Genomic DNA, 44148 nt, shown 5'->3' with positions numbered 1-44148 from the left:
TGGTGCAATAACGTCTTGCACAGTAACAATTGCAGTTTTTGAAGAAACATTTCCATTAACATCAGTAACGGTTAAAGAAACTGTGTTTTCGCCAACATTAGAACAATCAAAAGAAGTAATGTCTAACACAGAAGATTGTATAGTACAATTGTCAAAAGAACCATTATCAATCATTTCTGGAGTAATTGTTGACGTTCCATTGGCATCTAAATCAACTGTAATATTTTGAGTTAAAACTGATGGTGCAATAACGTCTTGCACAGTAACAATTGCAGTTTTTGAAGAAACATTTCCATTAACATCAGTAACGGTTAAAGTAACTGTGTTTTCGCCAACATTAGAACAATCAAAAGAAGTAATGTCTAACACAGAAGATTGTATAGTACAATTGTCAAAAGAACCATTATCAATCATTTCTGAAGTAATTGTTGAAGTTCCATTGGCATCTAAATCAACTGTAATATTTTGAGTTAAAACTGTTGGTGCTAAAACGTCTTTTACGGTAACTATTGCAGTTGCTGAAGATGAGCTTCCCAAGGTACTTGTTGCTGTTAAAACAACATTATTATTACCTAAATTGTTACAATTAAAAGTGTCTGTATCTAATGTTAAATTGTCTAAACCTACTATTGAGTTAGAACCATTGTCTATTTGATTTGGATTAATTTTTACCTGACCATTTTCATCCAAGAAAACCTCAATATTCTTGGTGATTACTTCAGGAACTGGATCTATAATAGTAACTAAAACAGGCACTGTAGTCTCATTTCCACTCAAATCAGTGGCTGTTAATTGTACTGTTATAGGGCTATTGTTAGCATCTGAGGCATTAAATAGACTTTTGTTTATTCGATAATTAACAACACCACAATTATCTGAACCATTTTGCAATACATCATTTGGTAAAATACTAACAGTACCATTTGTGGTTAAAGTAACTGAAATATTTTTTCCTCGTAATTCTGGTGCAATATTATCTAAAACTGTAACTGTTGCAGTACCAGTTTCAAAATTACCATTATTATCTGTTGCAGTTAAAGTTACTGAGTTAGTTCCTAAATTTGTGCAATCAAACATCATTTTATTTAATGATAACCCCACAGGATTACAACCATTTTTAGGGATAAAATTAAAATTATCTCCTGTGTTGTTTAACCTTACATCATTACCGCTTATAGCTAGCTTATATGCTAGACCATTAACACTAAAGGCAGTTTTTATTTTAATTTCTTTAGTGAAATCTATTGGATCAATTCCAGATTTACCAGTTTGTTCAATAGTAAAAATTGCTCTATTATTATTTCTAGTAAAGCGTTGTTCAAATAAAACATCAGATAAATTATTTATATTTCTAAGATATAAATATCGATTTCTAGAAATATCGACAATATATACAACATCATTAACTCTAATAACATCGTCTATTCCAGTAACTTTTTCTATTCTAATATCTGTACCGTTTGTTACGTTAGCAAAGCCAGAAGCAAATCCTATATTTTGATTAGTGCCAGATTTATTCAGTGTAAATGCAGATTGTTCAGAATACCTATAATTTGCAACACAGTCTTCAGATCCGTTATCAATCTCTTGAATACTTACATTAGCATTACCATTTTCGTCTAAGAAAATTGTAGCATCTTGTGTTCTAACTATAGGTGCTGTTGTATCTGGGTTAATAACAACTGTTGAACCATTAGCAACAACTCTTGCTCCTGTTAAATTGTTTCCTACAGGACAACTATCAAATTGTACAATTACCAATCTGTTTACTTCACCTACTACTGCTAAACCACTGTAATCGGCTGTAACTGGTGTTCCTTCAATTTGGCCTATAAAAGCGCCATTAGGATGAGATGAATTAAAAATGTAAGCTCTTGCACCATCATCGGCAGCTGTATATGTTACCCTTAATTCTGATAGTGTTGTATTTGAAGGAATATTAATATTCGTTTCAAAATACGTAAAATCTAAAAATCTTCTACAACCAAAGCTTGGTAATATCGAAGCTTCTGAGAATTGAATAGATCCATCAGGGGCAGTATTTGCCAAACTCCAACCGCTTGCACTTGATTCCGGAATAATTGCTTGACTATAAGCAACAGGGTTTCCTAAACTGCTACCCGGTAGGTTAAACGGTATAGCTCCTCTGCCTCGGTTTATTTTCCAAGGTGAAATTGTAATCTGAGACATTAAAGAAGTTGTAAAAAAAATCAGCAAACCTAATAACATCAATTTTTGATTTCTCAAAAAAGGTAGTTTTTTTTTCATTTTAGTAGTTTTGTGTATACTTAAATACGGTTAGTAATATGTAAAACTACTTGAAATATGTTTTTTTAGAAAACCTGTTTTTTAAAACAGGTATAAATACCTAGTTTTTATTTTTAGGTATAAGTAATTGTAGAGAAGTTAGTTGGTTTTGAAAACTAAACAATAAAAAAGAGCACTTTAAAAAATTAAGGTACTTCTTAGTTCGTTTAAATAATAAACCTTTTATAAACTAGCTTTTGGGGAGTAGTTATCTTTTTGTATTTGTAGAAAATACTTTTAAAGTATCTCTTTTTACAATTTTTGCATTATCTAATGTTACTTTAATTACATGTTCTGGATTAGAAACCTGAAACACATAGCTCAATTGTCTAAAAGATGCAATGTGATAATTCGGAAATTCTTTTTCTACCACAGATTTATTAGACTTATAATGTTCTAATTTTGTTTTTACGGGTTGGCAACTTGTAACTATAACTCCTAAAAACAGTAAAGTAATTAATACTTTTTTATGTTAAATAATTTTTATAAAATTTTTTAAAAAAAACTATTATGGTCCTCACTCAGAAACAAATTTTGTAGGGGAGCTGTTTTTGTTTTTCTGAACTATTAAATAATAGTATAAAAAATACACTTTAATAAAGTAGAGTGCTTTAAATTGCATTACAATAAAAAATGTTTGTAAGGGAAAACATTTATGATCTTATTGTAAATTTTATGGATAGGGAGTATCTAAAAATTTAGATGTTGTAATTATCTGTATAATTATTTCATATTTAAAAAAGAAAAATTATAATTTATCCCTAAATTGACAAAGGTGTTGCTTAAAGAACCTCCTTTGGCTTTAACGTAGCCCACAGAACTTCTTAGCCTTATTTTTTTATTGATTTTATATTCAGCGCCAACACTTGGTTTTATAATAAAACCTTCGCCAGTACTAATATTTCCACCACCTGCAGCACCTGCTAAAAACTGACCAAAAAAACGTGTGTTTATGGCTATAATGTCTTTAGATTTTACCCCTAAACCAATTAGCCCTTCTCCATAAGCACCTGCATTACCAAAATTAGCAAAGGCTGTTTGTCCTGCAACATAAAGGTATTTATTTAGGTCTAAATTTATTTGTAAAGCTATTTGATGCATGTCTTCTGTAGGGTTTTCCATGCGCTTTGCATCAAAATACCAATCATGTTTTACAATAAAATCAACTCCTTTAAAAATTCCGCTTTTAAAGGTTTTTTTATCAGAGTTTGTGCCATTTCTATTTGCATAATATTTTAAACCAATTCCGTAAGAAGAAGAGCTAAATACTTGACTTGGAGTTAAAATATACCCTTTATTAATTGCAATAAAGGTATTGTCAAATATCTTTTGTTCAATAGATATGTCTGGCGAAATCATAAAACCACCATCAGAATCTACACCACCACCACCTGCTGCACCAAGACTAAATTTTCCTAATATATTTGTTCTATTCCTATTGAAGCTATAATGATAACCACCACCAAGAAAAACATCCATAAATCCTGCTCTAATGCCATCATATGCTCCGTCTACCTTTACAAAAGCAAACCAGTTTTCTGTAAAATAGTTGGCAAATTCAAAACCTGCAAGACGTATGGTTTTTCCTTCAATAATTTGTTCTCTATTTGGTAAAGCTCTAGTTACATCTAAATTATTTAAATGAATCATTAACGAGTTTGTCTTGCTTTTCTGATTCCAATTTGAGGTTTTTAAATGCTTGAAAGAAAAACGTTTTTCAGATTCTTTATAATGTGCATACTCATAGTTTAATGGAATTTCTAAACCAAAATTTAATTGGTTTCCTTTAATTAAACCATCATCAAAAAAGTTTACATAACTATACCCTGTATTTACAGAAAAATATTTGAAATCGTAACCTAGATTAAAATGTGGTAAAATAAACGCGCCACCACCATCTTGTGCGCCTGCACCACCACCACCACCAAAGTGGAAGCCAGTATCTATATATAATTTTTTAGTAAGAAATTTTTTGTAACCAGCATTAACACCTAAAGTGAAAAAACCACCTCTTTTACCGGTAACAGAGCCATAAATACCTATACCTGCATAAATGTCTTTATTTAAAAAGATATTATAATGAATACCAGAAAAACCCATATTTGGTTCATTAGGAATTTCTGCCTCTGGCATATTTATCGATAGAAAGTCAATTTTTGTAAAACCTTTTTGTGCTATTTTCGGCGGAATATCTTTTTGTTGCGCAATTAAATTTAGACTTAAGGAAACTATTAAAATGAATAAAAAGTACTTTTTCAAGGCGTGATTTTTTAAAAGATTTTAGCAAATATAATTCAACTTTTTTCAATAGTAATAATTATTGTTTTAGAGGCTGGCGTGTTGCTAGTATGCGCAACATTTCTTAACGGAACCAAAACATTGGCCTCTGGGAAATAAGTGGCAGTGCATTGTTCTGGAATATCATAGGCAACAATTAAAAAACCTTTTGCTATTCTTTTTTCTTCTTTAAAGTGGCTTACTAAATTTACGAGTTCTAAGTTTTTAAACTGTTGTTTTTCCATGTCTTTTTTATTCATAAACACAACTCTTCTTTCGTTTAAAATACCTCTATATCTGTCATTTAAACCATAAATTGTAGTATTGTACTGGTCATGAGTTCTAATGGTCATCATTATAAATTGATTGTCTTTCAATTTTAGATCTGATGGTTTGTTTAAAGTAAAATTAGCTTTTCCTGTTTTGGTAGGAGTGTAGTTGTTGTTTCTTGCATTATTGGGTAAATAAAAACCACCTTTAACGCTTACTTTTTTATTAAAGTTATTAAAACCGGGTACTACATTTGCAATTTTATCTCTAATTAAGTTATAATCAGCAGTTAAATTGGCCCAGTTTACATTTGAGTTTTTCAAAGTAGCACTTGCTAATCCTGCAACAATTGCTGGTTCACTTAAAAGATTTTTAGAATGAGGTTCTAAGTGTCCTTTAGATTGGTGTACAATTCCCATAGAATTTTCTACGGTAATAAATTGTTCTCCAGAGGTTTGCATGTCTTTTTCTGAGCGACCTAAACAAGGCAGTATCAATGCTTTTTTACCTGTAATTAAATGACTTCTATTTAATTTTGTAGATACATGTACTGTTAAATCGCAGTTTTGCAAAGCTTTTGCTGTAAATTCTGTATCTGGTGTTGCAGAAACAAAATTACCACCCATTCCAAAAAATACTTTTGCTTTTTTATCATGCATGGCTTCTATAGCATTTACAACGTCTAAACCATGTTTTCTTGGAGATTTAAAATTGAATTCCTCGTCTAATTTGTCTAAAAAAGTATCGGGCATTTTTTCCCAAATACCCATAGTTCTATCGCCTTGCACATTAGAGTGCCCACGAACAGGACAAGTACCAGCACCTTTTTTACCAATACTACCTTTTAAAAGTAATATGTTTACCAACTCTCTAATATTATCTACAGCGTTTTTATGTTGGGTTAAACCCATTGCCCAGCAAATAATTATATTGTTATTACTAATAATTAAATCGGTAGCTTTTTTAATTTCTGTTAAAGAAATACCCGTTTGTGGCAGCAATTCTTCAATAGAAAAACTATCTAAATTTAAGAGCATTTCTTCTAAACCATCTGTTTTATTTTTAATAAAATCGTTACTAAAAACACTACCAGGATTTGCTATTTCTTTTTCTTTCATCAATTTTAAGATGATTTTTAAAAGTGCTACATCTCCGTTAATTTTTACTTGAAGAAATAAATCGGTTAAGTTTTGCCCAGAACCAACCCATTTTAAAGGATTTTGTGGATCTTTAAAATTCATTAAACCAACTTCTGGTAATGGGTTTATTGTAATTATTTTACCACCTTTTTTCTTGGTTTCGCTTAAAGCAGTTAGCATTCTTGGGTGATTTGTGCCTGGATTTTGTCCCATAACAATTACCAAATCTGCATGATTAAAATCGTCTAAGGTAACAGAACCTTTACCAATACCTAAAGTTTCAGTTAAGGCTACACCACTAGATTCGTGACACATATTAGAGCAATCTGGTAAATTATTTGTACCAAATTGCCTAACAAAAAGTTGGTACAAAAATGCGGCTTCGTTACTGGTTCTGCCAGAAGTATAAAAAATAGCTTCATCTGGAGATGATAATCCGTTTAATTCTTTTGCAATTAACTGAAAAGCATTTTCCCAAGAAATTTCTTCGTAATTATCTTTTCCTTCAGGCAAATACATAGGGTTTGTAATTCGCCCATTTTTACCAATTTCATAATCAGATAATTTGGCTAATTCTTGCACGGAATGTGTTGCAAAAAAAAGTGGAGATACCTTATTTTTAGTAGCTTCTTCTGCAATGGCTTTTGCACCGTTTTCGCAATATTCTGCTAAAAAAGCGCGTTTTGCATCAGGATCTGGCCATGCACAGCCAGGGCAATCAAAACCATAATGTTGGTTTACATTTTTTAATAATTGAATACCTTTTACAACTCCAACTTCATCTTTAATATGTTTTAATGCAGATTGTATGGCTTTTGCGCCCACAGCACTTTTAGGAACATTGGTTAGTTTAATACCTGTTAAATCCTCTGGATTTTGTGCATTTGTATCTTTATTCATCAATTTATTTTAAGTACGATGGGTTTGTGTAAACCGTCATTTTATTTGCTCTACTAAAACCAATTAAGCAAATTCCAAATTCCTTTGCAAAATCTACGGCTAAAGAAGAACAGGCAGAAACAGCAATAATAATAGGAATTTTTGCAATAAAAGCTTTGGTAACAATCTCATAAGAAACTCTGCCACTCACCAAAAGGTATGTTGCATCTTTTAATTGTTTTTTTAAAAGCAAGGCACCAATAGATTTGTCTACAGCATTGTGTCTGCCAATATCTTCATTTATGCTTAAAAGTGTATGTTGTGCATTAAAAATTGCAGCAGCATGACTGCCACCTGTTTTTTGAAACGTTTTTTGATGTATTTCCATCAATTCAAACATTTTAAAAATATTTTTAGCCATTACTATTCTTTCAGAACTCAATTTTACTCCGCTTACTTCTAAATCTGTTAAAGCGGTTTTGCCACAAATTCCGCAAGAAGATACAGAGAGCAAAGTACGCTTGTTTAAGTAGCCTTTTCCTAAATCTTCTTTGGCAATGGTAATATTTACTATTGTGGGGATGTTGTTTTCTTTCTTGGTAATATCGAAATTAAAATACCTGTTACTTTTAAAAATATCTTCTGCAAATAATAAACCTCTAACCAAGTCAATATCATTACCAGGAGTTCGCATAACTACTGTATAGGGTTTGTTATTTATATTTATTTGAATTGGAGCTTCAACCACCAAAGAATCTTCTATTTTTTGTTGAAGTGTACTGTCTAGTTTTAAACCTTGATAAGAAAGGATTTGCATAATTGAAGCGACTTTCTACAAATTTAATGAAAAAAGAAATAGTATATATAGAACAAAGAATTTGTTTGGTGCCACCTAATAAGGTTTTTTAGGATTATTAATAAAAACATTAAGCGCTATTGCTTGTTATAAGCTTTTTTATAAAAAAGTATTTCAGCTTTTAATGTATTTCATATTTGTAAAAATGTCTAATTTAATTTGGTGCAAATTAGTACAATTAATTTCTTTTTTTTGTTGGTTGTAAAAAACATAAAAATGTTTCCACCATCTTTAATTTTAGTTTCTTTTCTAATTTGCGCTACTGTTTTAGGAAAGTTTCTTGTGGTAATATTTGCCTTATTTTCTGGTAATAATTTTTTAATTTGCTTTTTATCGTAAGGTAAAGCGTGTATAATTTTAAATTTTCTGCCAGGAAATTCTTCTATCTGCTCAGAAGTATACAAATGCGCATGTTCTTGCAGTTTAAAAACATTAAATTGATTGGTAATGTGATGAAAACCGCCAGATTTTAAGATGGCTGCATTTGGCTCATATAAATAGGAGAGTGGCATTTCATATTTAGAGTAGCTTTCTGTTTTGTAGTTAAAGAAAAACTGCTCTTTTGTTTCTTTTTTTATGTTGATGGTTTTTATTTGAATCGTACTTTTAAAATCCTTTTCTAGAAGAAACAATAATTCTTTTACTTCATTTTTAATAGCAACAACGTGAATTTCTTTTACATTTTTAAGTTCTCCAATAGTTTGTGTAATATCTAAAATTGGCGATGTTTTTACTAAAATATGATTGGTTTTGGTAAACAAAAAATCAATTTTTGGTGTAATATAAGGTTGGCAATCTTTTAATAAAAATACTTTTCCTTTTACATCATCTCTTCTGGAAGGATCTATATAAATACAATCGAAAAAATCTTTGGTTTCTTTTAGGTAATTTGCACCATTACCTGCAAAAGTTTTTATGTTTTTTACTTGCAATTGCTTGTAGTTGTGCGTAACAATTTCTGATAATTCTTTATTGATTTCACAGTGCACTACTGTTTTAAATTGTTTAGCAAAATAATAGCAATCTACTCCAAAACCACCTGTAGTATCAATTATTTTATCACCAGAAAACAGACTTGCTTTGTAAGCTGCCGCAATTTCGGAAGAGGTTTGTTCTATACTTATTTTTGGCGGATAATAGATATTCTCACTAGCAAACCAAGTAGGCAATTTCTTTTCAGATTTTTGTTTGGCAACAACTTGGTTTGCCAATTCTTGTATTGGTATTTCTTTAAAAGGAGTGCCTTTTAAAATCAGTTTGGTAACCTCTGTTTTTAAATGGTTGGTAATAAATTCTTGTACATCTATATTTAGTATTTCTAAATTCAATAAAAATTAAAGATTTTTTGTTAGTGATTTTACAATTTTATTTTCTGATAAAAATTCTTTTAAAATTACTTTAAGTGCAGTGTATAAAGGCACAGCAGTTATCATACCTGTAATGCCAAAAAGTAAACCACCAATAATAATTACTAAAAATATTTCTAAAGGATGAGATTTTGTTGTTTTAGAAAATATAATGGGCTGGCTCGCAAAATTATCAACCAATTGTGCAATAAAGTAACCAATCATCACATAAATTGTGGTAGGTAAAATTTCTGTTTGAAAATCTTGACCAATATTACTTGTCATAGATAACGTAAACATAATTGCAGCGCCAATTAATGGACCTACATAAGGTATTAAGTTGAGTAATGCGCATAAAAATGCAATTACAATGGCGTTATTTATGCCAAAAATGAATAATATAATTGTGTAAAAAATAAACAGTATTGTAATTTGTAAAATAAGGCCTATAAAATATCTTGATAATAAATCGTTAATAACTTCTAAAGATTTAGAAAACCGTGTTTCTGTGCCATTAGGTATTATAGTTAATACTCCTTTTTTTAATAATTGGCTATCTTTCATAAAGAAAAAAGAGATAAATAAAACAGAAAATAAACCAATACTTAATGTACCAACAGCGCCTAAAACTGAATTTAATAAATTAGGTATTTCCTTAAATTGTGAGCTAAAATCAATATTTTTTAATTCACCTAAAACATCTATACCTTTGCTAGAAAAATAGGCGGTAATTTGATTGAATATATTCTGAATATTAGCTTGTAAACCTTCCTCTTGCAAAAGAGATAAACTCTCTCCTTGTTCTATAACTAAAGGGATAAAAAGACCAATTACACCTGCTAAAAAACCTAACATTAATACCATACAAACCACAACAGCTATTGTGTTTGGAAATTTTAATTTGTTTCTTAAAAACAAAATAAAAGGTCTTGCAATTAACGATAGTATTGCAGCAATAATAAGGTAAATTATTACAGATTGAACGGCATATAAAAAATAGCCTAAAAGGAATATACCTACTAGAATAGCTATTGCTCTTAAAATACCGTTTGCTATAGTTTTTGCTGTCATTAATTGTAGGCTTTAACTGCTCCCATGCTTAGATTTCTACCATTTCCAAAGCTATGGTTTTTGGGTAATAATGTACCACTTTCTGTGGTAATCCAATCTTGCCAAGTTGCAGAAACACTGTTCATTTTCATACTAGGCACTGTCATTTCATAGGAAATAGGTAAAAACGTTTCATCTAAAATCCATAAATAAGAATCGCCAGGTGTTGTGCCTCCAGAAGTGTATTTTACTAAAAGCGCATTTTTACCATCTTTTTCTGCTATGCTTCTAATGGCACCATCATCATATAATTTATGAGGTGCAACTAACCAAAAAGAGTCGTTGTTAAATATATTCCAAGCTCTTTTAACAATTTTAGGGTTTTGTTTTTCTTGTTTTTTACCATTAAAATAAACGGTACTTTTTTCTTTATTTCTAGGAAATAAATTAACGCGAATGGTATCCCAAGAAACATCTACTACATGCTTTTCTTTATCCCATTTAAAAGAGCGTCTGCCACCAAAACTCCACTCAATAAAGCGTGTATTTTTGTAAGCTTCATGGTTTATTCTTTTTAAAATTTTATCAGCTAAGTTATTTGCTTTTTTATTGTAAGCTTTTACTGCGCCCATATTTATTTCTAAACCAAATAAAGAGAATTTATGTTTTGTGGGCAACTTTATGCCAGATTCCGTTGTTTTTAAATTGTCCCAAGTTGCAGAAATTCCACCAATGGGAATAATTTTAGTCCACATTTTATAAGAAGCAGGTAAATAATTTTCATCTAAAATCCATAAATAAGAATCTCCAGGCGTATCTCCACCAGAAGTATAGGTAATTAAGAGCGTTTCTTTACCATTATAATTCACAAGTCGTCTTTCTGTGCCTTTGTCAAATATTTTATATGGAGCCACTAGCCAGAAAGAATCATTATTAAAATAAGCAGTTGCTGTTTTAATTAAATTGGCATTTTTTACGCTTTTGCCATTTACAAAAACTTCTGTTTTATGAGGTTCTTTTGTGTGTAAAACTACTCTGTTTTCATCCCATTTTACTTCTACAACATTTTGTTTTTTATACCATTTGTAATCATGCGCATTTCTAAAACTCCATTCTAAAATTTCTGTATTTTCGTAAGCCTCTCCATTTAACGCATTTAACATTTTAATAGCCAAAGCATCTGCACTTTTTCCTTGTTTTCCTTCGGGAAGTGATTCGTTTTTAGCAAAATAAAATAGAATTGCACCTACAAATAATAGTAAAATAAGGTAAGCTAGAATTTTGAAAAATTTTTTCATTTCTGGGTTTTAAAACAGTTGAGTTGCTAAAATAATTCTTTTTAAAAGAATATTTTTATTTTGAATTTGATAATGCTAGAAATTCTGGAAATATTTTTATAAATTTTTTAGGAACCATTTTTGAAACGGATATGTGCTTACCTGTAAAAGGATGCTTGAAATCTAAAGAAAATGCATGCAAGTACAAGCCTTTTCCGTTTAAAATTAAATTAGAATCACCATAAATTTTATCACCTAATATTTGATGCCCAATACTTGCCATGTGTTTTCTAAGTTGATGTTTTCTGCCCGTTTTTGGTAATAGTTTCACTAAATTTAAGTTGGTAAAGCGTTTAGAAGTTAAGCTGCTTAAAACGCTAAACTCTGTAGATGCTTTTTTACCATAAAGACTAAGATTAATTGCACCTCCAATACAAAGTTTGCCAGTTGTTATTGCAAAATACGTTTTTGTAATTTCTTTCTTTTTAAAAATTTCTCCTAGTTGTTGTATTGCCTTACTTGTTTTACCAATTAATAAAGCACCAGAAGTAGCATAATCTAAACGATGCACAGGATGTGGTGTAACAGCGTCTAATTGATTGCTTTTTTTTAAATTTTGTTGCAATGCATTGGCAATAGTTAAAAACTTATTTCCACTAACTAATATTCCTGCAGGTTTGTATACAATTGCTAAAAAATCATCTTCAAATAAGACTTCTAATTTTAATTTTGGCCTTTTAAAACTTGCAGGCTTTTCTGTTTCAATTAATACTATTTTTTCACCACCTTTTATGTATTTAGAAGTTGTTGCAATGGTATCATCAATAAAAATAAGCCCTTTTTTAATGGCTTTTTTAAGGGCCGATTTTGTAGTAATTGTTTTAAAAATGGCAACACCGTATTCTTGAAAACGAATAGGATTTTCTTGTTTTATTGCAGTATGGGTTTCTAAAATTTGCATTATTTTGCAAACAACTGCCCAATATCTCTAAAGGCTTTAAATTCTAGTGCATTACCTTCTGGGTCTTTAAAAAACATAGTGGCTTGTTCGCCTACTTTGCCTTCAAATCTAATGTAAGGTGCAATTTCAAATTTGGTATTTAGAGCTTTTAACTGATTTGCAAAAGTTTCAAAATCTTCCCAAGTTAGTACTACTCCAAAATGAGGTACAGGTACATTTTGACCATCTACAGCATTAGAAATTCTTTGTGGTTCGTACTCTTTTTTCTCATGCAAAACCAATTGATGACCGAAAAAGTTAAAATCTACCCAGTCTTCTGTAGAGCGCCCTTCTTCACACTTTAAAATATCTCTGTAAAATTGTCTTGAAATTTCTAAATTTTTAACAGGAATAGACAAATGAAATGGTTGTACTTGCATAGTTTTAAATTTATATGATTTTGATTAAATCTTTTTATTATTTATCAATTGCTATTTTACTAAAATCAATTAAATCTTTAAAGAAAATAGTAAAATCTTTTTCTAATTCCGTTTCTAAAATGTTTAAATCTTCTATAGCTAAATTCATTTGAGAAATGCCTTTAGTTCTGGCATTTATACCATTTAAAACTTTGGCAATACCTTCTTTATTTTTATAGTTGAATAAAAGGTTATATTCCACCATATATGCTATAAATTTCTGAGATTTCTCGGGTAATTCAGCAGCTTTTTGGGTAAATAACGCATAAATTGATTGCGTGTAAATATCTAAAGGAATTGCAGAATATGCAGACCAATTTTTAGCCAAAAAATAATCGTAAAAGACATCTATAATTACACCATCATAATGCCCATAACGTTCATGTAGTCTTCTTTTACTTTTACGCACAATTTTATGTGCATCAGTAAAGGTATCTATGGCTCTATGTAAAAAAATACCTTTTTGAACTTCCTCTAAAAAACCCTTGTAATTATTTCCTTTTATATGGTCTGCAATAAAATTGCCAACCATAATATTGGTATTATTGTTTGATAGATATAGGTGAGCTAAGAAATTCATGATATAAAAGTAATTAAAAATACTACACTATGCTAAAATCTTAACTATTTGTGATTTGTAAATTTAATTTTTTTCTTCTTGAACAAAAAAAATCCACATTTAATAAAAATGTGGATTCTAAATTTAAATGCTATATGTTTATTTTTTTTTGGGTATAAATTCTAATGCAGCCCCATTTATACAATGGCGTTTTCCTGTAGTTTCTGGTCCGTCATTAAATGAATGGCCTAAATGCCCACCACAAGTGTTGCATTTTAATTCTGTTCTTGCATAACCAATTTTATAATCTACATCTAATTCTACATTACCTTTAATAGCCCTATCAAAAGAAGGCCAACCTGTACCAGAATCAAATTTATGGTCAGATTTATACAATTCTGTTTTACAAGCGGCACAAACGTATATTCCTGCTTTATAATTTTTGTTTAAAGGACTTGTAAAAGGTCTTTCTGTGCCAGCTTCCCTTAAAATATAATATTGTATTGGTGTTAGTTCGTTTTTCCATGTTGCATCGGTTTTTGCAACTTTATAGGTTTTGCTTTCTTTTGATGTGTTTTGTGCTTTACTATTGCAACTAAAAAGTATGATAAAGCAAAATAAAGTGAGTATATTTTTCATTTTTTAAAGATTTAAAGTGGCTTACAAAAATAAAGTGTTTCTAAATAAGTAGTCGCAATTTTATTATAAAACTTAAATAAAATGTTTATTTTTATTTAATTAAGTTTAAAAATATAGACTTTTTAAAAAATAAAACTATTTTTTATTTAATATTGAAGTCCATTAAAATCAGAGCAATCATGAAAAAATTCACATTACTTTTATTAACAATATTTTTATTTGCAGAATGTAGTACAGTGCCAATTACAGGCAGAAAACGTATGAATTTTGTAAGTGATGCCCAAGTTTTACCAGCAAGTTTTGCACAATATCAAGGTTTTTTAGCAGAAAATAAACTATCTACAAATAGAGAAATGACCAATCAAATTAAAGAAGTTGGTAAAAATATTTCTGCGGCTGTAGATCGTTTTATGCGTGCAAATAACATGACAGCAGAAGCAAATTCTTATAAATGGGAGTTTAATTTGGTAGATGATGAAACTGTAAATGCGTGGTGTATGCCAGGAGGTAAAGTTGTTTTTTACACAGGTATAATGCCAATTTGTGCTAATGAAGATGGTGTTGCTGCTGTAATGGGACATGAGGTTGCACATGCTTTTGCAAAGCATGGCCAAGAAAGAATGTCTATTGCACAAGGTTCACAAATAGGTGGTTTACTAGTTAATTTAGGTACTTCAGGAAAAAGTGCAGAATCCCAACAAATTTGGAATACCGCTTTTGGCGTAGCTTCTGGTTTGGGGGGTTTAAAGTTTAGTAGAGTACATGAGCAGGAAGCAGACAGATTAGGTTTGGTTTTTATGATAATGGCTGGTTATGAAGGTACGGAAGCTGCAGAGGTTTGGGTAAGAATGAGCCAAAGATCAGGTAGAAGTTCTCAACCTGCAATTTTAAGTACACACCCAACAAATGAATCTAGAATTAACGATTTAAAGACATATTTGCCAACAGCAAGAAAGTACGCTGCAAAGTATAATGCACAAGTAAGAGTAAATTAAAGCTTGCATCAAAAGTTTTACTATATTGTAACCGTTCAAATGAATTTGAACGGTTTTTTTAATTTATACCAAATAGCACATGTTAAAAAAAGGAGATAAAAAGTTAATTAATGCTTGGGCATTTTATGATTGGGCTAATTCTGTATATTCTTTAGTAATTAGTACTGCTGTTTTTCCTATTTATTATGCAGGTTTAACAGCTTCAGAAAATTTTGCAAATGCAGACGGTAAAATTGCTTTTTTAGGAATGCTTTGGAAACCAACTTCTTTATACAATTATGCTTTGGCTTTTTCATTTTTAGTAGTTGCATTTTTATCGCCAATGTTTTCTGGTATTGCAGATTACGCAGGAAGCAAAAAAAAGTTTTTAAAGCGCTTTTGTTTGCTAGGCTCTATTTCTGTAATGTGCTTGTTTTTCTTTACAGGTAAAGAAACCCTTTGGGTAGCTATTGTTTTTAGTATTTTGGCAAGTATTGGTTTTTGGGGTAGTATTGTATTTTACAACGCCTATTTACCAGAAGTTGCACATCCAGAGCAACAAGATAATGCCAGTGCCAAAGGTTTTATGTTGGGGTATAGTGGTTCTATTTTACTATTAATTCTTTGTTTGGTTTTAATAGAAACAGAGGTTTTTGGTTTTTATGACAAACAGTTTGGGTCTCAACTTTCTTTTGTTTTAGTTGGCTTGTGGTGGTTGGGCTTTGCACAAATTACCTATGCCAAGTTACCTGCAGATTTAAAAAGTGATTTACCCAAAGACAATTACTTTAAAAAAGGTATTTTAGAATTTAAAAAAGTGGCTAAAGAGTTGTTTGGTTATCATTCTTTAAAAATATTTTTAATTTCGTTCTTTTTATTAAGTATTGGTGTACAAACTATTATTTTAATGGCTGGTATTTTTGGTACTATTTTAGGTTTACCAACATTAAATTTAATTGGTACAATTTTATTGGTTCAGTTTGTGGGAATTTTAGGTGCATTTTTGTTTTCTAGATTATCTAATAAAATAGGTAATATTAAAACTCTTAAAATAACCATTGCTATTTGGGGTTTGGTTTGCGTAATTGGTTTTAATTTAACTAAAGAAACGCCAAATATAGATTTGTATTTTTATGTTTTAGGCGGATTAATAGGTTTGGTTATGGGCGCAATACAATCTTTGGCAAGATCTACCTATTCTAAATTATTACCCAAAACAGAAGATACAGCTTCTTATTTTAGCTTTTTTGATGTAACCGAAAAAATAGCTTTAGTAATTGGTATGGTAACTTTTGGTTTGTTAAATTCTATTTTTACCATTCAGTCTAGTGTATTGTCTTTAGCTGTTTTCTTTTTAGCGGCTTTTGTAGTGCTTAGTTTTATAAAGAAAACAAAGAATGTTAGTTAATAAAACACTTTTCTTATTAGAATAAAAACAAATATCATTGCAGAATACCCAATAAAAAAAGGAATTATAAATGCTTTTAAGCCCAAAACTAATAGCACACTTATAATTAGTAATTGAAATCCTAAACCAAAGGTAGAAACCAAACTCATTAACCAATTAGGAAAAGGTTTACCAGCAGCAGCATTTCTGTCTAATGCATAAATAATTTCATCAAAAATACCATAAAGTGCTTTGTAAATAAAGTACAAGATATTTACATTTTTTTGTTTTTCCCCAGGTAAAGCAATAGGAGTAGAGTCTTCAAAAATTCTACTAGTAGTATCTCCTGCAAATCTATTTCTTAGAATTACGTAATAGTAATTGTACAAAGTACCTTGTAATTGTATGCCAAAAAAGGCCAACAACGCCCTGTAAACGCTAATATCTGTTAATTGCCAAAGCGTAATAAAAATAATAAGGTTTAGAATAATATCAGAAACGGAATCTAAAAATCGTCCTGTATAAGAAGGTGTTTCTTTAATTCTTGCCAATTCGCCATCTGCAGCGTCTAAAATCGATTTAAAAATTAAGAAAAAAGCAGCTAACCAATACTGTTCTTGGGTAATGCAATAAATACCAATTAAGCCAGAAATTACAAAGGCAATAGTAACATCTACTGGCGTAAATCTAGTATTTTTTAAGGTGTTTGCTATTACTCTTGCAATTGGTCTGCCATAATCTGATAAATCTATAAATTGATGTTCTTTTGGTAATTTAGACATAAAAATACTTTTGAATTATGAGCATTTTTATCGTTTTGTAGAAAGAAGAAAAATAGCACAGAAAAAACGTAAAAATAGAAAAAGCAAAGAATTAAAAAAAGTAAATTTAGCAAATAAAAAAAGTGCCGATTGCTCAGCACTTTAATACTTTTTTAAAAATAGGTAAACTCTAACTTAGATGATATGAAATTAATTATTTATGTAAAGTAACAAAAACATTATTTTCATTTTTATCCAATTAAAAACTATTAATGATCAATACTATTTTCATGACCAATAAATGTTAATCTATAAGGAGTTTGAGTAACTTTAATTTTTTTAATTCCTGTTGCTTGTAGGTTTACTTGAACAAGTTCTCCTGTTTTTGGAGAAGTTATGTAAGCAAATCTTTCAGACAAAATAATCTGAGGTTTTTGTGTCGGTTCAAAATCTGAATCGATTGCTTGTACTTCTTTTACAACTGATAAACTAAATAAGTCTATTACTTTAAGCGTTCCAGAATTTAATAAAACACCCAATTTATTGTTGTTAAAACTAGTTACACAGTGCATAATATCTGTGCTTTCGTAAATTGGAGTTACTTTCTCTTCTTCAACATCAATTAAAAACGCACCTTTTAACCTTGTATATCCAATAAACTTACCATTTACAGCAGTTTCTCTAATGGTACCAAACCAAGCAGTATCAAAACCAAGTGGCAAAGAAATCAGTTTTTGGTTTCCATTACTTTCTACAACTAAAATACCTTCTTTAGATCCAAAAACTGCAAATGTGCCATCTGTGGCGTTACCATGAATACCAGTTGTAGCAATTGTTGAAGCATGCATAGTATTTCCATTTGCATCAATAATTTTAACTCTTTCAGGAAGTGCACCAGGTATAGTATTGTCTTTTTCTGTAATGGCGTAATTTCCATTATTAAACGTAGCCATAGCACCATGGTGTTTTAGAATACCAGCGTCTATTGTTTTTAATTCTGCTCCAGGTGTATGAATATCAGATTCTTTTCCAATAGACAAGGTACCATCACCGTCATTAAAAGTCATTAACTCTCCTTTTTTACTTTTAAAATGAGTGGGTGCTAAGGAATTTCCAACGAGTGCTCCAAATTTAGGAGTTCCCCTAACATCTACATGGTCTCCATGAAACTCGTAGCCACTATCAAATGTTTCTGTAAAGTTATTGTCTCTGTGTATTAATGCGGCAAATCTGCCTGATTCTGTTGTGTATAGTGCAGATTTGGCAAATTTTGCATTAAAAGTTTCAACTTCGTCTAAAAAAGGATTTACTAGAGATAATTCTGTAGTAAGTTCGTCTGAAATTAAAATTCTTAAATATTTATGCTCGGTAATTCCTTCTTCAATTTCAAGTTCATCTTGAGTGTCGTTGCAAGAAAGTAGCAAAGAAATGGATGCAAATAAAATTAGATATTTTGATAATTGTTTTTTCATCTTTTTTTATCTTTAAGAGATCTATTTATTTTTTATTAAAAAATGCCTGAGACATATAAATTATAGTCTTCGCTATTTTATTATGCTAAAAAAAGCATATACTTACAGTTAACAGGCATTCTTTTATTATTGTACAGTTACATTATTAAATGTTACCTCTACATCTGTGCTTCCACCTGCACTAGCAGAAGTTCCGTCATTTGGTTTACTTGGCTCGTGCTTAAGAATAACGGTAATACTACCAGAACCTGCAGTACCTGTAGTTAAAGATGTTTCAAGTCCAACAGGATTGCCATCTTCATCTTCATCAGTTTTTTCAATTGATAAACCAGTTATAGAAGAAGCAAAGAAAAACTCATGCTCATCATCTTCTTCTTCAATTTCTTCTGTAATATCTTCCGCAGGAGATTCTGTTTCATTTAATAATTTAATTGACCCAGTGTACATTGTATTAGCTGTTAAAGGTCCAGAAATTGTTGTAATACCTTCTTGACCTCCTTCGCCATCTAAATCTTGAAACTTTAAGGTTACTACATCACTTCCATTTGTAAGTGTATAGGTAACTGTGGTAATTAATTCTTCTTCGTGATCGTGGTCATCATCATGATCATCGCTGTCTGCACAGCTTGAAAATGCTAAAGTTGCTACAAAAAATAGTGCGATTAATCTTAAAGTTTTCATTTTGTTTGTGTTTATATTACTTGTTTTCATTTGTATTGGTTTAGTAATTATATTTTATTTTTAAATTAAAATTCCTTCCCAATTCATCTGCAAAGTAACGTAGTCTGTTTAAGTTTTCTCTATAAGCAACATTAAAAATATTGTCTATATTAAATTCTACTTTTAAATTATTTCTTTTTGATGTTTTAAAAGTAGCAGACGTTTGTAAATTGAACAATGAATAGGTAGGAGGTGTACTGCTAATATCTACAAAGACTTGGCTTTGTGTTATCGCGTTAAATGTGTTAAAATTATAATCTGGAAATCTATTTTGCTGAAAAACCGTTTTTTGGTTTAATTGAATAGTTAACTGATTTAATTTTGGATTTGTATAGGTAATACTATTTGTAAAATTTGTAAAAGGCATATGTATTAAAGGAATGTCTTCTGTTAAATTGTCTCCTTGCAACAAACTTAAACTTCCGTTGTAAGCGAAATTTTTATGTATTTGTTTGTTAACATCTATATCTATTCCAAAAATTTGTGCATTAATTTGGTTGTATTCCCAAACCGGAAATGCACCACGAATAGTTGTTGTAATTCCTACAGGAATTAATTGAATAAATCCATTGATATGTTTGAAATACGGACTAACTGAAAAACCAAAATCTGAACCTACTTTCTCTAAAGAAACCGCAAATTTATTAGCAACTTCTTTATTAATTGTTAGTAAACCCGTTTCTATTCTAGCCGCAGAATGGTGTAAACCATCACTAAATAATTCTGATGGATTTGGCATTCTTGAAGCTAAACCATAGTTGGCTAAAAAGTTAATATTATTATCAAAACGCTTTATTAAGCCCAAACTTGCAGACCAATTATGAAATGTAAACTTGGGATTTGTAGAAATTCTAGTACCATTTTCAACACCAGTTTCAAACTCAGGAAACAATTCGTCATAATTAAATGTCTCGTTCCAATCGGTTATATTGTAACGTTTTCTGGCATCAATTTTAGAAAAATCATATCTAATTCCTGCGCTTAATTCTGTGTTTTCATTTAGGGTATAATTGCTAATTGTAAATAAACCAGCCTCATATCTATCAAAATCCGGAATTAAAGGATTGGTTCCTGTTCCTGCAACAGCATCATTTTGCTGATAGCGCACTAATGCCCCAAAATCTAATTTTAAATTATTTAAATGCGCTACTTCTAAATTAGTTTGCAACGTATTTGTAAATAATCTTAAATCTATTACAGGTGTTTCACTTCGGTTTCCTCTTCTTAAATCGAATTCTTTTCTTCGGTTTAATTGCAAATCGTATTGCACAGTTAATTTACCCAAATTTTTAATTCTTTTATAGCCTTCTATTTTTGCTAAATGATGGGTAATTTGCTGCTTTGGAAAAGTAATATCGTAAGAGAAAGGGTCTGTAACTCTAGGTTGTTGACTATTAATAGCGTTTACCAAATCGTTTACATTACCAATATGGGATGATTGTAAAATTGCAAATTCATTATTTACAAAACTATAAAAAGCATTAAATCCTTTTTCGTAGGTGTTGTAACCAATTCTTAGAGATGTGTTTATGCTTTTTAAACCGCTATTTGTAAGGTAATAATCTGGTGCTCTAAAGTCTCCAAATTGTTTGTAATTGGCTTGTAATTTTGTGTAAAAACCAGATTTGTAGGTTTTTACAATTTCAGAATTTACATTGCCACCCAAACCATTAGAATTAAAAGAGGTTATTGTACTACCAAATAAGGAATCTTTTACCACATATTTTTTAGGTTTAATAATTATTAAACCACCAATAGCGTCAGATCCATATTTTAATGTATTTGCGCCCTTAACAACTGCAATTTGTTCACTTGCATTAATGTCTATATTAGGCGCATGTTCATCTCCCCATTCTTGGTCAAACATTCTTACATTATTATTAATAATTAACAATCTACTACTGTGCAAGCCGTGTATCATTGGTTTTACAATACTATTTCCGGTATTTAAGGATGATATTCCACTCAAAGTATTAAGCGCATCTCCTAAAGATTTGTCCGTAAAGTTTTCTATGGATTTCTTTTTAAGACTTTGCTCTATACTAGTAATTTCGGTTTTAGATGTTGATTTTACAACAACTTCATTTAACTCATTTAAATGATGTTCTAAAAAGAACTCTTTAGTAGTACTTTGTGTAAGATTTATGGTAACTAGCTTAGTATCACAAGCAATATGCTTAATTTCTATAGTTAATTTACCAACACACAGATTTTTAAATTCAAATAGACCATTTGCATCAGTAGCTGCGTATCTGTTTAAATTTTTAATATGAACAGATGCACCAAAAAGTGATGAATTGTCGTGAAAATCTGTAATTTTACCTTTAAAAGTAAGTTTGCATTCTTGTGCTTTTAAAGTTGCGAAACTAAAAAACACGAGTAAGAGCGCTAAAAATCTTTTTATCATTTTTTGCTTTCGTGAATTGAATAAATATCTAATTATTTATACAACAGCAGGTGGTCCTCTAAGAGAAAAGGTAAGTGGGTAGTGATTTTTTAAAAAAGTATATTCTTGTAACGGATTTGTAAATTCAGCCGTTTTAATACGTATTGAATAGCTTATTGCAGTTAAAAGTGTATTACTTTGTTTTAATAGGTGTAAGCTACAATCTAAATCTTTTTCGTGTAAGTGAGTTTCTATTTTAGACGAACAAACACCATGTTCATGACCTTCAAAAGCATGTAAAGCCAAAAGGAGTAAAGGCGTTAAAAATAACGCCAATAATAATATGCTTATATGTTTTTTTAGTTTTTTGATAATCAGTGTTTAATATCTAAATTATGCTATTGTAAAAAACTTAAATAATTTGTCGCAAAATACAATTCTCTCTTTATTAAAAACTTAGAGATATGTTAAAAATAGAGCCAATTTAAAGCTTAAAATTAGTAAAAATGTGTTTTATTTTACCTTATATAAAGTTCCATCAGTTTTAAATTTACTAAAACCTACTTTAGCAGAAAAATCGTAAGAACTATCTGTAACCTTTGTAACTTGAACATAAATAGCATCTTTATCCAATTGCTTTTTAGGCGATTTCATTTTTAAAGAATAAAAGAAGTTACTTTTCCATTTAATATATAAAGTATCAATTCTTTTTACTCGTTTTTCTGTAATGGTGCTGTCTGTAGAAATACTAATAATTTTTTCGTATTCTTCTATTTGTAAACTATCTTTTCTGGTGATGATTGTTTTACTGTAACCATCTCCAGCAGGAATTTCAAAAACACCCTGTTTAAAACGGTTGGCGTCTGGTTTTTCAGATTCACAAGAAATAAAGAAAAAAGCACCTATGCATACACAAATAATTGATTTTGTAAATTTTGATAAACAACTCATAATTCTATTTTTTAAATATTGTTATTTGAATTAAAACCCCTTTTTTCTTTTCTAAACCTCGTTTATGTTTACTGTTTTTTTTGAAATTACTAAAAACTAAATCCCTGTATAATTTGCAGGTGTAATTGCTTTTAATTCTTCTTTTATTTCATTAGAAACTTCTAAAGTATCTATAAAATTAGCAATTAAGTTCTGATTTATTTTCTCGTTAGTTCTAGTCAACCCTTTTAAAGCCTCATAAGGATTAGGATATGCCTCTCTTCTTAAAATAGTTTGAATAGCTTCTGCTACAACAGCCCAATTGTTTTCTAAATCATCTTCAAACTTTTGTTTGTTTAATAACAGTTTATTTAAACCTTTTAAGGTTGAAGTAAAAGCGATTATAGTGTGTCCAAAAGGTACACCAACATTACGTAAAACAGTGCTGTCTGTCAAATCTCTTTGTAATCTAGAAACCGGTAATTTAGCAGATAAATGCTCAAAAATAGCATTGGCTATGCCTAGATTTCCCTCAGAATTTTCAAAATCTATAGGATTTACTTTGTGTGGCATGGCAGAAGAGCCTACTTCACCTTTTTTAATTTTTTGTTTAAAATAATCCATAGAAACGTAGGTCCAGAAATCTCTATCTAAATCTATAATAATGGTATTTATTCTTTTTAAACAGTCAAATAATGCTGCTAAATGATCGTAATGTTCTATTTGTGTAGTTGGAAAACTATGGTATAAACCTAGTTTTTCTTGCACAAAACTAGTTCCAAATGCTTTCCAATCTATGTTTTTGTATGCAACTTTATGCGCATTAAAATTACCAGTTGCTCCTCCAAATTTTGCAGCACTTGGTATGTCATTTAATAAATTAAATTGCTCTTTTAAACGCGTAACATAAACATCTATTTCTTTACCTAATCTTGTTGGTGATGCTGGTTGCCCGTGTGTTCTTGCCAACATAGAAACCTCTTTCCATTCAATAACTAAAGCTTGTAGTTTTTCTAAAACCTCAAAATAATGAGGTACAAAAACATCATTCATTGCTTCTTTTATAGAAAGCGGAATTGCAGTATTATTGATATCTTGAGAAGTTAAGCCAAAATGAATAAATTCTTTATCTTTTTCTAAACCTAAAGCATCAAATTTTTCTTTGATAAAATACTCAACTGCTTTTACATCGTGATTGGTGATTTTTTCAATATCTTTAATCTTTTGAGCATCTTCTGCTGTAAAATCAATATAAATTTTACGTAGATCGTCAAATAAGTTAGTATTAAAATCTGATAACTGTGGTAAAGGTATCTCGCATAGCGCTATAAAATATTCTATTTCTACGCGAACTCTGTATTTTATTAAAGCCTCTTCAGAAAAGTAGTTGGCTAATTTTTCTATTTTCCCTCTGTATCTCCCATCAATAGGAGATATGGCATTCAATTGTGATAAGTTCATTTCTTCTTAGATTGTAAGTTGCAAAAATAAGCATTAAAACACATTTATTATTCAAATTTCTTATGTTTTTCAATCAATAAAAGAATTTGTTTTCCACGGGCTTTGGTGCCTTTGCTTTCATGAATTATTTTGCTTTCTATTAGGTGTTTTAATTCTGGATGAATCCAACTATTTTTCAACCCAAATAAATACAAAGTATTCATGGTATAGGCCCTAACTGCAATTTTTTGTGGTGTAATTAACCAATCAAAACCAGTAGTAACTATGGCTTCTATTTGCTGAGTGGTGAGTGTTTTTTTTGTTTTGTTTTCTTTTTTGTGAAAATAAGCGTTGGCCAAATGTTCGCAAATTTTAGCACAAGGTCTTATGGCGCTATCAAATTTTAAATGAGTAATGTTTTGGGTGAATTGCTCTAAATACGGAAGAATCCAATCGATACTTTCATGTGTGCAAATCCATTCTAAAATCCAAGCAGCTTTTATAGAAATTTTATCATCAGCCCAAAAAGTTATGCTAACCAATTCTGCAAATAAATTTTTGTTTTCTAGCACAATATTAGCAACGTTATTTCTGTTTTCTTTAGCAGCAGTTTGCATGTTGTTTAACTGCGTTAATAAATAAAGTTGATTAGGTGTTGACATGAGTGTTGCAAATGCTTTATTGTATATTTGTTTAAAATTACAATGTAATGATACATATTAAAAGACTAACTTTTTTCTTGGGTTTTTTGTGTTGTTTTTTTATCAAACAAGATATAAAAGCCCAAAAAATAAATCAATACAATAAAAATAACCAAAGAATTGGTGTTTGGAAAAAATATCATCCGAATAAAAGAATTCGTTATACAGGCAGATTTGAAAATGGAAAAGAAGTTGGTGTTTTTAAATTTTATGATATTTCTAACTCAGATTATCCTACAATAATTAAAACATTTTATAAAAATTCAGATTCGCTTTTAGTGCAGTTTTTTAGATTAAATGGAACATTAAAAACAGAAGGTACTTTAACTGGCAGAAAAAGAAGGGGTAAGTGGAAATATTTTTATCCTGATGGCGCTTTAATGTCTGAGGAACATTACAACACAAACGGAAAGTTACATGGTAAACAAACAGTATATTATCCTGATGGGAAAATTACTGAATTGGCAGCATACGAAAATGGTTTACTGCACGGTATAACAAAGAAATATGCGAGTAATGGTAGCTTAATTGAAGAGGTAACTTTTAAATCGGGTAAAGAAAACGGCTTAGCAAAATACTTTGAATTAAATGGCAACTTAAAAGAAACGGGTAATTACAAAGAAGGCGTGCGTGTTGGAGAATGGGAATATTATATGGATGGAGAAGTTGCTACAAAAAAAGAACAGAAGAAAAAGTTTAAGGTTAAAAAAAAGAATTGATTTTTTTTTAAAAGTTTAAAAGTTTAAAAGTTCAAAAGTTTAAAAGTGGTAAAGTTTAAAGGTTGAAAGGTTGAAAGTCGCAAAATATTTTTCAATTTTCTTGAATATTTCTTGAAAACGTTTAATTTTCTCACTTCTCACTTCTCACTTCTCACTTCTCACTTCTCACTTCTCACTTCTCACTTCTCAAACCATAGCCTTTAAATTTTAAAGAAACCATTTCTAATTGTTATCTTTGCCACCTTAAAAATAAAGAATGAAAAGAGTAGTAGTTGGTCTTTCTGGAGGTGTAGATTCTAGCGTTACAGCACATTTATTAAAAGAGCAAGGTTATGAAGTAATTGGGCTTTTTATGAAAAATTGGCACGATGATTCTGTAACAATTTCTAATGAATGCCCGTGGTTAGAAGATTCTAATGATGCCATGATTGTGGCAGAAAAATTAAACATTCCTTTTCAGGTAGTAGATTTAAGCGAACAATATAAAGAACGTATTGTAGATTATATGTTTGCCGAGTATGAAAAGGGAAGAACCCCAAATCCTGATGTTTTGTGTAACCGAGAAATAAAGTTTGATGTTTTTATGGACATAGCTTTAAAATTAGGTGCAGATTATGTTGCAACTGGTCATTATTGTAGAAAAGGCGAAGAAATCATTAACGGAAAACCGGTTTATAAACTATTGGCAGGTAAAGACAATAATAAAGATCAGTCTTATTTTCTTTGTCAATTGTCTCAAGAACAACTCACAAAAGCGTTGTTTCCTATTGGCGAATTAACCAAGCCAGAAGTAAGAGCAATAGCCAAAGAAGCAGATTTAATTACCGCAGAAAAGAAAGATTCGCAAGGACTTTGTTTTATTGGAAAAGTACGTTTACCAGAATTTTTACAACAGAAATTACAGCCAAAAGAAGGTAATATTATTACCATTCCATCAGATTTTGATCAGTATCAAACAGAAATTCCTGTTTTTTCTTCAAAAGAAGAAGAATTACAACATTTTGCTACCAAGTTTTCTTATAATGAAGATGATGGTAAGAGCGTTGGTAAACACCAAGGTGCTCATTATTTTACCAAAGGGCAACGTAAAGGTTTAAATGTTGGTGGAACAAAAGAAGCTTTATATGTTATAGAAACAGATGTAAACACCAACACAATTTATGCAGGTGAAGGTAAAAATCACCCAGGTTTGTATAGAAATACACTATTTGTTTCAAATGAGGAACTGCATTGGATTCGTGAAGATTTAGAACTACAAATAGGAGAAACCTTAAAAGTTGAGGCAAGAATACGTTACAGACAACCGCTAGAAAATGCGACTTTGCATAAAGTAGCAACTGGTTTATTTGTTGAGTTTGAAAACAAACAATCTGCTATACAAGAAGGGCAATTTGTGGCTTGGTATAAAAATGAAGAACTCTTAGGCTCTGGTGTTATTTCTTAGTAAAAGCTATTTTGAGCAATTGCAAAGCAATTTATTAAAAATAGCCAGTTGAATGAACATTGCTAAAAAAATCTTATTTCACCAAAATTTTGAGGATAAAATAAATTTCTATTCTTTGCTAAACTCTTCTTAAAAGATAGTTTTTAGCCTTATATTTCTTTCTTACAGTAACAAAGAATTTCGTTTAAAATCATAACGTTAAATTTTATTGATATTTTATCAAGAATCAGTACTTTTAAAAAAGTATAAAATAAAAAAATGCATAAAATAGGTTTACTTTTTTTTCTTTTGGTTAGTACCACTTTTTTCGCACAGCAAGAAGATGCTTGGGTGTATTTAAAAGACAAACCCAGCGCAAGTAATTATATAGAGAACCCTTTAACGATGCTGTCTCAAAGAGCAATAGATAGAAGAATTAATTTGCAAATCGAATTAGATTCCGTAGATGTTCCTTTAGAAAAAAGCTATTACAATCAGATTAAAAAAGCCAATAATATTATTGTTTTGGGAAAATCAAAATGGTTAAATGCAATTCATATTCAAGGAACTATAGCTGCAATAACTGAATTAAAAACAGATTTTTCTTTTATTAAACATATAGAATTTGCCAACAAATCTTTAAACACAAGTAGCAAAACTATCTCTAAAACAGCCATGGACAATCATAGTAACAAATTTAAAAATGTTACTAAACCTTTTAATTATGGAGCAGCAGATACTCAAATCAAAATGTTAAAAGGAGATTTTTTACATCAACAAGGTTTAACAGGTAAAAACCAAATTATAGCGGTTATGGATTCTGGTTTTCCTAATGTAAATACTTTGCCAGCGTTTAAAAGATTAAGAGATAACAATCAAATTTTGGGAGGTTATAATTTTGCAGACAGAAATACCAATTTTTACACCAGAAATAATCATGGTACTAATGTTTTATCTACAATTGGGGGCTATATTCAAGACGAATTTGTGGGTACTGCACCAGATGCAAAATTTTATTTATTTATAACTGAAATTGTAGAGTCTGAAACGGTTTTAGAAGAAACACTTTGGGTAGAAGCTGCAGAAAAAGCAGACAGTTTGGGTGTAGATGTAATTAATACTTCACTAGGTTATTCAACATTTGATAATCCAAATCACAGTTATTCCTACCAAGATATGGATGGAAAAACTACATTTATTTCTAGAGGAGCAGAAATTGCATCTCAAAAAGGTGTTTTAGTAGTAAATTCTGCAGGAAATTCTGGCAATAGCGCTTGGAAATATATTACTGCCCCTGCAGATGCAAAATCTGTAATTACAGTGGGTAGTGTAGCAGCAAATAGAAACATTTCTTTCTTTAGTTCTTTTGGCCCTAGCTTTGACGGACGCATAAAACCAGAAATTTTAGCAATGGGCGGTGCATCAGCCGTAATTCATCATATTTCTGGGGAAGTTGTAAATTTTAGTGGAACATCATTTTCATCACCAATTATGGCGGGTTTAATTGCTTGTTTAAATGATAATGCAGGTTTTTTATTAAAATCTTCATCTAAAACACTTCCTAAAAACTGGAATGCCTACTTAAAAGAAGCAGTATATACATCTGCAGACAGATATGTGAACCCAACAGCACAACATGGCTATGGAATCCCTAATTTTGATCAGGCTTTACAAAATTACAAAGCATCTACAGCATCCTTGTTATATAATAACTTTATAAATCTTAAGGTATTTCCAAATCCTACTGCAACTATTTTTAATGTTGATGGTCTTGCAGATGGTTTAAAATCTTACCAATTAGAATTATTTGATGTTTTAGGAAAACAAATAAAACCACAAATTAATTACACTATCAATCAAATTGATATTTCCTTATTAAATAGTGGTATTTATTTTTTGAAAATTACTAAAGATAATCAGCAGAAAACTATTAAAATTATTAAGCAGTAATGCAAAACAGCATCACAAAATTATTCAATATAAAATACCCAGTAATACAAGGTGGTATGATTTGGGTTTCTGGTTGGAAACTAGCAGCAGCCGTTTCTAATGCAGGTGGATTGGGTTTAATTGGCGCAGGTTCTATGTATCCAGAGGTTTTAAGAGAACACATTCAAAAATGCAAAAAAGCCACAAAAAAACCTTTTGGTGTAAATGTACCCATGTTGTATCCAGAAATTGAAAAAATAATGGATATTATTATAGAGGAAGGTGTGAAAATTGTTTTTACTTCCGCAGGAAACCCAAGAACGTGGACTAATTTTTTAAAGGAACAAGGAATTACTGTGGTGCATGTAGTAAGTTCAGTAAAATTTGCGCTAAAAGCAGAATCAGCAGGTGTAGATGCTGTTGTTTGCGAGGGTTTTGAAGCTGGCGGACATAATGGAAGAGAAGAAACCACCACTTTTACTTTAATACCTATGGTAAAAGAGCAAGTTAAAATTCCTATAATCGCCGCTGGCGGAATTGGTACAGGGAGAGGAATGTTGGCAGCTATGGTTTTGGGAGCAGATGCAGTGCAAATAGGCAGTAGGTTTGCAGCTACTTTAGAATCATCTGCACATATTAATTTTAAGAATACAATTGTAGATGTTAAAGATGGTGATACACAGCTTACATTAAAAGAATTAGCACCTGTAAGATTGGTTAAAAATAAGTTTTATAATGAAGTGCAAGAGCTGTATCAACAAAACCCAACAACAAAAGATTTAAGAAAACTATTAGGAAGAGCCAGGGCAAAAAAAGGAATGTTTGAAGGAGATTTAGAAAATGGAGAGTTAGAAATTGGTCAGATTGCAGGATTAATTCATCAAATAAAACCAGTAAAAGAAGTTTTTGAGGAAATTATTGAGGAATTTAATAGGGTTAAGAGCTTAATTATCAATATTTAACATAATTTAACTAAAAGAATATGGTAATAGTATATCATATTCGTTTTTTTGGTTCTATATTTGCAATTCAATAAGCGCTGTTCGTAATTAAACAGGCAGCACATTAATATTTATTACAATGAATAAAGGTACCGTAAAATTTTTCAATGAATCTAAAGGATTCGGATTCATCACTGAAGAAGGAACAAACAAAGAACATTTTGTACATGTGTCAGGATTAGTTGACGAAATTCGTGAAAACGATGAAGTTGAATTTGACTTACAAGATGGAAGAAAAGGATTAAACGCAGTAAACGTAAGAGTTATATAATTATATATTATTACTAGTTAATTTTTTAAAGAAAACCTATCAAAGATTGATAGGTTTTTTTTTGCTCTATTATTTCGTTACTTTTTTCTAAAAATACTTTATTTTAAAAATTAACTTATTTTGCACTTGTAAACCAAAAATAATGATTGACTCTAGAAAACGAAAAAATATTGAAATTGGACAGTTTGTTAAAATTGTAGAAAAGCAAAATCAGAAATCAGGAATAACTGCAGAGGGAGTAGTGGCAGAGATTTTAACAAAATCTCCTAACCATCCTTATGGTATTAAAGTTAAGTTGTCTTCTGGTCTTGTAGGTCGTGTAAAAGAAATTTTATAAAATTAATTTACAGGTATTTTAATTTCATACAATTTTCTACTTTTATTGTTCAGTTTATTTTCTCTTAACCAAGGGTTATAAATTTTAAACTCTTTATAGTTTAAATTGTATTGTTTTGCAAAACGGGTAATATTTGTAATTGCCGTGTCAACTTTAATTGTTGTAGTAGGTTTTAAATTGTATAAATCCTCATCTTCAAATACAAAACCATATTTTTTAGGATTGTTAATTACTTCTTTTAAAGCTAAAATTCTAAAAATATAGCGTTCTGTTTCATCTGGTAACTTTACATCATAATAAGTAGTTACTTCTTGTTCTTTTAACCTCTTAGAAACACCATAATTACCAGCATTATAGGCAGCAGCAGCTAGCGTCCAAGAACCTAAACTTTTTTTAGATTTTTTTAAATATTCCGCGGCAACTTTGGTCGATTTTTCAATATTGTAACGTTCATCTACGTTTTTGTTTATTTCTAAGCCATATTCTCTGCCTGTAGCTTTTAAAAAATGCCACATTCCTGCTGCTCCTGCAGTAGAGGTTTCATCTATAAAACCACTTTCTGCCAGTGCTAAAAATTTAAAGTCGTCTGGTAAACCATATTTTTCTAAAAGTGGCTCTAATAAAGGAAAGTATTTGTTTGCTCTTTTAATAAGTAATATGCCATTAGATTGCCAGTACGTATTTACTAACAATTCTCTTTCCATTCTTTCTTTTACATCATTAATTTCTACAGGAACTCTTTCTCCAGCTAAATTTAAATTCTCAGGTAATTTTAGTGCTTTTATTTTGTAGCTCTCGTGTGTTTGAGTCTCTTCAGGTTCTAAACCTTTGTCTTTTTTTGCAGTATTTTGATTTATTCCATTAAAAAAAAGTAATGCTAAAGTACAAATACTGGTAAGTATTAAAAATCTATGTGTTCCTTTCATAATATACAGTTTCAACGATAAATGTAAGAAAACACGATTGTTTTAACAAGTTAAAACGGTATCAATAATTTTAGTTATTTGTTTGGCTTTCATTAAAATCATAACATGTGTACCTCCCTTAATTTCTATAGAGTTTTTAATGTTTTTAATAGGAAAAACGGTGTCTTTATTGCCGTGTATATGTACAATGCTTTTTATAGGGTTTAGTTGTTTCCATTTTAAAACATTGTATATAGACCATTTTAAGTAGGTTTTGTCTCTTACAGAAAGGTATTTCTTATATAAATCTGCTTTTTTCTTCAATGGTTTTCCTAAAAAATATTGTGCATATTGCTCAAAGTTTTCTACAACTTTGGTTGGAAATAATTTATATATTTTGGTAAACTTCGCAAACTTAAATTTTTGAGGCAATTCATTTTGGTTTTTTACACTAGAAATAATAATTACTTTTCTTGGTTTTACAAACAGAGCCATTTCTTGAACCAAAATTCCGCCAAAAGAGACACCTACTAAAACAGGATTTTCTTCTTTTATAAAAGCGCTTAATCTATATGCATAATTGGCTATACCTTCATCTAAATCTAAAGGAGCAATCCATTTTAGGTAATGTAAACTGTACTTTTCCTTATCTAAGGTTAAATTTTCAAAAATTTCTGGGCTAGCAGCCAGTCCAGGCATAAAATAGATAGGAATTTTTTTCATTATTTATTTTAATACAATTCAAATAGGCAAATCAAAGAAAATTTAAACTAGTGCACTTGTAAATTCAAATCTAACCAAACCATCAACATCAATTTCTGTTAAAGTAATTGTGTGTAAAGTATTTATTAGTTCTGGATTCCAAGGGGTTTTTACTTTTACATAGTTTTCTGTAAATCCTTGTATATAACCTTCCTTATTTTCGTTTTCAAATAAAACGGTTAAAGAATTACCCAGTTGCGATTCATAAAAAGCACGTCTTTTTTTTGCAGATAAACCACGCAACATTTTACTGCGTTTGGCTCTAGTTTTTTTAGGAACAACACCAGCAAAGTCTACAGCTTCTGTATTTGGTCTTTCAGAATAGGTAAAAACATGAAGATAGGAAATATCTAAATCGTTTAAATAATTATAAGTTTCTAAGAAGATTTCATCGGTTTCACCAGGAAAACCAACAATAACATCTACACCTATACAAGCATTAGGCATGGTTTCTTTAATTCTTGCAACTCTATTGGTGTAGGTATTTGTTAAATAACGTCGTTTCATTTTCTTTAATAAAACATCACTACCAGATTGCAAAGGAATATGAAAATGCGGTACAAAAGAATTAGAATTTGCCACAAAACTAATAGTTTCGTCTTGTAATAAATTTGGCTCTATAGAAGAGATGCGTAAACGTTGAATTCCGTTTACAGTATCTAACTCTTTAACCAATTCTAAAAAAGTATGTTCGTGTTTTTTGTTACCAAATTCACCTTTACCATAATCGCCAATATTTACGCCTGTAAGTACAATTTCTTTAATGCCTTTGGCAGATATTTCTTTGGCATTTGCAATTACATTCTCCAAAGTATCACTTCTAGAAATACCACGTGCTAAAGGTATTGTGCAATAAGTGCATTTATAATCACAACCATCTTGTACTTTTAAAAAAGCACGAGTTCTGTCTCCAATAGAATAAGATCCTACATAAAAATCGGCATCAGCTATTTCGCAAGAATGTACCTCACCAACATTATTTTTGGTTAAATCGTTAATGTAAGCAGTAACATTAAATTTTTCTGTTGCTCCTAAAACTAAATCTACACCATTTACAGCGGCTAATTCTTCTGGTTTTAATTGTGCATAACAGCCTACAGCAATTAAAAAAGCATCATCGTTTTTCTTTAAAGCATTTTTTACAATACTTTTAAAACGCTTGTCTGCATTATCTGTAACAGAGCAAGTGTTAATCACATAAATGTCTGCTTTTTCTTCAAATTCCACACGTTTGAAACCTTCATTTACAAAATTTCTTGCAATGGTAGAGGTTTCAGAGAAATTTAATTTGCATCCTAAAGTATAAAAAGCAACTTTTTTTTCTAGGTTCATTTAAGTACTTTTAGAGTTCTCAAAAGTACAATATTATTCATGATTTTTGAAACAGAAAGATTACTTATTAGAAAACTTAAATTAGAAGATTTATCTTCTTTTTATAAATTACAAAACAACCCCAATGTTTTAAAATATGCAGATGGTGAAGTAAAAAGTTTTGCGGAAAATAAAATAGAATTGTTGAATTTAATAGCAAGATATCAAAAAGCGGACAATGATTTTTGGATTTATGCTATTGTAAATAAGACAGATAAACAATTTATTGGCACGTTAGCTTTGGTAAAAGAAGGTTTAGACGACGAAATTGGGTATAGATTTATAGAAGATTATTGGGGACAAGGTTTTGGTTTAGAAGCTTGTAAAGGTTTACTTTTCTATTGTAAAAATAGAGGTTTTAAAAAGTTAATTGCTTATGTAGTTGATGAAAATATTGCTTCAAAAAAAATACTAGAAAAATTAAATTTTAAGATAGAGAGTTCTGCCATAAATAAAGATTTACAACTATTAGAGACTAAATATCAAATTATATTATAATTGCAGATAGTTTAGAGTCAAAATATTGTGCAATTATTTTACACCCAAAAGTTTCAAAAATAGATTTCCTCTTTTTCTTTTATATCTTTGCTACTGTTATGCAAAATATTGAAAAAACAGCGGTTTGTATTGTTGGTGCAGGTCCTGCAGGAAGTGCCACTTCTATAATGTTGTCTAACTTAAAAATTCATCATTACATTATAGATAAAGCTGTTTTTCCTAGAGATAAAACTTGTGGAGATGGTTTGATACTTTATGCATATCGTTCTCTAAAAATTTTAGGAGAAGGCTTGTTTTATGATTTTTTAAACAATCCGAAGTTTATACACAGTAAAAAAATACAGTTTCATCCAGATAATTTACATCATGTAGAATTTAAGGAAACTCAAAAAAGAGATATGGTTATCTCTTATGCAAAACGCATAGATTTTGATGATTTTTTAGTGAATCATTTGAATAAAAAGTACGCAAAAACCATTTTTGGAAATGGCGTAAAAACACTAAAAGAACACAAAGACAATATTTTAATTACTTTAAAAGACGGAAAACAAATTGAGACCAAGTTAGTGGTTGGTGCAGATGGTGTGAAGTCTAAAGTATATAGCAATTTAGTTGGTGAAAAAATTTCTAAAAAACTAGCTTCTACTTTTGTTTGTGGGTATTTTGAAAACGTGCTTTTAGCCAAAGAAAATGTAGCAGAAATAAGATTGATTTATAAAAAAATGCCTTTGTTTTTTTATATTTTTCCTTTAGCTGACGGTCAAGTTAATGTAAGTTTAGGAGGAAGAGCAGACCTTATTAAAAAGCATAATATTAATTTAATTGATGAAATTAACGCCATTATTAAACGACATAAAAAAGTAAAACATAAATTTATAGATGGCAGAAGAGTAGGGAATTGGCGTGGTTGGTCTATACCTTTTCACTTTGGGAAACATAAAATTTTTGGAAATAAATTTGTTTTAGTTGGTGATGCTGCAGGTTTGGCGAACCCTTTTTATAAAGAAGGAATAGGAACAGGAATGATGTCTGGTATTATAGCAGCTAAAAATATTGAGCGATGTTTGCAGGAAAGTGATTTTTCTGTAGAAAATTTACAAAAATACGAGCAAGATTTAAAAGAAAAATTCGGTAGGCTCTTAAAATTCAGTTATTTTTCTTTAAAAATGGCCAGGTTTAAGCAGATGTTTGCTTTTTTTACAAAAATTTTAAAAAACAAAATAGAAGAAAAATCTTACGCTGCAATTCAAAAAAGAAGTTATTAATTACTCCAATTAATTTTTGCTTGTATAGGAAAATGATCTGAATAATCTACTGTAAAAGTCTTAAACTGATTTATAATGGCATCTTCATCTGTTAAAATAAAATCGATTCTTACAGGAAACCAATAATTAAAAGTTTTACCAAAACCTTTACCTGCTGCTATAAAAGCATCTTTTTTATTTTCAGAAATTTGTTTGTACATCCAAGAGTAAGCAGTGTTATTAAAATCGCCACAAATTATTATTTTGCCCTTCCAAGTTTTTTTATGGGCTAAAAAAACCTGGGTTTGTTTGGCTTGTTCTTTAAAAGAATTACCAACCCTTGCTATTAATTTTTCAGAATTTTTTTCCCCGAAATTTTCTTCGTTAGGTTTTATTCTTAAAGACTCAAAGTGCGCATTGTAAACCCTTATGGTATCTTTATTTTTAATAATATCTGCAAAAATAATGTTATTTCCCTCGCTTTTTAAATCTAAAGAACCACTATTTATAATTCTATATTTAGAATAAATAGCCATACCATATTTACTTTTTTTAGATCTTAAGTTCACAAATTTATAAGGAAAAACAAACTTGTTTTTTTTGGTTTGATAGTATTCTTGAATGGCTATTACATCAGGATTTTTATCTGAAATAAAGTGAAACCCATTTGCAAGTTTTGTTTCTTTTTTATTCTTATGAAATAAATCAAATGATTTTACATTGTAGCTCATTATCTTTAAATCTGAATTTAATGAAGAGTTATTATCAGACATTTTATAAAAAGGAGTTGCTACAAACCAACCTATTAATAAAACTACTAAAGAAAGTAGAAAATGCTTTTTTAATTTTAAAATCCAATAAATAACAAAACCAATATTTACAATTAATAATACTGGTGCAAAAAGACTTAAAATTCCAGAAAAAGGGATTATTTCTGGAGAAATATAAGGCAATAAAAAAGACAATAGTAATAAAGTTGCAATTAATGAATTGACTAAATATAGAAACTTATTTAAAAAAGATAATTTCTTCATTTAACTTTTACCTTGTTTAAATAAAAACTCTTTTTCGGCTTTCGTTAATGTATCGTAGCCAGATTTACTAATTTTATCTAAAATTTCATCTATTTTCTTCTGATTATTATTTGTAGGTGTTGTTGTTGTGTTTTTAGATTTTGTTTTCGCTTTGTATACCGTTTGTAATGGTTTTTCTTTTCTTTTGAATATCGAAAAAATACTACCAAAAATATCAATTTTCTTATTACTTGCTTGATTTACAAATAAAAAGCCAAATAAACTACCACCTAAATGAGAAAAACTACCACCAGCATTAGGTCCTATTAAACCCACAAGATCAAATGCTAACCAAACTGCTGCCAAATGCCATAATTTTATATAACCTAGTAAACGTACATTAATTTGATAATTGGGCATGTACGTTGCCAAGCCAATAAAAATTGCGGAAACACCTGCAGAAGCCCCTACTAAACGTGAAGAACTTCCTTCGAAAAGCGGAAAGTAGTTTTGACTAAATAGATAGAAAAATCCGCCAAAAAGTGTACCTAATAAATAAAATTGTAAGGCTTGTTTTTGGGTAAAATATTGAATGAATAGATTGCCAATAAAGTACAAACCTATCATATTAAAAAGTAGGTGTATAAAACCAGAGTGTAAAAAACCATAGGATATCAAAGACCAAGGTTTGGTAAACAATTCAGATAAATTATCATCTAATGCAAACCATTCTACAATAAAAGTTGGTTGCCCTCTAAAAAGACCTTGAGCAATTGTTAGAAGTAAGGTTACCGCAAAAATACCTACGTTTATGTAAATTAATTTTTCTATAATACTACCCGTATTAAACTTATATTTTATGTTATCTATAAAACCCATTTAATTTGTTTTAAATTGATTTTTTTTCCAGTAAAAAGCGATTAGAAATCCTATTAAAGCGCCACCAACGTGTGCAAAGTGTGCTACATTGCCAATTGAATATTTTGTCATTCCAAAAAATAAATCACCCAAAATCATTACAGGAATAAAGTATTTTGCAGCAATAGGCACTGGAAAAAATAGTAAAGCGAGTTTAGCATCTTTAAAAAACAACCCAAAAGCGGCTAAAACTCCGTAAACTGCACCAGAAGCACCAACTGCAGGAGTTGCGTATAGCGAATTAACCGTTTGTAAATATTCATTTTTATAAACTAGAGTAGGATTCATTAGTTCCAAAATTTCTGATTTTGTAGAACCTAATTCAATTAGTTTTTCAAAAGCATTATTAAATTGATAATAATTAACTAGTGTATATATTATTCCTGCACCTAAACCTGCAGAGAAATAAAAAAATAAAAACTTTTTTTTGCCCCACATTTGCTCTAAAGGTGTACCAAAAGCCCATAAACCATACATGTTGAATAAAATATGCGGAAAACTACCATGCATAAACATGTGAGTAATATATTGCCAAATTCCGAAATTATCATTTTTAGGAAAATGCAAGGCCAATATATTTGTAAAATCTAATTTTAGCAATTGTGGTGCAATAAATAGAATTACATTTATAATAATTAAGTGTTTGATACCTTCTGTAAGTTTCCCCATAATTAACTATTAAATAAATTATCTATTTGGTTTAACGTTAATGTTTTAAAAGTAGCTTTACCAAAAGGTGAAACACTAGGCTCTTTGCAAGAAAAGAGGTCGTTTACCAAGCCTTCTTGCTCTTTTTCTGATAGTAATGTACCTGTTTTTATAGACAATGTTTTTGCAAAAGATTTTGCCATAACATCAAAATGACTAAAACTTGCGTCTGGTACTTCTAAATTTATATCATTTAGCAACTCTTCTAAAATAATTGTTATTTTACTTTCTGTAACAGAAACAGGTATTCCTTTTATGGTAACACTGGCTTTGGTAAATTCATCAAAAGAAAAACCAGCATTTTCTAACTCTGTTTTAATGGTATAAATCATTTCTATTTCTGCGGAAGAAAAAGAAATTTTTACAGGAAATAGTAATTGTTGACTATTGGCTTCTTTAATAGTGATGCTTTCTAAAAACTCTTCGTACAAAACCCTTTGATGCGCTAAAGATTGATTGATTAAAACCACACCAGATTTAATTAAACTCAACACATATTTGCGCTGAATTTGAAACGTTTTTTGCGTTTTTTCTTCTTGCTTATGTTCAAAAAGTTGTTCTTGTTCGTTTTCAATAACGGCAGCAGAAGAAGTGTATAAAGATTCCCAACTTTCTGTATTCTTTTCTCTTTTAAAAGGAAGAACTGCTTTAGTTTGTTTAGGTGGATTTTCTTCTTTAAACGGATTAAAATTAGGATCTACAGAAATTTTAGGAACGCTTGCAACTTTAGTGTTTGATTTGTAAGTGTATGGTGTATCTAAGTTAGCATCTCTATTAAAATCTAAAACAGGTGCAACATTATACTGGCCTAAACTGTGTTTTACAGTAGCACGTAACATGGCATATAAAGCTTTTTCATTATCAAACTTTATTTCTGTTTTTGTGGGGTGAATATTTATATCTATTGTATTTGTTGGTACTTTTAAATACAAAAAATAGGAGGGATGTGTTCCGTTTTCTAGCAAGCCATCAAAAGCATTAACCACAGCATGATTCAGATAAGAGCTTTTAATAAAACGATCATTTACAAAGAAAAACTGTTCGCCTCTTTTTCTTTTAGAAAATTCAGGTTTCGCAACAAAACCTTCTATTGTTAAAATATCAGTAACTTCATTTATAGGTACTAATTTTTCATTCATTTTACCACCAAAAACAGCAACAATACGTTGTCTTAAATTACCACTTCTTAAATTATAAACTTCGTTGTTATTGTGATGTAGTAAAAACGAAATATTAGGATGAGCCAAAACTACTCTTTGAAACTCGTCTACAATATGCCTTGTTTCAACAGTGTCTGATTTTAAGAAATTTCTTCTTGCAGGAATATTATAAAATAAATTTTTAACCGCTAAACTGGTTCCTTTCCCTGTAGAAACAAAATCTTGAGATATAATTTTACTGCCTTCAATCTTTATAGCGCAACCTAATTCTTGGTTTTCTTCTTTTGTTTTTAATTCTACATGAGCAATAGCAGCAATAGATGCTAAAGCTTCGCCTCTAAAACCTTTGGTACTTAAATTAAATAAGTCTTCTGCCTTTCGTATTTTAGAAGTTGCATGGCGCTCAAAACACATTCTTGCATCTGTAGCACTCATTCCTTTGCCATCGTCTATAACTTGAATAAGCGTTTTACCAGCGTCTTTAAGTAGTAACTTTATATTGGTTGCACCTGCATCTATAGCATTCTCTAGCAACTCTTTTACTACAGAAGCTGGCCTTTGTACTACTTCTCCTGCTGCAATTTGGTTGGCAACATGATCTGGTAAAAGTTGAATAATGTCAGACATTAATTATTTTGTGAATATAGATAAATCGAAATCTATGATGTATAAGAAAATAAATACTAAAATAGAGATGATAATTATAAGTGTTTTGTTTACAGTTTTATCTGGATTTTTTAAATCGTCTATAGCATCACTAAATTTGCCTTTAAAACCTTTGTTTTTACCCGCAGTTGTTCTAAATTGATCCAGTTTATGCTCAATTTTAAAAGGATTACCTTCACCTTTGTAATAACGAGGCTGATAATTAAATTTTTTATTTGTACGTTTTAAAAATCCCATAATATTTTATCTAATTGGTTTATTAATTTAGTTGTAAATTAATGTTTATACCAATTTAAAAAGCTTATCAAATTTAAAAAAAAATAAAGAAATTGTATTTAAATCTGATGTTAAAAGTATTCTTAAAATAAAGCGTATTTTTATTAAAATCCAATACTATCAGAAGATCTATCAGAATTTTTAATGGCAGCCATTTTAACAGCAGCAACAGCACATTCTATACCTTTATTACCTAATTTACCACCAGATCTGTCTAAAGATTGTTGTTTGGTATTGTCTGTTAATACACAGTAAATTACAGGTACATCGTATTTAACATTTAAATCTATAATACCTTGTGTTACGCCATCACAAACAAAATCGAAATGTTTAGTTTCTCCTTGAATTACGTTTCCAATGGCAATAATAGCATCTACTTTTTGAGATTGTATCATTTTTTTACAACCATATACAAGTTCAAAACTACCAGGCACATTCCAAGAAACTATGTTTTCTGCAATTGCCCCACAATCTTGTAAAGTAGCAATAGCTCCTTTTTTAAGGTTTTCAGTAATTTCTTGATTCCATTCAGAAACCACAATCCCAAATCGAAAAGATTTCGCATTTGGGATTGTAGCTTTATCGTAGTAAGATAAATTTGTTGTTGCCATATTTTGAGTCTTCTGTCCTCAGTTTTCAGTCTTTAGTTCTCAGTCATCAGTTAGCAACTTGACAACCTTCTGTAAACTGAATTACTGCCTACTTATTATTGCTTAGCGTATTTAGCTGCATTTATAAATTTTTCTATAGCTATACCTTGTTCAGATTTTGGGTAGTTTGCTTTTATTTGCGAAAATAAATTTTCTGCTTTACCAAACTCTTTTAATAACATAGCTGTTTGCCCAGCTTTGTACAAAAATAAAGGTGCTGTAAAAGTATTATCTTTTTTATTTGCTGCTTTTTCGTAATATTCTAAAGCTTGCTCTGGTTGGTCTATATCTGCAAAAGCATCGCCAATTGCTCCTAATGCAACAGGACCTAATAAAGCATCATCTGAATCAAATTTTTCTAAATGACTAATTGCTTTTTCGTAATTCTTCATCTGTAAATAAGAAACACCAGCATAATAGTTTGCTAAATTACCGGCATCTGTACCCCTGTAAGAATCTGCAATATCTAAAAAACCAAATTTACCATCTGCACCTTCTAAACCTAAAGTAAGTAAAGAATCTATACCAGAACCAGCTGTAGAAGCTTCGTTAAAGTATTTTCTTGGAAAAGCCAATTCGTTAGATGCCTCTAATTCCTTAGGCGCTACAATATATTTATTGTAACCTAAATAGGCTAAAAATAGCACTACAACTGCTACCAAAGAGTAAAAAAGTGGTTTGCTATTTTTTTCTATCCATTGTTCAGATTTAGAAGCAGTTTCATCTAATGTATTAAAAACTTCAGCGGTTGTGCTTTCCATTTCTTCAACTTGCTGTTGCTGCTTTTTACCTTCTGCTTTATATTTTTTCTTGTACGTTGCCATATTTCCTTAAAAATTAGTGGCGACAAAAATAGTTTTTTTAATTGGATTTTAAAAGTCTATAATTCGCAAAATTTTCAATAATTTGCAAATCATTTTAAAGACCTTTTTTTATTAATGTATTTACAGAAACTTTCTTTAGTTAATTTTAAAAATATAACATCGCAATCTTTTGATTTTCAAGAGAAAATAAATTGTTTTGTAGGCAACAATGGCGTGGGTAAAACCAATGTTTTAGATGCTATTTATTACCTGAGTTTTGCAAAAAGTTACTTTAATTCTGTTGCTGGGCAGAATATAAAACATGGAGAATCTTTTTTTATGGTGGAAGGAGATTATTTTTTAAATGATAGGAATGAGAAAATGGTTTGTAGCCTAAAAAAAGGGCAAAAGAAAGTTTTAAAACGAAATGGTAAAAATTACGAGAAGTTTTCTGAACATATAGGTCAACTTCCTTTGGTAATTATATCGCCAGCAGATAGAGATTTGGTTACTGAAGGTAGTGATACCAGAAGAAAATTTATAGATGGTGTAATAGCGCAACAAAACAAAAAGTATTTACAAGATTTATTGGCATATAATAAAGTTTTAAGTCAAAGAAATGCATTATTAAAATATTTTGCGGCCAATAGAACATTTGATGCTTTAAATTTAAATGTTTATAATGAGCAATTAGCAACGTATGGAAGCAGTATTTATGAAGTAAGAAAAGATTTTTTAGAAAGCTTTATCCCAATTTTTAATGAAAAATATACCATTATTTCTGGTGATAATGAACGTGTAGACTTGGTGTATAAAAGTCAGTTACACGATTTTTCTATAGAAGATTTATTACAAAAGTCTTTAGATAAAGATAGAATGGTGCAATATACTACTGCTGGTATACATAAAGACGATTTAAGTTTTAATATTGGAGAATATCCTATTAAAAAGTTTGGTTCTCAAGGGCAACAGAAATCGTATTTAATTGCGCTTAAGTTTGCTCAGTTTGAATTTATTAAACAACAATCTAAAGTAACGCCTATTTTATTACTAGATGATATTTTTGATAAGCTAGATGAAAGTAGAGTTTTGCAAATTATTGATTTAGTGAATAATGACGAGTTTGGACAGATATTTGTTACAGATACACACAAAGATAGAACAGAGTCTATTTTAAAACAAAGCGATAAATCTTATGAAATTTTTGAACTGTAGTTTTTTAAGGTTTTAAAAGTTTAAAGTTTAAAGTTTTAAAGTTTTAAAGTTTTAAAGTTTTAAAGTTGTGAATTTTGTTCATAAGTTTATCCGTTTTTGCGTGCAAAGTAGTGTTGCTTTTTTCAACTTTAACCAATAACCAATAACCAATAACCAATAACCAATAACCAATAACCAATAACCAATAACCAATAACCAATAACCAAAAATGGCTAAGAGAGAAAACGATTCTTTTTCGGTAAAAGATTTAATGCAGCTTTTTATTCAAGAAAATAATTTGAGTAAAGGCATGCAAAAAATTAAAATAGAAGAAACTTGGCAAAAAATGATGGGACCAGGAGTTGCAACCCATACCACTTCTGTTAAATTGCAAAATAAAACGTTAATTGTACAATTAACTTCATCTGTTTTGCGTGAAGAGTTAAGCTATGGTAAAGAGAAAATAATTAAAATGATGAACGAAGAAATAGGAGAGGAAATAATTGCAAAATTAATGTTGGTTTAGTTTTTTATAAACGGGTTATTTAAAATATTTTTTAGAAGCTTCCCAATAAACATCCATTTCTGTTAAAGACATATCTGCAATATTTTTTCCTGCTTTTTTAGCCTCTTTTTCTAAGAATTGAAAACGATTTATAAATTTTTTATTCGTTTTTTCTAAAGCATTTTCCGGATTAACATCTATAAAACGCGCATAATTTATCATAGAAAACAAAACATCACCAAACTCTTTTTCTGTGTTTTCTTTGTTGCCTGCTTTAATTTCTTCGTTTAATTCAGCTAATTCTTCTTGTACTTTTTCCCAAACTTGCTCTGGTTTTTCCCAATCAAAACCAACACCCGCCACTTTTTCTTGAATTCTACTGGCTTTTACAACTGCTGGTAAACTTTTAGGCACACCTTCTAAAACAGAATTTTTACCTTCTTTTAACTTTAGTTGTTCCCAGTTTCGTTTTACATCTGCCTCGTTTTCTACAGTAACATCGCCATAAATATGAGGGTGTCTGTCTATTAATTTATCTGAAATAGCATTGGTAACATCTGCAATATCAAAAGCTTTTTTTTCACTACCAATTTTTGCATAGAATACAATATGCAATAACACATCTCCCAATTCTTTTTTAATTTCTGGTAAGTCGTTGTCTAAAATAGCATCTGCAAGCTCATAAGTTTCTTCAATTGTAAGATGGCGTAAACTTTCTAAAGTTTGTTTTTTATCCCAAGGACATTTTTCCCTAAGATCATCCATTATATCTAACAATCTATTAAATGCGGCTAATTGTTCTTTTCTGCTATTCAAAATGTGGTGGTATTAAAATGTCATTTCTATTTTAGTAGAAATGACATTATTTATTTGTGGTTTGATAAGCTTTTTGAGGTCTATTTTTCTTCAGTAGACTCTTCTGCAGTAGCTTCAATTTTAGAAAAATCCATACCAGATTTTACCAGAATATTAAACCATTGTATTACCTTTTTAATATTAGAAGTGT

43 protein-coding genes and 1 pseudogene (1 of these 44 running past the window's edge) are annotated in these 44148 nt (G+C 29.9%); 12 read left to right on the top strand and 32 right to left on the bottom strand.

The genetic code is table 11. The annotated features are described in order from the left end of the window. From Q0684_RS07070 to msrB, 12 genes and pseudogenes are all read right to left on the bottom strand, one after another. Nucleotides 1–2268: pseudogene (locus tag Q0684_RS07070) on the bottom strand (hypothetical protein); the annotation flags it as partial. 247 nt (nucleotides 2269–2515) lie between these two features. Then, a complete protein-coding gene (locus Q0684_RS07065) occupies nucleotides 2516–2680 on the bottom strand; it encodes a hypothetical protein (RefSeq protein WP_299014357.1) in 165 nt (54 codons plus the stop codon). 350 nt (nucleotides 2681–3030) lie between these two features. Beyond that, nucleotides 3031–4566 carry a hypothetical protein gene (locus Q0684_RS07060; protein WP_299014355.1) on the bottom strand — a complete coding sequence of 512 codons (1536 nt, stop codon included), beginning with the start codon at nucleotides 4564–4566 and terminating at the stop codon, nucleotides 3031–3033. A gap of 35 nt (nucleotides 4567–4601) precedes the next feature. Beyond that, the gene (locus Q0684_RS07055) at nucleotides 4602–6893 is read right to left on the bottom strand and encodes an FdhF/YdeP family oxidoreductase (protein ID WP_299014353.1); all 2292 of its coding nucleotides are present in this window, start codon (nucleotides 6891–6893) and stop codon (nucleotides 4602–4604) included. A 4-nt stretch (nucleotides 6894–6897) separates the two neighbouring features. Then, nucleotides 6898–7689 (bottom strand): formate dehydrogenase accessory sulfurtransferase FdhD, encoded by a 792-nt coding sequence (fdhD, locus tag Q0684_RS07050; protein WP_299014350.1) that lies wholly within the window; start codon nucleotides 7687–7689, stop codon nucleotides 6898–6900. A gap of 188 nt (nucleotides 7690–7877) precedes the next feature. Further along, entirely contained in the window at nucleotides 7878–9056 is a 1179-nt protein-coding gene (locus Q0684_RS07045; RefSeq protein ID WP_299014347.1) for a class I SAM-dependent methyltransferase, read from the bottom strand. Nucleotides 9057–9062: 6 nt separating this feature from the next. Further along, entirely contained in the window at nucleotides 9063–10145 is a 1083-nt protein-coding gene (locus Q0684_RS07040; protein ID WP_299014344.1) for an AI-2E family transporter, read from the bottom strand. Beyond that, nucleotides 10145–11422 (bottom strand): hypothetical protein, encoded by a 1278-nt coding sequence (locus tag Q0684_RS07035; RefSeq protein ID WP_299014341.1) that lies wholly within the window; start codon nucleotides 11420–11422, stop codon nucleotides 10145–10147. Before Q0684_RS07035 ends, Q0684_RS07040 begins: the two co-directional genes overlap by 1 nt. A gap of 55 nt (nucleotides 11423–11477) precedes the next feature. Next, entirely contained in the window at nucleotides 11478–12362 is an 885-nt protein-coding gene (locus Q0684_RS07030; protein ID WP_299014338.1) for an RluA family pseudouridine synthase, read from the bottom strand. Beyond that, nucleotides 12362–12781, bottom strand: coding sequence for a VOC family protein (locus Q0684_RS07025; protein ID WP_299014335.1), 420 nt, complete (start codon nucleotides 12779–12781; stop codon nucleotides 12362–12364). Before Q0684_RS07025 ends, Q0684_RS07030 begins: the two co-directional genes overlap by 1 nt. A gap of 37 nt (nucleotides 12782–12818) precedes the next feature. After that, nucleotides 12819–13400 (bottom strand): acyl carrier protein phosphodiesterase, encoded by a 582-nt coding sequence (locus Q0684_RS07020; protein WP_299014332.1) that lies wholly within the window; start codon nucleotides 13398–13400, stop codon nucleotides 12819–12821. A 138-nt stretch (nucleotides 13401–13538) separates the two neighbouring features. After that, nucleotides 13539–14018, bottom strand: coding sequence for a peptide-methionine (R)-S-oxide reductase MsrB (gene msrB, locus Q0684_RS07015; protein ID WP_299014330.1), 480 nt, complete (start codon nucleotides 14016–14018; stop codon nucleotides 13539–13541). 179 nt (nucleotides 14019–14197) lie between these two features. On the opposite strand from msrB, the gene Q0684_RS07010 reads away from it, so the two are divergent. Together Q0684_RS07010 and Q0684_RS07005 are read left to right on the top strand one after the other, a co-directional pair. Next, the gene (locus Q0684_RS07010; RefSeq protein ID WP_299014328.1) at nucleotides 14198–15013 is read left to right on the top strand and encodes a M48 family metallopeptidase; all 816 of its coding nucleotides are present in this window, start codon (nucleotides 14198–14200) and stop codon (nucleotides 15011–15013) included. Nucleotides 15014–15092: 79 nt separating this feature from the next. Next, complete coding sequence (locus tag Q0684_RS07005; protein WP_299014325.1) at nucleotides 15093–16400, top strand: MFS transporter; 1308 nt, start codon at nucleotides 15093–15095, stop codon at nucleotides 16398–16400. On the opposite strand, the gene Q0684_RS07000 is transcribed toward Q0684_RS07005, so the two are convergent. The 8 genes from Q0684_RS07000 to Q0684_RS06965 form a co-directional block, all read right to left on the bottom strand. Then, on the bottom strand, nucleotides 16397–17161 hold the full coding sequence (locus Q0684_RS07000; protein ID WP_299014322.1) for a CDP-alcohol phosphatidyltransferase family protein: 765 nt from the start codon (nucleotides 17159–17161) through the stop codon (nucleotides 16397–16399). The two genes, Q0684_RS07005 and Q0684_RS07000, sit on opposite strands and share 4 nt — an antisense overlap. A gap of 248 nt (nucleotides 17162–17409) precedes the next feature. Further along, the gene (locus Q0684_RS06995) at nucleotides 17410–18612 is read right to left on the bottom strand and encodes a hypothetical protein (RefSeq protein ID WP_299014319.1); all 1203 of its coding nucleotides are present in this window, start codon (nucleotides 18610–18612) and stop codon (nucleotides 17410–17412) included. A gap of 126 nt (nucleotides 18613–18738) precedes the next feature. Beyond that, nucleotides 18739–19293, bottom strand: a complete 555-nt coding sequence (locus tag Q0684_RS06990; protein WP_299014316.1) for a type 1 periplasmic binding fold superfamily protein — start codon at nucleotides 19291–19293, stop codon at nucleotides 18739–18741. 40 nt (nucleotides 19294–19333) lie between these two features. After that, complete coding sequence (locus Q0684_RS06985; protein ID WP_299014313.1) at nucleotides 19334–21739, bottom strand: TonB-dependent receptor; 2406 nt, start codon at nucleotides 21737–21739, stop codon at nucleotides 19334–19336. Nucleotides 21740–21775: 36 nt separating this feature from the next. Beyond that, entirely contained in the window at nucleotides 21776–22054 is a 279-nt protein-coding gene (locus Q0684_RS06980) for a hypothetical protein (RefSeq protein WP_299014310.1), read from the bottom strand. A 177-nt stretch (nucleotides 22055–22231) separates the two neighbouring features. Next, nucleotides 22232–22669, bottom strand: a complete 438-nt coding sequence (locus Q0684_RS06975; RefSeq protein WP_299014307.1) for a hypothetical protein — start codon at nucleotides 22667–22669, stop codon at nucleotides 22232–22234. A 96-nt stretch (nucleotides 22670–22765) separates the two neighbouring features. Further along, complete coding sequence (gene purB, locus Q0684_RS06970; protein WP_299014304.1) at nucleotides 22766–24109, bottom strand: adenylosuccinate lyase; 1344 nt, start codon at nucleotides 24107–24109, stop codon at nucleotides 22766–22768. A gap of 47 nt (nucleotides 24110–24156) precedes the next feature. Beyond that, on the bottom strand, nucleotides 24157–24750 hold the full coding sequence (locus Q0684_RS06965) for an adenylosuccinate lyase (RefSeq protein ID WP_299014301.1): 594 nt from the start codon (nucleotides 24748–24750) through the stop codon (nucleotides 24157–24159). A gap of 47 nt (nucleotides 24751–24797) precedes the next feature. On the opposite strand from Q0684_RS06965, the gene Q0684_RS06960 reads away from it, so the two are divergent. From Q0684_RS06960 to Q0684_RS06935, 6 genes are all read left to right on the top strand, one after another. Further along, nucleotides 24798–25508, top strand: coding sequence for a toxin-antitoxin system YwqK family antitoxin (locus Q0684_RS06960; protein WP_299014298.1), 711 nt, complete (start codon nucleotides 24798–24800; stop codon nucleotides 25506–25508). 256 nt (nucleotides 25509–25764) lie between these two features. Further along, entirely contained in the window at nucleotides 25765–26952 is a 1188-nt protein-coding gene (mnmA, locus tag Q0684_RS06955) for a tRNA 2-thiouridine(34) synthase MnmA (RefSeq protein WP_299014296.1), read from the top strand. Between the two features lie 258 nt (nucleotides 26953–27210). Then, on the top strand, nucleotides 27211–28881 hold the full coding sequence (locus Q0684_RS06950; RefSeq protein ID WP_299014294.1) for a S8 family serine peptidase: 1671 nt from the start codon (nucleotides 27211–27213) through the stop codon (nucleotides 28879–28881). After that, entirely contained in the window at nucleotides 28881–29822 is a 942-nt protein-coding gene (locus tag Q0684_RS06945) for a nitronate monooxygenase (RefSeq protein WP_299014291.1), read from the top strand. The genes Q0684_RS06950 and Q0684_RS06945 overlap by 1 nt, the downstream gene beginning before the upstream one ends. Before the next feature lie 118 nt (nucleotides 29823–29940). Then, entirely contained in the window at nucleotides 29941–30132 is a 192-nt protein-coding gene (locus tag Q0684_RS06940; protein ID WP_077809452.1) for a cold shock domain-containing protein, read from the top strand. 142 nt (nucleotides 30133–30274) lie between these two features. Beyond that, nucleotides 30275–30469: a YwbE family protein gene (locus tag Q0684_RS06935; protein WP_299014288.1), complete on the top strand. Its 195-nt coding sequence runs from the start codon at nucleotides 30275–30277 to the stop codon at nucleotides 30467–30469. 2 nt (nucleotides 30470–30471) lie between these two features. Here the strand turns inward: Q0684_RS06935 and Q0684_RS06930 are convergent, their stop codons facing one another. Genes Q0684_RS06930 through mtaB form a run of 3 tightly spaced genes read right to left on the bottom strand, consistent with a single transcriptional unit; the run spans nucleotide 30472 to nucleotide 33468 of the window. Next, nucleotides 30472–31395 (bottom strand): lytic transglycosylase domain-containing protein, encoded by a 924-nt coding sequence (locus Q0684_RS06930; protein ID WP_299014286.1) that lies wholly within the window; start codon nucleotides 31393–31395, stop codon nucleotides 30472–30474. 42 nt (nucleotides 31396–31437) lie between these two features. Then, nucleotides 31438–32097 (bottom strand): alpha/beta hydrolase, encoded by a 660-nt coding sequence (locus Q0684_RS06925; protein ID WP_299014283.1) that lies wholly within the window; start codon nucleotides 32095–32097, stop codon nucleotides 31438–31440. Nucleotides 32098–32139: 42 nt separating this feature from the next. Then, nucleotides 32140–33468, bottom strand: coding sequence for a tRNA (N(6)-L-threonylcarbamoyladenosine(37)-C(2))-methylthiotransferase MtaB (gene mtaB, locus Q0684_RS06920; protein WP_299014280.1), 1329 nt, complete (start codon nucleotides 33466–33468; stop codon nucleotides 32140–32142). A 39-nt stretch (nucleotides 33469–33507) separates the two neighbouring features. On the opposite strand from mtaB, the gene Q0684_RS06915 reads away from it, so the two are divergent. Both Q0684_RS06915 and Q0684_RS06910 read left to right on the top strand, forming a co-directional pair. Continuing rightward, nucleotides 33508–34005 carry a GNAT family N-acetyltransferase gene (locus Q0684_RS06915; RefSeq protein WP_299014277.1) on the top strand — a complete coding sequence of 166 codons (498 nt, stop codon included), beginning with the start codon at nucleotides 33508–33510 and terminating at the stop codon, nucleotides 34003–34005. Nucleotides 34006–34103: 98 nt separating this feature from the next. Then, complete coding sequence (locus Q0684_RS06910) at nucleotides 34104–35270, top strand: NAD(P)/FAD-dependent oxidoreductase (protein WP_299014274.1); 1167 nt, start codon at nucleotides 34104–34106, stop codon at nucleotides 35268–35270. On the opposite strand, the gene Q0684_RS06905 is transcribed toward Q0684_RS06910, so the two are convergent. The 7 genes from Q0684_RS06905 to Q0684_RS06875 form a co-directional block, all read right to left on the bottom strand. Beyond that, on the bottom strand, nucleotides 35267–36283 hold the full coding sequence (locus tag Q0684_RS06905; protein ID WP_299014271.1) for an endonuclease/exonuclease/phosphatase family protein: 1017 nt from the start codon (nucleotides 36281–36283) through the stop codon (nucleotides 35267–35269). The two genes, Q0684_RS06910 and Q0684_RS06905, sit on opposite strands and share 4 nt — an antisense overlap. After that, the gene (locus Q0684_RS06900) at nucleotides 36284–37141 is read right to left on the bottom strand and encodes a rhomboid family intramembrane serine protease (protein WP_299014268.1); all 858 of its coding nucleotides are present in this window, start codon (nucleotides 37139–37141) and stop codon (nucleotides 36284–36286) included. It lies immediately after the preceding gene. Further along, nucleotides 37142–37849 carry a rhomboid family intramembrane serine protease gene (locus Q0684_RS06895; RefSeq protein ID WP_299014265.1) on the bottom strand — a complete coding sequence of 236 codons (708 nt, stop codon included), beginning with the start codon at nucleotides 37847–37849 and terminating at the stop codon, nucleotides 37142–37144. A 2-nt stretch (nucleotides 37850–37851) separates the two neighbouring features. Next, the gene (gene mutL / locus Q0684_RS06890; protein ID WP_299014263.1) at nucleotides 37852–39675 is read right to left on the bottom strand and encodes a DNA mismatch repair endonuclease MutL; all 1824 of its coding nucleotides are present in this window, start codon (nucleotides 39673–39675) and stop codon (nucleotides 37852–37854) included. A gap of 3 nt (nucleotides 39676–39678) precedes the next feature. Further along, on the bottom strand, nucleotides 39679–39951 hold the full coding sequence (locus Q0684_RS06885; protein ID WP_299014260.1) for a riboflavin synthase subunit beta: 273 nt from the start codon (nucleotides 39949–39951) through the stop codon (nucleotides 39679–39681). A 143-nt stretch (nucleotides 39952–40094) separates the two neighbouring features. Further along, nucleotides 40095–40601: a 6,7-dimethyl-8-ribityllumazine synthase gene (ribH, locus tag Q0684_RS06880; RefSeq protein ID WP_299014257.1), complete on the bottom strand. Its 507-nt coding sequence runs from the start codon at nucleotides 40599–40601 to the stop codon at nucleotides 40095–40097. 95 nt (nucleotides 40602–40696) lie between these two features. After that, entirely contained in the window at nucleotides 40697–41464 is a 768-nt protein-coding gene (locus Q0684_RS06875; RefSeq protein WP_299014254.1) for a tetratricopeptide repeat protein, read from the bottom strand. A 114-nt stretch (nucleotides 41465–41578) separates the two neighbouring features. Here Q0684_RS06875 and recF point away from each other — a divergent pair, with 114 nt between their 5' ends. Both recF and Q0684_RS06865 read left to right on the top strand, forming a co-directional pair. Beyond that, nucleotides 41579–42658, top strand: a complete 1080-nt coding sequence (gene recF / locus Q0684_RS06870) for a DNA replication and repair protein RecF (protein WP_299014251.1) — start codon at nucleotides 41579–41581, stop codon at nucleotides 42656–42658. Between the two features lie 208 nt (nucleotides 42659–42866). Then, nucleotides 42867–43163: a DUF721 domain-containing protein gene (locus Q0684_RS06865; RefSeq protein WP_299014248.1), complete on the top strand. Its 297-nt coding sequence runs from the start codon at nucleotides 42867–42869 to the stop codon at nucleotides 43161–43163. Between the two features lie 15 nt (nucleotides 43164–43178). Here Q0684_RS06865 and mazG read toward each other — a convergent pair whose 3' ends face one another. Together mazG and Q0684_RS06855 are read right to left on the bottom strand one after the other, a co-directional pair. Beyond that, a complete protein-coding gene (gene mazG / locus Q0684_RS06860; protein WP_299014245.1) occupies nucleotides 43179–43958 on the bottom strand; it encodes a nucleoside triphosphate pyrophosphohydrolase in 780 nt (259 codons plus the stop codon). 80 nt (nucleotides 43959–44038) lie between these two features. Then, nucleotides 44039–44148, bottom strand: partial view of a DUF5606 domain-containing protein gene (locus Q0684_RS06855; protein WP_299014242.1) — the end only. 313 nt of this gene lie beyond the right edge of the window; only the last 110 of its 423 coding nucleotides appear in the window; its start codon lies beyond the right edge, outside the window; its stop codon occupies nucleotides 44039–44041.

Origin of the sequence: uncultured Polaribacter sp. (assembly GCF_947503875.1) — a bacterium.
GTDB lineage: Bacteria > Bacteroidota > Bacteroidia > Flavobacteriales > Flavobacteriaceae > Polaribacter.
The sequence above is the reverse complement of the archived record's forward strand: the minus strand, read 5'-3'. Positions and strand labels throughout refer to the sequence as shown.

What these genes read in the sequence shown, in the direction of transcription:
- msrB (WP_299014330.1), bottom strand. Translation starts at nt 14,018, where the DNA reads ATGAAAAATATACTCACTTTATTTTGCTTTATCATACTTTTTAGTTGC.
- Q0684_RS06950 (WP_299014294.1), top strand. Translation starts at nt 27,211, where the DNA reads ATGCATAAAATAGGTTTACTTTTTTTTCTTTTGGTTAGTACCACTTTT.
- Q0684_RS07010 (WP_299014328.1), top strand. Translation starts at nt 14,198, where the DNA reads ATGAAAAAATTCACATTACTTTTATTAACAATATTTTTATTTGCAGAA.
- Q0684_RS06930 (WP_299014286.1), bottom strand. Translation starts at nt 31,395, where the DNA reads ATGAAAGGAACACATAGATTTTTAATACTTACCAGTATTTGTACTTTA.
- Q0684_RS06905 (WP_299014271.1), bottom strand. Translation starts at nt 36,283, where the DNA reads ATGAAGAAATTATCTTTTTTAAATAAGTTTCTATATTTAGTCAATTCA.
- Q0684_RS06900 (WP_299014268.1), bottom strand. Translation starts at nt 37,141, where the DNA reads ATGGGTTTTATAGATAACATAAAATATAAGTTTAATACGGGTAGTATT.
- Q0684_RS07000 (WP_299014322.1), bottom strand. Translation starts at nt 17,161, where the DNA reads ATGTCTAAATTACCAAAAGAACATCAATTTATAGATTTATCAGATTAT.
- Q0684_RS07020 (WP_299014332.1), bottom strand. Translation starts at nt 13,400, where the DNA reads ATGAATTTCTTAGCTCACCTATATCTATCAAACAATAATACCAATATT.
- Q0684_RS06985 (WP_299014313.1), bottom strand. Translation starts at nt 21,739, where the DNA reads ATGATAAAAAGATTTTTAGCGCTCTTACTCGTGTTTTTTAGTTTCGCA.
- Q0684_RS06945 (WP_299014291.1), top strand. Translation starts at nt 28,881, where the DNA reads ATGCAAAACAGCATCACAAAATTATTCAATATAAAATACCCAGTAATA.
- Q0684_RS07030 (WP_299014338.1), bottom strand. Translation starts at nt 12,362, where the DNA reads ATGCAAATTTTAGAAACCCATACTGCAATAAAACAAGAAAATCCTATT.
- ribH (WP_299014257.1), bottom strand. Translation starts at nt 40,601, where the DNA reads ATGGCAACAACAAATTTATCTTACTACGATAAAGCTACAATCCCAAAT.
- Q0684_RS07040 (WP_299014344.1), bottom strand. Translation starts at nt 10,145, where the DNA reads ATGACAGCAAAAACTATAGCAAACGGTATTTTAAGAGCAATAGCTATT.
- Q0684_RS06975 (WP_299014307.1), bottom strand. Translation starts at nt 22,669, where the DNA reads ATGAGTTGTTTATCAAAATTTACAAAATCAATTATTTGTGTATGCATA.
- mutL (WP_299014263.1), bottom strand. Translation starts at nt 39,675, where the DNA reads ATGTCTGACATTATTCAACTTTTACCAGATCATGTTGCCAACCAAATT.
- fdhD (WP_299014350.1), bottom strand. Translation starts at nt 7,689, where the DNA reads ATGCAAATCCTTTCTTATCAAGGTTTAAAACTAGACAGTACACTTCAA.
- Q0684_RS06865 (WP_299014248.1), top strand. Translation starts at nt 42,867, where the DNA reads ATGGCTAAGAGAGAAAACGATTCTTTTTCGGTAAAAGATTTAATGCAG.
- recF (WP_299014251.1), top strand. Translation starts at nt 41,579, where the DNA reads ATGTATTTACAGAAACTTTCTTTAGTTAATTTTAAAAATATAACATCG.
- Q0684_RS06990 (WP_299014316.1), bottom strand. Translation starts at nt 19,293, where the DNA reads ATGAAAACTTTAAGATTAATCGCACTATTTTTTGTAGCAACTTTAGCA.
- Q0684_RS06875 (WP_299014254.1), bottom strand. Translation starts at nt 41,464, where the DNA reads ATGGCAACGTACAAGAAAAAATATAAAGCAGAAGGTAAAAAGCAGCAA.
- mtaB (WP_299014280.1), bottom strand. Translation starts at nt 33,468, where the DNA reads ATGAACCTAGAAAAAAAAGTTGCTTTTTATACTTTAGGATGCAAATTA.
- Q0684_RS06935 (WP_299014288.1), top strand. Translation starts at nt 30,275, where the DNA reads ATGATTGACTCTAGAAAACGAAAAAATATTGAAATTGGACAGTTTGTT.
- Q0684_RS07055 (WP_299014353.1), bottom strand. Translation starts at nt 6,893, where the DNA reads ATGAATAAAGATACAAATGCACAAAATCCAGAGGATTTAACAGGTATT.
- Q0684_RS06995 (WP_299014319.1), bottom strand. Translation starts at nt 18,612, where the DNA reads ATGAAAAAACAATTATCAAAATATCTAATTTTATTTGCATCCATTTCT.
- Q0684_RS07035 (WP_299014341.1), bottom strand. Translation starts at nt 11,422, where the DNA reads ATGAAAAAATTTTTCAAAATTCTAGCTTACCTTATTTTACTATTATTT.
- Q0684_RS06940 (WP_077809452.1), top strand. Translation starts at nt 29,941, where the DNA reads ATGAATAAAGGTACCGTAAAATTTTTCAATGAATCTAAAGGATTCGGA.
- Q0684_RS06915 (WP_299014277.1), top strand. Translation starts at nt 33,508, where the DNA reads ATGATTTTTGAAACAGAAAGATTACTTATTAGAAAACTTAAATTAGAA.
- Q0684_RS07025 (WP_299014335.1), bottom strand. Translation starts at nt 12,781, where the DNA reads ATGCAAGTACAACCATTTCATTTGTCTATTCCTGTTAAAAATTTAGAA.
- mnmA (WP_299014296.1), top strand. Translation starts at nt 25,765, where the DNA reads ATGAAAAGAGTAGTAGTTGGTCTTTCTGGAGGTGTAGATTCTAGCGTT.
- purB (WP_299014304.1), bottom strand. Translation starts at nt 24,109, where the DNA reads ATGAACTTATCACAATTGAATGCCATATCTCCTATTGATGGGAGATAC.
- Q0684_RS06910 (WP_299014274.1), top strand. Translation starts at nt 34,104, where the DNA reads ATGCAAAATATTGAAAAAACAGCGGTTTGTATTGTTGGTGCAGGTCCT.
- Q0684_RS06965 (WP_299014301.1), bottom strand. Translation starts at nt 24,750, where the DNA reads ATGTCAACACCTAATCAACTTTATTTATTAACGCAGTTAAACAACATG.
- Q0684_RS06885 (WP_299014260.1), bottom strand. Translation starts at nt 39,951, where the DNA reads ATGGGATTTTTAAAACGTACAAATAAAAAATTTAATTATCAGCCTCGT.
- Q0684_RS07005 (WP_299014325.1), top strand. Translation starts at nt 15,093, where the DNA reads ATGTTAAAAAAAGGAGATAAAAAGTTAATTAATGCTTGGGCATTTTAT.
- Q0684_RS06960 (WP_299014298.1), top strand. Translation starts at nt 24,798, where the DNA reads ATGATACATATTAAAAGACTAACTTTTTTCTTGGGTTTTTTGTGTTGT.
- Q0684_RS06895 (WP_299014265.1), bottom strand. Translation starts at nt 37,849, where the DNA reads ATGGGGAAACTTACAGAAGGTATCAAACACTTAATTATTATAAATGTA.
- Q0684_RS06925 (WP_299014283.1), bottom strand. Translation starts at nt 32,097, where the DNA reads ATGAAAAAAATTCCTATCTATTTTATGCCTGGACTGGCTGCTAGCCCA.